This is a genomic window from Streptomyces sp. NPDC000941, from assembly GCF_053599555.1.
In genome coordinates this window covers 1-53,593 of sequence record NZ_JBSFMM010000057.1, presented here as the reverse complement: position 1 = coordinate 53,593, position 53,593 = coordinate 1, and the positions used below count along the sequence as shown (strand labels likewise).

At 72.1% G+C, this 53,593-nt stretch carries 44 protein-coding genes and 1 pseudogene; 27 read left to right on the top strand and 18 right to left on the bottom strand.

Annotated elements, in window-relative coordinates:
• A pseudogene (locus ACWDSL_RS20220) lies at nt 1-247 on the top strand (hypothetical protein); the annotation flags it as partial.
• Nucleotides 248-282: 35 nt separating this feature from the next.
• On the opposite strand, the gene ACWDSL_RS20215 reads toward ACWDSL_RS20220, so the two are convergent.
• The gene (locus ACWDSL_RS20215) at nt 283-2,262 is read right to left on the bottom strand and encodes a caspase, EACC1-associated type (protein ID WP_450487202.1); all 1,980 of its coding nucleotides are present in this window, start codon (nt 2,260-2,262) and stop codon (nt 283-285) included.
• Nucleotides 2,259-2,678 carry an effector-associated constant component EACC1 gene (locus tag ACWDSL_RS20210; RefSeq protein ID WP_450487200.1) on the bottom strand — a complete coding sequence of 140 codons (420 nt, stop codon included), beginning with the start codon at nt 2,676-2,678 and terminating at the stop codon, nt 2,259-2,261. The genes ACWDSL_RS20215 and ACWDSL_RS20210 overlap by 4 nt, the downstream gene beginning before the upstream one ends.
• A 196-nt stretch (nt 2,679-2,874) precedes the next feature.
• Between ACWDSL_RS20210 and ACWDSL_RS20205 the strand changes: the two genes are divergently transcribed.
• Nucleotides 2,875-3,792: a Gfo/Idh/MocA family protein gene (locus tag ACWDSL_RS20205; RefSeq protein WP_450487198.1), complete on the top strand. Its 918-nt coding sequence runs from the start codon at nt 2,875-2,877 to the stop codon at nt 3,790-3,792.
• On the opposite strand, the gene lnt is transcribed toward ACWDSL_RS20205, so the two are convergent.
• From lnt to ACWDSL_RS20175, 6 genes are all read right to left on the bottom strand, one after another.
• Entirely contained in the window at nt 3,752-5,314 is a 1,563-nt protein-coding gene (lnt, locus tag ACWDSL_RS20200; protein ID WP_450487206.1) for an apolipoprotein N-acyltransferase, read from the bottom strand. The genes ACWDSL_RS20205 and lnt overlap by 41 nt on opposite strands.
• 89 nt (nt 5,315-5,403) lie before the next feature.
• Nucleotides 5,404-7,854: a SpoIIE family protein phosphatase gene (locus tag ACWDSL_RS20195; RefSeq protein WP_450487196.1), complete on the bottom strand. Its 2,451-nt coding sequence runs from the start codon at nt 7,852-7,854 to the stop codon at nt 5,404-5,406.
• Between the two features lie 35 nt (nt 7,855-7,889).
• Nucleotides 7,890-8,918 (bottom strand): ABC transporter permease, encoded by a 1,029-nt coding sequence (locus ACWDSL_RS20190; RefSeq protein WP_450487194.1) that lies wholly within the window; start codon nt 8,916-8,918, stop codon nt 7,890-7,892.
• Nucleotides 8,911-10,452 (bottom strand): sugar ABC transporter ATP-binding protein, encoded by a 1,542-nt coding sequence (locus ACWDSL_RS20185; protein WP_450487192.1) that lies wholly within the window; start codon nt 10,450-10,452, stop codon nt 8,911-8,913. Before ACWDSL_RS20185 ends, ACWDSL_RS20190 begins: the two co-directional genes overlap by 8 nt.
• The gene (locus tag ACWDSL_RS20180) at nt 10,449-11,456 is read right to left on the bottom strand and encodes a sugar ABC transporter substrate-binding protein (RefSeq protein ID WP_450487190.1); all 1,008 of its coding nucleotides are present in this window, start codon (nt 11,454-11,456) and stop codon (nt 10,449-10,451) included. Before ACWDSL_RS20180 ends, ACWDSL_RS20185 begins: the two co-directional genes overlap by 4 nt.
• Nucleotides 11,457-11,464: 8 nt before the next feature.
• Entirely contained in the window at nt 11,465-12,799 is a 1,335-nt protein-coding gene (locus tag ACWDSL_RS20175) for an enolase C-terminal domain-like protein (protein ID WP_450487188.1), read from the bottom strand.
• A 165-nt stretch (nt 12,800-12,964) separates the two neighbouring features.
• Between ACWDSL_RS20175 and ACWDSL_RS20170 the strand changes: the two genes are divergently transcribed.
• The 4 genes from ACWDSL_RS20170 to aspA all read left to right on the top strand — a co-directional run bounded on the left by ACWDSL_RS20170 (nt 12,965) and on the right by aspA (nt 17,899).
• The gene (locus tag ACWDSL_RS20170; protein WP_450487186.1) at nt 12,965-13,729 is read left to right on the top strand and encodes a FadR/GntR family transcriptional regulator; all 765 of its coding nucleotides are present in this window, start codon (nt 12,965-12,967) and stop codon (nt 13,727-13,729) included.
• Complete coding sequence (locus ACWDSL_RS20165; RefSeq protein ID WP_450487184.1) at nt 13,726-15,168, top strand: amino acid permease; 1,443 nt, start codon at nt 13,726-13,728, stop codon at nt 15,166-15,168. The genes ACWDSL_RS20170 and ACWDSL_RS20165 overlap by 4 nt, the downstream gene beginning before the upstream one ends.
• 53 nt (nt 15,169-15,221) lie before the next feature.
• Nucleotides 15,222-16,322 (top strand): asparaginase, encoded by a 1,101-nt coding sequence (locus ACWDSL_RS20160; protein WP_450487182.1) that lies wholly within the window; start codon nt 15,222-15,224, stop codon nt 16,320-16,322.
• 176 nt (nt 16,323-16,498) lie between these two features.
• Nucleotides 16,499-17,899, top strand: coding sequence for an aspartate ammonia-lyase (gene aspA / locus ACWDSL_RS20155; RefSeq protein WP_450487180.1), 1,401 nt, complete (start codon nt 16,499-16,501; stop codon nt 17,897-17,899).
• A 14-nt stretch (nt 17,900-17,913) separates the two neighbouring features.
• On the opposite strand, the gene ACWDSL_RS20150 is transcribed toward aspA, so the two are convergent.
• A complete protein-coding gene (locus tag ACWDSL_RS20150) occupies nt 17,914-19,224 on the bottom strand; it encodes a GAF domain-containing protein (protein WP_450487178.1) in 1,311 nt (436 codons plus the stop codon).
• Nucleotides 19,225-19,331: 107 nt separating this feature from the next.
• The gene (locus ACWDSL_RS20145) at nt 19,332-21,761 is read right to left on the bottom strand and encodes a SpoIIE family protein phosphatase (protein ID WP_450487176.1); all 2,430 of its coding nucleotides are present in this window, start codon (nt 21,759-21,761) and stop codon (nt 19,332-19,334) included.
• A gap of 166 nt (nt 21,762-21,927) precedes the next feature.
• On the opposite strand from ACWDSL_RS20145, the gene ACWDSL_RS20140 reads away from it, so the two are divergent.
• Nucleotides 21,928-22,494: a TetR/AcrR family transcriptional regulator gene (locus ACWDSL_RS20140; protein ID WP_450487174.1), complete on the top strand. Its 567-nt coding sequence runs from the start codon at nt 21,928-21,930 to the stop codon at nt 22,492-22,494.
• 80 nt (nt 22,495-22,574) lie between these two features.
• Here the strand turns inward: ACWDSL_RS20140 and ACWDSL_RS20135 are convergent, their stop codons facing one another.
• The gene (locus ACWDSL_RS20135; protein WP_450487172.1) at nt 22,575-24,641 is read right to left on the bottom strand and encodes a phosphocholine-specific phospholipase C; all 2,067 of its coding nucleotides are present in this window, start codon (nt 24,639-24,641) and stop codon (nt 22,575-22,577) included.
• Between the two features lie 219 nt (nt 24,642-24,860).
• On the opposite strand from ACWDSL_RS20135, the gene ACWDSL_RS20130 reads away from it, so the two are divergent.
• The 6 genes from ACWDSL_RS20130 (at nt 24,861) to ACWDSL_RS20105 (ending at nt 30,923) form a co-directional block, all read left to right on the top strand.
• Nucleotides 24,861-26,303, top strand: coding sequence for an amidase (locus tag ACWDSL_RS20130; protein WP_450487170.1), 1,443 nt, complete (start codon nt 24,861-24,863; stop codon nt 26,301-26,303).
• An 80-nt stretch (nt 26,304-26,383) separates the two neighbouring features.
• Nucleotides 26,384-27,613 (top strand): MFS transporter, encoded by a 1,230-nt coding sequence (locus ACWDSL_RS20125; RefSeq protein WP_450487204.1) that lies wholly within the window; start codon nt 26,384-26,386, stop codon nt 27,611-27,613.
• Between the two features lie 307 nt (nt 27,614-27,920).
• Nucleotides 27,921-28,541, top strand: coding sequence for a DUF4352 domain-containing protein (locus ACWDSL_RS20120; protein ID WP_450487168.1), 621 nt, complete (start codon nt 27,921-27,923; stop codon nt 28,539-28,541).
• Nucleotides 28,542-28,924: 383 nt separating this feature from the next.
• Complete coding sequence (locus ACWDSL_RS20115) at nt 28,925-29,545, top strand: DUF4352 domain-containing protein (protein WP_450487166.1); 621 nt, start codon at nt 28,925-28,927, stop codon at nt 29,543-29,545.
• 81 nt (nt 29,546-29,626) lie between these two features.
• Complete coding sequence (locus tag ACWDSL_RS20110) at nt 29,627-30,259, top strand: flavin reductase family protein (protein ID WP_450487164.1); 633 nt, start codon at nt 29,627-29,629, stop codon at nt 30,257-30,259.
• Nucleotides 30,249-30,923, top strand: a complete 675-nt coding sequence (locus tag ACWDSL_RS20105) for an HAD family hydrolase (RefSeq protein ID WP_450487162.1) — start codon at nt 30,249-30,251, stop codon at nt 30,921-30,923. The genes ACWDSL_RS20110 and ACWDSL_RS20105 overlap by 11 nt, the downstream gene beginning before the upstream one ends.
• A gap of 404 nt (nt 30,924-31,327) precedes the next feature.
• On the opposite strand, the gene ACWDSL_RS20100 is transcribed toward ACWDSL_RS20105, so the two are convergent.
• Both ACWDSL_RS20100 and ACWDSL_RS20095 read right to left on the bottom strand, forming a co-directional pair.
• Nucleotides 31,328-32,200, bottom strand: coding sequence for an undecaprenyl-diphosphate phosphatase (locus ACWDSL_RS20100; RefSeq protein ID WP_450487160.1), 873 nt, complete (start codon nt 32,198-32,200; stop codon nt 31,328-31,330).
• Nucleotides 32,201-32,337: 137 nt separating this feature from the next.
• Nucleotides 32,338-33,111, bottom strand: a complete 774-nt coding sequence (locus ACWDSL_RS20095) for a TVP38/TMEM64 family protein (protein WP_450487158.1) — start codon at nt 33,109-33,111, stop codon at nt 32,338-32,340.
• Between the two features lie 103 nt (nt 33,112-33,214).
• On the opposite strand from ACWDSL_RS20095, the gene ACWDSL_RS20090 reads away from it, so the two are divergent.
• The 3 genes from ACWDSL_RS20090 (at nt 33,215) to ACWDSL_RS20080 (ending at nt 35,576) form a co-directional block, all read left to right on the top strand.
• Nucleotides 33,215-33,340 (top strand): hypothetical protein, encoded by a 126-nt coding sequence (locus ACWDSL_RS20090; RefSeq protein ID WP_450487156.1) that lies wholly within the window; start codon nt 33,215-33,217, stop codon nt 33,338-33,340.
• Nucleotides 33,341-33,439: 99 nt separating this feature from the next.
• On the top strand, nt 33,440-34,630 hold the full coding sequence (gene tuf / locus ACWDSL_RS20085; RefSeq protein ID WP_450487154.1) for an elongation factor Tu: 1,191 nt from the start codon (nt 33,440-33,442) through the stop codon (nt 34,628-34,630).
• Between the two features lie 100 nt (nt 34,631-34,730).
• Nucleotides 34,731-35,576 (top strand): spermidine synthase, encoded by an 846-nt coding sequence (locus tag ACWDSL_RS20080; RefSeq protein ID WP_450487152.1) that lies wholly within the window; start codon nt 34,731-34,733, stop codon nt 35,574-35,576.
• Here ACWDSL_RS20080 and ACWDSL_RS20075 read toward each other — a convergent pair.
• Both ACWDSL_RS20075 and ACWDSL_RS20070 read right to left on the bottom strand, forming a co-directional pair.
• The gene (locus tag ACWDSL_RS20075; RefSeq protein ID WP_450487150.1) at nt 35,563-36,870 is read right to left on the bottom strand and encodes an MFS transporter; all 1,308 of its coding nucleotides are present in this window, start codon (nt 36,868-36,870) and stop codon (nt 35,563-35,565) included. The genes ACWDSL_RS20080 and ACWDSL_RS20075 overlap by 14 nt on opposite strands.
• 117 nt (nt 36,871-36,987) lie before the next feature.
• On the bottom strand, nt 36,988-37,851 hold the full coding sequence (locus ACWDSL_RS20070; RefSeq protein ID WP_450487148.1) for a hypothetical protein: 864 nt from the start codon (nt 37,849-37,851) through the stop codon (nt 36,988-36,990).
• Between ACWDSL_RS20070 and ACWDSL_RS20065 the strand changes: the two genes are divergently transcribed.
• The 3 genes from ACWDSL_RS20065 (at nt 37,852) to ACWDSL_RS20055 (ending at nt 39,546) form a co-directional block, all read left to right on the top strand.
• Nucleotides 37,852-38,127, top strand: coding sequence for a hypothetical protein (locus ACWDSL_RS20065; RefSeq protein WP_450487146.1), 276 nt, complete (start codon nt 37,852-37,854; stop codon nt 38,125-38,127).
• A 74-nt stretch (nt 38,128-38,201) separates the two neighbouring features.
• Entirely contained in the window at nt 38,202-38,654 is a 453-nt protein-coding gene (locus tag ACWDSL_RS20060) for a DUF4442 domain-containing protein (RefSeq protein WP_450487144.1), read from the top strand.
• Nucleotides 38,655-38,850: 196 nt separating this feature from the next.
• Nucleotides 38,851-39,546, top strand: coding sequence for a DedA family protein (locus ACWDSL_RS20055; protein ID WP_398533345.1), 696 nt, complete (start codon nt 38,851-38,853; stop codon nt 39,544-39,546).
• Nucleotides 39,547-39,632: 86 nt separating this feature from the next.
• On the opposite strand, the gene ACWDSL_RS20050 is transcribed toward ACWDSL_RS20055, so the two are convergent.
• Nucleotides 39,633-40,187 (bottom strand): gamma carbonic anhydrase family protein, encoded by a 555-nt coding sequence (locus ACWDSL_RS20050; RefSeq protein ID WP_450487142.1) that lies wholly within the window; start codon nt 40,185-40,187, stop codon nt 39,633-39,635.
• A gap of 200 nt (nt 40,188-40,387) precedes the next feature.
• The gene (locus ACWDSL_RS20045; protein WP_450487140.1) at nt 40,388-41,260 is read right to left on the bottom strand and encodes an EamA family transporter; all 873 of its coding nucleotides are present in this window, start codon (nt 41,258-41,260) and stop codon (nt 40,388-40,390) included.
• A gap of 105 nt (nt 41,261-41,365) precedes the next feature.
• Between ACWDSL_RS20045 and ACWDSL_RS20040 the strand changes: the two genes are divergently transcribed.
• Entirely contained in the window at nt 41,366-41,938 is a 573-nt protein-coding gene (locus ACWDSL_RS20040; protein ID WP_450487138.1) for a helix-turn-helix domain-containing protein, read from the top strand.
• A 44-nt stretch (nt 41,939-41,982) separates the two neighbouring features.
• Nucleotides 41,983-42,537 carry a YbaK/EbsC family protein gene (locus ACWDSL_RS20035; RefSeq protein WP_450487136.1) on the top strand — a complete coding sequence of 185 codons (555 nt, stop codon included), beginning with the start codon at nt 41,983-41,985 and terminating at the stop codon, nt 42,535-42,537.
• Between the two features lie 39 nt (nt 42,538-42,576).
• Here ACWDSL_RS20035 and ACWDSL_RS20030 read toward each other — a convergent pair whose 3' ends face one another.
• A complete protein-coding gene (locus tag ACWDSL_RS20030; protein WP_450487134.1) occupies nt 42,577-42,984 on the bottom strand; it encodes a CoA-binding protein in 408 nt (135 codons plus the stop codon).
• Nucleotides 42,985-43,087: 103 nt separating this feature from the next.
• On the opposite strand from ACWDSL_RS20030, the gene ACWDSL_RS20025 reads away from it, so the two are divergent.
• The 6 genes from ACWDSL_RS20025 to ACWDSL_RS20000 all read left to right on the top strand — a co-directional run.
• Nucleotides 43,088-43,723, top strand: a complete 636-nt coding sequence (locus tag ACWDSL_RS20025; protein ID WP_089511754.1) for a YigZ family protein — start codon at nt 43,088-43,090, stop codon at nt 43,721-43,723.
• 171 nt (nt 43,724-43,894) lie between these two features.
• The gene (locus ACWDSL_RS20020; protein ID WP_450487131.1) at nt 43,895-44,329 is read left to right on the top strand and encodes an SseB family protein; all 435 of its coding nucleotides are present in this window, start codon (nt 43,895-43,897) and stop codon (nt 44,327-44,329) included.
• Nucleotides 44,326-44,967, top strand: a complete 642-nt coding sequence (locus ACWDSL_RS20015) for a hypothetical protein (RefSeq protein ID WP_450487129.1) — start codon at nt 44,326-44,328, stop codon at nt 44,965-44,967. Before ACWDSL_RS20020 ends, ACWDSL_RS20015 begins: the two co-directional genes overlap by 4 nt.
• Before the next feature lie 91 nt (nt 44,968-45,058).
• A complete protein-coding gene (locus tag ACWDSL_RS20010; protein WP_450487127.1) occupies nt 45,059-49,711 on the top strand; it encodes a putative T7SS-secreted protein in 4,653 nt (1,550 codons plus the stop codon).
• Nucleotides 49,712-49,862: 151 nt separating this feature from the next.
• The gene (locus ACWDSL_RS20005) at nt 49,863-51,053 is read left to right on the top strand and encodes an exonuclease SbcCD subunit D (RefSeq protein ID WP_450487125.1); all 1,191 of its coding nucleotides are present in this window, start codon (nt 49,863-49,865) and stop codon (nt 51,051-51,053) included.
• On the top strand, nt 51,050-53,593 hold a 2,544-nt coding region (locus ACWDSL_RS20000; RefSeq protein WP_450487123.1), incomplete at its 3' end, for an AAA family ATPase. The genes ACWDSL_RS20005 and ACWDSL_RS20000, both read left to right, overlap by 4 nt.

Sequence of the window (53,593 nt, the reverse complement as noted above, 5' to 3'; positions counted from 1 at the left end):
TTTTAACCCCGCCGCCCACCACCTATTTCAACTGTTGTGTCTCCACAGACCTCCCCACCCCGCCGCGCGCCGGATCGGCCCCGCGCCGCGGCCCCCGGCCCGCGCCCCCCCCGCCCGGGGGCGCCCCCGCGCCCGGGGGCTGGCCCACGGCCCGTACGGCGACGGCGTACGCACCGCGATCCGCCGGCTCGCGCTGCGGCTGGGCGCGGCAGGGGGCGGGCCGCCGTTGGGAGGCCCGCCGGGGTGAGGGCAGGGGGAGCCCCGCAGGGGTGAGGACGGGGGTCAGGACCGCTGGAGGGAGACGGCGAGGGCGTACAGCCGCGTCGTCTGCTCGGACCTGCTGTTGTTGTCCGAGATCAGATACAGCGCGCGGCTGCCCTGGGGAACTCTGGCCTTGCCGCCGGCCGGGATCGCGGGGCCGAGCGCCATCCCCTCGACATTGTCGAGCAGCGGGTTCTGCTGGTCGTCGTCCGTCCGGACATCGCCCGGAGGGCAGTCGGCCAGGTCGACCAGCAACGTCTTGTGCGCCATCCGGTCGCTGTCGTCCTTGGCCAGAGGCTCGGTGTCGGTGAGGTTCGCCGCGCCGCGGAGGTCCACCTCGTAGACCCGTACGCCGTTGCCGAGGCCGCGGATGTAGCCGCGCTCCAGGGCGAGCAGATGGTCAGGCCCGACGGCCACCAGCTCGCTCAAGTAGAGCCCCTCCTCGGTCTGGTAGCCGATCTGCCGGTCGGGTTCGTAGTGCCTGCCCGAGCTGCCCCGGTAGCGCTCGATCCGCACCTGATGGCGGCCGTGGATGTCCTCGTCGCCGAGCAGCGGCGCCTCCATCCCGGCGTAGAGGAGTGTTCCATCCGGGGTGACGGCGAGGGATTCCACATTCCGCGTGCTCTCGGCCACTCCGCGCGGCGGCGGATAGAAGGTGTCGGGCAGCGGCAGGTCCTTGCCGATCTGTTTACCGTCGCTGAGGCGGATCCGGCGGATGGCGGGTCCCTTCTCGGAACTCACCAGGGCGGTTTTCCCGCCCTTTTCCACGACCAGCCCCTCGCCGTCGTACGTCGTGAACTTCGACCCGTCGGGCTTGTAGATCCCCTGCACGTCGGTGACGCGCGGGTTCAGCTTGCCCGGGAGCGCGCCGGGGGAGCCGAGGGAGAGGGTGAAGATCTGTGCGGGCGTCTCGTCCCGGACCGCGTAGGCGCGCCCGCTCCCGTCCGCGAGTGCCAGCGCGGACAGCCCCGCCACCTCGCTGCCCTGGAACTCGTCGTAGCCGGGTTCGTCGAGCTGGTCGGACACGGCGAGCAGCGTGGCGCGGCTCTTCTCCCCGCAGGGCCCCGGTATCGCCGCACGCCCGGGATCCGAACTCCACAGCTCGGGCGCCCAGTGGCCGGCCGCCGCCCCCGCCGTCAGGGTCGACGCCAGGGCCAGTCCGGCCCAGGTCCGTCTGCGCCGGGTCCAGTACTCCGGGGGCCGCGGCGGGCGCCGGGACGCCCGGTTCCAGACGAACGGCAGGGCGCCGACGCCGTCCTGGTCCTGCTTGCGCGGCATGGGGAGGGTGCGCAGGTCCAGGGATTGGACGAGCAGCTTGTGGATCTCGTCGAGGGAGAGCCGCTCCCGGTCGGGGCGGCGCGGATCGCCGCTCTGGAGGATCCTGATCAGCTCGCCGCTGAAGGCGGTGTAGCGCTTCGTGGAGTCCGCGACCGCCTTCTCGTCCGCGGCCGTGGCGGTGAGCACATACGAACCCTTGGTCCTCAGCTCCGCGTCCTGCAGCGCCGCTTCGGACACGGCCATGCCGTCCAGGGCCTGACCACTGTGGCAGCAGTCGAGGATGACTACCCGGTGCTTGACCCGGTCCCGGCAGGACTCCAGGATCTGCCGCACCCGGCGGTACGCGAGGGTGGTCTCGCTCCGGTTCCTCCGGGAGCTGGACACGGTCAGATAGAGCTGCTCGTCCTCAAGGGTCTTCAGCCCGTGACCCGCGTAGTAGACGATCAGCGTGTCGGGGGCCTGCTCGATCGCGTCGTAGATCGGCCCGGTCAGATCTCCCGCCGCTTGGGGGTCCGGCACCCTCACGATCCGGTCCGCGGGCAGTCCCCACACGGAACGGTCGGTCAGCAGCCGGCTCAGCGCGTCCAGGTTTCCTGGCACCGAGGGCAGATCGGGGAGGTGCTGGTACTTGCTGACCCCGATGAGGACGCATGCCGACTTCTTCGGGTCCATCCCCACGGCCTCGCCCGGCGCGCGTTCTTCGGTGTCATCCTCGCTGGTCATGCCGCGTCCCCGGTTTGCCCGCCCCGCTCGCTTTCCCCGCTGTCCCGGCTGTCGTCCCCGGATGCGCCAAGCAGCTCGCGCAGCGCTTGCCGTACGGACTCCTCGCTCAGCGACTGGGCGCTGTCGAAGGAGACCTTCAGCCCGTCACGCTCGAAGGTCACCCCGGAACGAGGCTCATGATCGGCGCGCCAGGCCGCGACGGCCACCGCGAGCGCGCCGTACGCGGGCAGCGCGTTGACCACGAACTGCACGACCTCGAAGGTCCCGCCCATCTCCTCAGGACCCGGGGGAGTGCCGGGCTCGCCCATCCGGATTCCGGCCGCGCGCAGTTCCTCGCCGTGCCGACTCAGCCATTTGTAGAGCGAACGGAATTCAACGCCGCTGTGGGGGCCGTGCATGACTATCCGGAGATTCATTCCGCAACCCCGTTCATCGAGCCATAAGCGATGGGATCAGCAGAGCTCGGCCGTCTACCACGATACATCAGGCACTTTTGTAACTCCTTTACATCACACCGGAGTTCCGCGGTCCGCTCTCGGGAAAGTCGGCATCGTCGACCCGCCCCCGTATGCTGCCGGGGCGGAACGGGGCGGAACGAACGAGGGAGACGGCATGAGGGTGGGCTGTATCGGGCTCGGGGACATCGCCCAGAAGGCATATCTGCCCGTGCTCATGGCCCGGCCCGGGCTCGAACCGCATCTGCTCACCCGCACCCCCGCCACCCTCCAGCGGGTCGGCGACGCCCACCGCGTCCCCGAGGCCCACCGCCACACCGATCTGGACGCACTCCTCGCGGTCGGCCTCGACGCCGCCTTCGTCCACGCCCCGACGGCCGCGCACGCCGCCCTCGTCACCCGGCTCCTGGAGGCCGGGGTGCCGACGTACGTCGACAAGCCGCTCGCCTACCAGTTGGCCGACAGCGAGCGGCTGGTCGACCTCGCCGCAAGCCGCCGGGTCAGCCTGATGGTCGGCTTCAACCGGCGCTACGCGCCCGGCTACGCCCAGTGTCTGGACCATCCGCGCGATCTGATCCTGATGCAGAAGAACCGCGTCGGCCTCCCGGAGGATCCGCGCACCCTCGTCCTCGACGACTTCATCCACGTCGTCGACACCCTGCGCTTCCTCGCGCCCGGCCCGGTCGACCACATCGACGTACGCGCCCGGATCCGCGGCGGGCTGATGCACCATGTCGTCCTCCAGCTGTCGGGCGACGGGTTCACCGCGCTCGGCACCATGAACCGGATGAGCGGTTCCACCGAGGAGATCCTGGAGGTCTCCGGGGCCGACACCAAGCGGCAGGTCCTCAACCTCGCGGAGATCGTCGACCACAAGGGCCAGCCCAGCGTGCGCCGCCGCGGCGACTGGGTGTCGGTCGCCCGGCAGCGCGGTATCGAGCAGATCACCCTGGCCTTCCTCGACGCCGTGCGCTCGGGCACCCTGCTGACCGCCGAGGACGCGCTGCGCACCCATGAGCTGTGCGAGCGGGTCGTCAAGGACGCGCTGGAGAACCAGAGTCCCGCCGGCGCCTGAGCGCACCCGCGCCCTCCACCGCGCAGTAGGCGCCGAGCGCGGCCAGCGACCCGTACACGGTCCACGGCCCGGACCGCACATACGGGCTGGTGCCCCGAGCCAGCGGCACCTCGTAGACCATGGCCGCGCTCGTGTTGGTGCCCATCCGCCCGCCCACCGGCTCGCCCCGCGGCCCGAAGACCGCGCTCACCCCGGACAGGGTCGCGTGCACCATCGGCCGCCAGGTCTCCGCGGAGCGCAGCGCGGCCAGCGAGGCGTGCTGGGCGGGCGCCCAGCTGTGCTGGAACGTGGAGGTCGCCGACTGTACGACCAGCACCTGCGCCCCGTCCCGCGCCAGATTGCGGCTCATATCGGGGAACGCGGACTCGAAGCAGACCAGCGGCCCGATCCGCAGGCCATTCGGCAGATGCATCACGACCTGCTCCGTGCCGCGCCTGCGGTCCTCGGGCGCCGCCTTGCCCACCGAGGTGGCCCAGCCCAGCACCGACCGGAACGGGATGTACTCGCCGAACGGCACCAGCCGCATCTTGTCGTACCGCTCACCAGTGGGGCCATGCGGCCCTATCAGCACCGAGCTCTTGTAGATGCCCGGCCGGTCGCTGCGCCGCGCGTCCACGTTGACCAGCAGATCCGCGCCGACCCGCCGGGACAGCGCGGCCAGCCGCCGGCCCAGGTCCGGCCGCGCGGCCAGGTCCTGGCCGACGCTGCTCTCGCCCCAGACGACCAGGTCGAGATGGCGGCCGGCCAGCTGCCGGGTCAGCTGCTCGCCGCGGTCGAAGCGCGGTCCGGGGACATTGATCACGCCCGGCTGCACCACCGCGATCCGCACCGTACCGGCCGGCCTGGGCACCGGCGCCCAGCTCCACACCCCGGCGACCGCCGCGACACACGCCATGACCCCGGCCAGCGCCACCCGGCGCGTCCCGGCCACCGCGGCCAGCAGCGCCAGCGCGACATTCACCAGCACGATCAGAAAGCTGACCAGCCACACCCCGCCCACCGACGCCACCCGCAGCGCGGGCGGCACCTGCCACTGGCTCGCCCCCAGCAGCCCCCACGGCCCGCCCAGGTACTGCCAGGACCGTACGAGCTCGGCCATCAGCCACGCGGAGGGCAGCAGCACCAGGGCCGCCGCCGCCCGGCCCGGGCCCGGCCGGCCGTGCAGCAGCCTGCGCACCAGCCAGCCCCACGGCAGCCACAACAGCCCGAGCAGCGCGGCGAGCACCACGATGAACACATGCAGACTCGGCATCAGCCAGTGGTGCACCGCCAGCAGAAACCCCGCCCCGCCCAGCCAGCCGTCCAGGGCCGCCCGCCGGCCGGTGGGGGCCGAGCGGGCCAGCAGGATCCACGGCACCAGCGCCGCGTACGCCAGCCACCACAGCGACGGCTCGGGAAACGTCAGCGCGGGCAGCGCCCCGGCCAGCACCGCCGCGACGCCGCGGGGCCACGGGGAGGCGAGCCCGCCCCGCCACCGGGTCTGCCACCGGCTTCGCCACCCGCCCCCGCGGCCGAACGACATCCGCACGCCGTCCCCCCTTCCTGACTTCGGCGTCCAGTGTGGGGGAGGGACACGACCACGAACAGGGCGCGGATGCGCCGTGGTGCGCCTCATGTCGGGGCCGGAAGGTCCTGCTCGGCCCAGATGAGCTTGCCGCCCTCGGTGTAGCGGGTGCCCCAGCGGCGGGTCAGCTGGGCGACGAGGAACAGGCCGCGGCCGCCCTCGTCGGTGGTGCGGGCGTGGCGCAGCCGCGGCGAGGTGTTGCTGGCGTCGGCGACCTCGCAGATCAGCACGTCGTGCCGGATCAGGCGCAGCCGGATCGGCCCCGTGCCGTGCCGGATGGCGTTGGTGACCAGCTCGCTGACGATCAGCTCCGAGGTCGTCATCAGCTCGTCGAGGCCCCACTCGGCGAGCTGGCGGACCGTCAGGGAGCGGGCGCTGGCGACCACGGCCGGGTCCGTGGGCAGGTCCCAGGAGGCGACATGGCCGGGGCTCAGGGAGTGAGTACGGGCCAGCAGCAGGGCGACGTCGTCGGACGGCGGGCTGGTCAGCAGGGCGTCGACCACCGTGGAGCAGAGGTCTTCCAGGGGCAGGCCGGGCTGGGCGAGCGCGTTGCTCAGACGGGCGAGGCCGACGTCGATGTCCGGGTCGCAGGTCTCGATGAGGCCGTCGGTGTAGAGGGCGATCAGGCTGCCCTCCGGGAGCTCGAGTTCGGCCGACTCGAAGGGCAGCGAGCCCAGGCCCAGCGGCGGCCCGGCGGGCAGGCTGGGGAAGGTGACCTCGCCGTCCGGGGCCACGATGGCAGGCGCCGGATGCCCGGCCCTGGCCATGGTGCACCGCCGGGTGACCGGGTCGTAGACCGCGTACAGGAAGGTGGCGCCCAGGAACGCGGCGGTGATGTCCTCCTCGCCCATCCGCTCCTCGCCGAGCCGGATGACCAGGTCGTCGAGGTGGGCCAGCAGCTCCTCGGGCGGCAGGTCCATGTCCGCGAGCGTATGCACCGCGGTGCGCAGTCGGCCCATGCCGGCCGCGGCGTTGATGCCGTGTCCGACCACATCGCCGACCACCAGGGCCACCCGGGCCCCGGACAGCGGGATCACATCGAACCAGTCGCCGCCCACGCCGTGGCGGATGTCCGTGGGCAGATAGCGCGACGCCACTTCGAGGACCGGACTGCCGGGCAGGTTGTGCGGCATCAAGCTCCGCTGGAGGGCCAGGGCCGCGTTGTGCTCGCGGGTGTAGCGGCGGGCGTTGTCCACGCACAGCGCCGCCCGCGCGACCAACTCCTCGGCCAGCAGCAGATCGTCCTCCTCGAACGGGTCCGGGTGGCGGGAGCGCACGAACGAGGCCACGCCCAGGACGGTGCCGCGCGCGCAGATCGGCACGACCATCAGGGAGCGCATCCCGAACTCGCGGACCCGCTGCGCCCGGGCCGGGTCGTCTCCGGTCCACGCGGCGACGGAGGCGTCCATCACCGGGTCGAGCACCGCTTCGCCGGAGAAGAAGCAGCAGGCGAAGGGCGAGGCCTGGGAGATGGAGATGGGGTCTCCGGGCGAGGCGATGGACTCGGGGGTGCCCTGGTGGATGGAGGCCTGTCCGGCCCGCCGGAACGCGGGCAGCGTCTTGTGCCGGGTGGCGATGGGCTCCGCGCCGTGCAGCACCGACTCCAGCAGATCGACGGTGACGAAGTCGGCAAGCCGCGGCACGGCGAACTCCGCCAGCTCCTGGGAGGTCCGCATGACGTCGAGGGTGCTGCCGATCTTCGTGCCGGCCTCGTTCAGCAGCGCCAGCCGCTCACGCGCCCGCCATCGGTCGGTGACGTCCATGCCCATGTAGCACACGCCCACGGGGTGGCCGTCGGCGTTGTCGAGCCGGAAGAAGGAGGTCGAGTACGCGTGCTCGCGGTACGGATCGGCCATGGTCCAGCCCCGGTACTCGTAGTCGATCACCGGTTTGCCGCTGTCGAGCACCTTGCGCATCTGCGCCTCGAGCGCGGCCGTGTCCAGGCCGGGCAGGGAGTCCGCCATCCGGCGGCCGAGCCGCTGGTCACGCGGCACCCCGCCGAAGCGCTCCAGCGTGTCGTTCATCCATACGTACCGCAGATCCGGGCTGAGCACGGCCATGCCGATCGGCGAGCGGACGAGAAACGCCTCCAGCAGCGATCCGCTCAGCGCCCATGTGGGGATCTTCGACAGATCGATCGCGGAGACCAGCCAGCAGCTGCGCCCGCAGAACTCGGAGCTCGGGGAGACCCCGGTGAGCCGCAGGCCGACCTCGACCAGCCGCCCCGAGCGGTGCCGCAGCGTCACCAGACCGCCCCAGCTGCCCTGGTCGCGGCACTGCTCCGCGATGCCCTGCGCGGTCGCCGCGTCCTCGGGGCTGGCCAGCAGCATCGAGGCAGGCTTGTTGAGCACCTCGGCAGCCGGGTAGCCGAGGAGGCGCTCCGTGGCGGCGGTCCACCCGACAACGGTGCCCGCCGCGTCGACCACCGCGGTCGCCGCGTCGGCCATGTCGAACGGGACGTGCGCTTCGGTTGGAACGATTCCCTCGGGGCTGGTCATCGCCCGTCCCATCTGCGGAGATATTTCCCTTAATACTATGACTCCTGTGCCTCGCCGGTGGTGAGGCGGGCCACGATCAGGGCGAGCAGGATGATGCCGCCGTAGATCGCCTGGATCCAGAAGGCCGACACCTGGGCGAGGGTGAGCAGGTTCTCCAGCATCCCCAGCAGCAGCGTGCCCAGCAGGGCGCCGAGCAGGGAGCCCCGGCCGCCCCGGAGGCTGATACCGCCGATCACGGCGGCCGCGAAGACGGTGAAGATCATGCCGCTGCCCTGGTTGGCGTCGACCGCGCCGACCCGTCCGGCGATGACCAGCCCCGCGACGGCCGACAGCGCCCCGCCGACCACCAGCACCGACCAGCCCACCCGCGCCACCCGGATGCCCGCCGCGCGGGCGGCCGGGGCGTTGCCGCCGACCGCGTACACCGCGCGGCCGAAGCGGTGGTAGCGCAGAGCGAACCCGGCCACGGCGAAGCATCCGGCGCTCACCCAGACGCACAGCGGCAGGCCCAGCCAGTTCTCGGAGCCCAGGGCGAAGAAGGCCGGGGGCGCGTCGAACAGCGTCCTGCCGGAGACCAGGCCGATCAGGACCCCGCGCAGCACGATGTTCATCGCGAGGGTGACGATGAAGCCGTTGAGCCCGAGCCCCACGATCAGGGCGGCGTTGACCGCGCCGATCAACGCCCCGGCCAGCGAGATGATCAGCAGCCCCAGCCAGGCGGGCCAGCCGGTGCCGAAGCCGCCGGAGGCGGCGGGGATGACGACCAGGAAGCCGAGCGCGGGAGCCAGGCCCGCGATGGACTCCAGGGACAGATCCATCCGGCCGCTGATCAGGATCATCGCCTCGGCGAGCACCAGCAGCCCGAGCGCCGAGGAGGCGCCCAGGATATTGATCAGGTTCTGCCGCTCCAGGAACGTGTCATTGGTCAGCGCGCCGATCACCAGCAGCAGCACCACCGCGGGCAGCAGCGCGAGATCGCGGATCCGGAGCCGGGCGGCGCGGCGGACCCGGCCCGCGGGGGAGGCGTCCGGGCCGGCGGGGGAGGGGGCGTCCGGGTCAGCCATCGCCGGCCGCCACCCCTTCGACGGCGGCGAGCAGTTCACCGTCCCGCCAGCCAGCCGGGTACTCGGCCGTGACCGAGCCGCTGAACATGACGAGTACGCGGTCGCAGACCCGCAGATCCTCCAGCTGGTCGGAGACCACCAGCACCGCGCGCCCCTCGGCCCTGGCCCGGATCGCCGCCGCGAGCAGGGCCCGCTTGGCCCCTACGTCCACCCCCGCCGTCGGGTCGATGAGCACCAGCAACCTGGGGTCGATGGCCAGGGCGCGGGCCAGGACCACCTTCTGCTGGTTGCCGCCGGACAGCTCGCTCAGCGGCTGGGCAGGCCCCTCGGTGCCGATGCCGAGGTCCGCGATCGCCCGCCGGGCGACGGCGTCCCGCGCTTTGGGGGCGATCAGGCCCAGCGGCCCGAGCCGTCCGCTGATCGGCATGGTGATGTTCTCGGCCACCGACAGCGGCGGCACAAGACCCTCGTGATGCCGGTCGCGCGGCAGACAGCCGACCCCGGCGGCCAGCGCCGCGGGGACGCTGCCGGTGCGCAGCGGACGGCCGAAAATCCAGGCCCGGCCCCCGGAGGTGCGGTGCAGCCCGGCCAGCGCGGCCCCGAGCTGATGGCTGCCGGAGCCGGCGAGACCGGCCAGGCCCACCACCTCACCGGCCGCGACGGCGAGGCTGACGTCGTGGAAGTCCGGGCCGCTCAGCTGCTCCACGCGTACGGCGGCGGGGGCGGGGGCGGACGCGGGGCCGGCCGCGCCGAAGGGGCGCGGCGGCGGTGCGGTGTGCGGGACCGGCAGACCGCCGCGCTCGCCGGTCATCGCCTCGATCAGCTTCCCCGGGGGCATCGCGCCGACCGGAGCGGTGACGATCCGGCGGGCGTCGCGCAGAACGGTGACGGCCTGGCAGACCTCGTACACCTCCCGTAGATGGTGCGAGATGTAGAGGAAGGTGACCCCGGCCTCCTGGAGCCGCCGCATATGGGCGAAGAGCCGGTCGGTCGCCCGGGAGTCGAGCTGGGCCGTCGGCTCGTCCAGGACGATGAAGCGGGTGCCGCGCGAGAGCGCCCGCGCGATCTCCACCAGCTTGGTGTCCTCGACGCTCAGCCCGCCGGCCCGGACCGTCTCGTCCACCGGTACGCCCCACTCGTCCAGCAGCGCGCGGGCCTGCCGCCGCATCCGCCGCCGGCTGATCACCCGGGCGCGCGGGGTGACCGGCTGGCGGCCCAGGAACAGGTTCTCCGCCACCGACAGCTCGTCGATGGTCGTCGACCGCTGGTAGACGCAGGCCACCCGGCGGCGCCAGGCCGCCCGGTCGGCGAGGGCGGGCGCGGGCCCGCCGTCGTACCGCACCGTGCCGCGCTCCGGCCGGGTCAGCCCGGTGAGGACCGACACCAGCGTCGACTTGCCCGCCCCGTTGCGGCCCACCAGGGCGTGCGACTCACCGGCCTCGACGGCGATCCCGGTGTCCAGCAGGGCCACCGTGGGCCCGTACCGCTTGGTGATCCCGATGGCCTCGACGAGCGGGGGCCGGGCGCCGGTCATCGGCGGTTGCCCCACAGCGCCGGATCGTTGACGTTGCGCCGGGTCACCAGCGGCGCGGGGAGCTGGTCCTGGAGGATGCCCCCGGGCAGCTCGACGATGGTGCTGCCGTGGTCCGTGCGGCCGGGGTGGAAGGTCTTCCCGGCCATCGCCCGCTTGATGTAGTACATCGCGTACTTGGCGTAGAGGTCGGCGGGCTGGGAGACGGTGGCGTCGATGAGGCCCTTGCGGATGGCGGTCAGCTCCTGCGGGATGCCGTCGTTGGAGACGATCGTGATGTGCCGGGGGCTGCCCGCGCGGACCAGCGCGTTATGGCGCTGGAGGGTCCGCAGGGTGGGCGCCAGATACACCCCGCCGGCCTGCATATAGATGCCCTTGATGCCGGGGTTCGCGGTGTACAGCGCCTCCAGACCGGCCGCGGCCTTGTCCGCCTGCCAACGGGCCGGGATGTTCAGCACCTTGATCGCCGGGTAGTGCCGCGCCATGCACCCGGAGAAGGAGGACGAGCGGTCCCGGCCGTTGACCGAGGCCAGATCGCCCTGGATCTGCACCACCTTGCCCGTCTTCACGGCCCGGCCCAGGACCTGGCAGGCCTTGCGGCCGTACGCGCGGTTGTCGGCCCTGACCACCATCGCCACCTTTCCCGTCCGCGGTGCCACGTCGACCGCGACCACCGGGACGTGTGCGCGCTGCGCGGCCCGCAGGCCCGTGGCGATGGCGGCGGAGTCGATCGGCGAGACGATCAGGCCCTTGACGCCCTCGGACAGCAGGTTCTCGATATCGGTGATCTGCTTGCCCGAGTCACCGTTGGAGTTCACCGTGGGGAGCGCCCGTACGCCCTGCTGATGGGCCTGCTGCGGGATGTCGTGGTTGTAGGCCTGCCAGAACGGCGAGGTGAGAAACGGGATGACCACGCCGACCCGGCCGCCCGCCGGATGGCCGCCACAGCCCGAGGTGGCCGGTCCCATGGCCAGGGCGAGAACGACGACGGCGGTACGCCCCCTCATGCCAACCCTCATGCCACTCCCTGCGCCCGCTCGGCGAGCCAGACGGCGCCGTAGGGGTACGAGTACGCCTGCAGCGAGGCGGGCCGCAGGGTGGCGCTGAACCCGGGGGCGGAGGGGGCCGTGTACCGCCCCCGGGCGATCACCGCGGGATCGGTGAAGTGCTCGTGCAAATGGTCGACGTATTCGACCGTCCGGTCCTCGAGCGTTCCACTGACCGCCACATAGTCGAACATGGCCAGGTGCCGCACCAGCTCGCAGAGCCCGACGCCCCCCGCGTGCGGGCACACCGGGACCCCGAACTGGGCGGCGAGCAGCAGGATCGCCAGATGTTCCGGGATCCCCGCGACCCGGCAGGCGTCCAGCTGGAGGATGTCGAGGGCCTGGGCCTGCAGCAGCTGTTTGAAGACCACCCGGTTGGCGGTGTGCTCACCCGCCGCAACCTTTACAGGTGCAACGGCGCGGCGGATCGCGGCGAGCCCCAGGATCTCGTCGGGGGAGGTGGGCTCCTCGATCCAGTACGGGTCGAACCCGGCCAGCGCGCGGGTCCACTCGACCGCCTCACCCAGCTCCCACCGCTGATTGGCGTCCAGGGCGATCCGGATGTCCGGGCCGACCGCCTCGCGGGCGATCCGGCAGCGCCGGATGTCGTCCTCCAGGTCGGCGCCGACCTTCAGCTTGATCTGGGTGAAGCCGTCGGCGACGGCCTGTCGGGCGGCCGAGGCGAGGTGGGCGTCGGAGTAGCCGAGCCAGCCGGGGGAGGCGGCGTAGGCCGGATAGCCCTCGGCCCGTAGCCGGGCCTCACGCTCGGCCTTGCCGGGCTCCGCACGGCGCAGGATCAGCAGCGCCTCGTCGGGGGTCAGCGCGTCCGCGAGGTACCGGAAGTCCACGAGGGCCACCAGTTCCTCGGGGCTGAGGTCGGCAAGCAGCTTCCACAGCGGCATTCCGGCCCGCTTGGCGTGCAGGTCCCACAGGGCATTGATGACGGCGCCGATCGCCATGTGGGTGACGCCCTTGTCCGGGCCGAGCCAGCGCAGCTGGCTGTCGCCGATCAGCGCGCGGTAGCGGTCGGCGAGGCCGGTGACGGTGCCGTCGAGCTCCGCCCCGGCCAGGTGCGGGCGGAGGGCGTCGATGGCCGCGACCGCCACCTCGTTGCCCCGGCCGATGGTGAAGCAGAAGCCGTGGCCCTCCAGACCGTCCGGGGCGTCCGTGCGGATGGTCACATAGGCGGCCGAGTAGTCGGGGTCGGGGTGCATGGCGTCCGAGCCGTCGAGCCGCCGCGAGGTGGGGAAGCGGACGTCGTAGGTGTCGACGGCCGTGATACGTGCCCTGGTCAGCTGCTTCATGCCTGATCACGCACCCGTCGTTCGTGCCCTCGGCCGGAGCCTCGCATGCATGCAAAGAAACTCCACATAGAGCATAAACCGGGCAAAAGCCCTACTCTATGCGGTCGGGTGCTCTTTGTTGCCGAACTATTGACAACGGTTCTGTGGCCAGCCGAGTATCTGCCCGTGAACTTGTCAGACAGCCAGACAGGCGGATCATTCCCGGCAGCCTCGTCGATCCCTCGCCGCGTCAGCGCCATGGAGGCCGTGCTCACGTACCTCCGCCACGCCATTGAGCAGGGCGAATACGCGGTGGGCGACAAGCTGCCGTCCGAGGCGGAACTCTGCCGCCGACTGGAGGTGAGCCGACCGGTGCTCCGGGAGGCGCTGCGGGCCCTGCAGACGATGGGGCTCACCGCGTCGCGCACCGGGAAGGGTACCTTCGTCATCTCCAGCGGCCCGGTCGAGGACCCCACCTTCGGCGACTACACGGCCAGTGACCTGCTCGAAGTGCGTCGGCACGTCGAGCTCCCGGTCGCCGGGTACGCGGCCGTACGCCGCTCCGCCGAGGACCTGGACCAGCTGGCCCATCTGCTGGAGCGGATGGAGCGGGAGACCGACACCACCGCATGGGTGGCGATGGACACACTTTTCCATCTGACCATTGCCCAAGCGGCCCGGAACCCGGTATTCCGCAAGGTGATAGAGGAGATCCGCGACGCCCTGGCACGGCAGTCCGCGTTCCTCAATGAACTCGGCGACCGGCGCGAGCAGGCGAACCGAGAACACCGGGCGATTGTCGAGGCGCTGTCCGACGGCTCCGAACCCGATGCGGTGGCGGCGATGGCTCATCACCTCCAGCGCGTCGAAACAACCCTCAGCACCATCGTGCGGCGCGGCTCTGAGCCCGACGACCGCACGGCAAGACCGAAAGGCGGACAGCAGGAGTGAACGAGCAGTCCCTCCGGCAGGAAGAACGCCGTCAGCACCAGACCGAGAAGTCGGCCGCGCATATCGACGCGGGCGACGCCGGGTACAGCAAGTCCCTCAAGGCCCGGCACGTCAACATGATCGCCATCGGTGGCGCCATCGGCACCGGGCTCTTCCTCGGAGCCGGAGGGCGGCTCAACAACGCCGGACCCTCCCTTTTCATCGCCTACGCCGTCTGCGGCGTCTTCGCCTTCCTGGTGGTGCGGGCCCTGGGCGAGCTCGTCCTGCACCGCCCCTCCTCGGGCGCCTTCGTCTCGTACGCCCGTGAGTTCCTCGGCGAGAAGGGTGCCTTCGTCGCCGGCTGGATGTACTTCCTGAACTGGGCCACCACCGGGATCGCCGACATCACGGCCGTCGCGACCTACACCCACTACTGGGGCATGTTCACCGACATCCCGCAGTGGGTGATCGCCCTGATCGCGCTCGCCGTCGTGCTGGCGATCAACCTCATCTCGGTCAAGATGTTCGGCGAGATGGAGTTCTGGTTCGCGATCATCAAGGTCGGCGCGCTCACCCTCTTCATGGCGATCGGCATCTTCCTGCTGGTCACCCGCCACCCGATCGACGACCACACCCCCGGCCCCGGGCTGATCTTCGACAACGGCGGCGTCTTCCCGCACGGCGTGCTGCCGATGCTGCTGGTCATCCAGGGCGTCATCTTCGCGTACGCCTCGGTCGAGCTCGTCGGTGTGGCGGCGGGGGAGACCGAGAACCCCGAGAAGATCCTGCCCAGGGCGATCAACTCCATCATGTGGCGCGTCGCCCTCTTCTACGTCGGCTCCGTGGTGCTGCTCTCCATGCTGCTGCCGTTCACCTCGTACTCGGGCGACGAGAGCCCCTTTGTGACGGTGCTGTCCAACATCGGAGTGCCCTCGGCGGGCGGGGTGATGAACCTCGTCGTGCTCACCGCCGCCATGTCCAGCCTCAACTCCGGGCTCTACTCCACCGGCCGCATCCTGCGCTCGATGGCGATGTCCGGCTCCGCGCCCAAGTTCACCGGCGTGATGAGCCGCACCCATGTCCCGTACGGCGGGATCCTGCTCACCGCCTTCTTCTGTGTGCTGGGCGTGGGCCTGAACTATGTGGTGCCGAGCAAGGCCTTCGAGATCGTGCTGAACTTCGCGGCGATCGGCATCCTCTCCACCTGGGCCATGATCATGCTGTGCCACCTGCTCTTCTGGCGCAAGACCCGGACCGGGCAGCTCAGCCGCCCCGGCTACCGGCTCCCCGGCTCGCCCTACACCGAGATCGTCACCATGGGCTTCCTCGCCTCCGTCCTGGTCCTGATGTGGGCCGACGGCGGGCCCAGCCGGCTGACCGTCATGGCGCTCCCCGCGATCGCGGTGGCGCTGGTCCTCGGCTGGTTCGCCGTACGCGGCCGGGTGAGCGGACGGCGATGACCGCTCCCGAACGACACGACAACACCCCTACCACCACTTTGAGCACTCCCCCCTTGAACACCTCCCCTGTGAACGCCTCTCCCGCAACCGCCTCCCACACCCTCCCCGACCTCGGCCCCGACCGTTCGGTGCCCGCCGCCCCGCCCGAGATACGCGAGGCACGCCATGTGCCGCTCGTCCAGGTGATCCGCGGCGGGCTGGTCGAAGGCGTCCACCACGGCTCGGCCGTGCTGCTGGCCGCCGACGGCCAGGTGCTCGGCCAGGCCGGCGACCCCGACGCCGCGTTCTACCCCCGCTCGGCACTCAAGCCCGTCCAGGCCGTCGCCATGCTGCGCGCCGGGCTGCCGCTGGACGGTGAGCTGCTGGCGCTCACCGCCGCCAGCCACTCCGGCCAGCAGCGCCACCTGGCCGGGGCGCGGCGCATCCTCGCACAGGGCCAACTGGCCGAGGACCCGCTGCGCAACGTCCCCGACCTGCCGTACGGCGTCCCCGAGCGCGAGGCGTGGCTGCGCGCCGGATACGGGCCCTCCCGGCTCGCCCAGAACTGCTCGGGCAAGCACGCCGCGATGCTGCTGACCGCCCAACTGCGCGACTGGCCGCTGGAGGGCTATCTCGACCCGGCGCATCCGCTGCAGCAGCTGATCGCCGAGACCGTCGAGGATCTGACCGGGCAGCGCACCGCCCAGGTGACGGTCGACGGGTGCGGTGCGCCGTTGTTCGCGATCTCTCCGCGCGGGCTGGCCCGCGCCCTCGCGCGGATCGCCACGGCCCCCGCGGACACCCCCGAGGGCCGGGTCGCGACCGCCATGCGCGAACACCCCGAGATGGTCGCCGGGACCGGGCGGGACGTCGCCCGGCTGATGCGGGCGGTGCCCGGCCTCGTGGCCAAGGACGGCTTCGAGGGGGTCCAGGTGGCCGCGCTGCCCGACGGGCGGGCGCTCGCCGTGAAGATCGCCGACGGCGGGGACCGCGCCCGGATGCCGGTGACCGCCGCGGCCCTCGCCCACCTGGGCGTGGACCCCGGCCTGCTCACCGAGTTCGCCGAGGCCCCCGTCCTCGGCGGCGGCCGGCCCGTCGGTAGCCTGCGGGCGACGGATTTCCTCTCACGGCCATCCGACGCCTTTTCCCGGCGGTCCGCCTCCGGGGCGCTTTAGCCCCTGTCGACAGTCGACCGTGCTCGGCCCTTCGTACCTCAGGGCCTGCGCGCGCTCTCCCTTTCGACAGGGGCGCGCCCCTCCGGCTCCCCGCCAGACGCGCTGGTGCTTCGCGTCACCCCCGCCACCCCCCACACCAACCCTCACCCCGCCTCACCAAGGGACACCGCACACCGATGACTGCCACCGGCTTCCGCCGAGAACACGACCTGCTGGGCGACCGTGATGTGCCGGCCGACGCGTACTGGGGCGTCCACACCCTGCGCGCCACGGAGAACTTCCCCATCACCGGCACCACCATCGCGGCCTACCCGCACCTCATCGGCGCCCTGGCCGCCGTCAAGGAGGCCGCGGCCCGCGCGAATCAGGACCTGGGGCTGCTGGAGCCGCGCAAGGCCGACGCCATCGCCGCCGCCTGCCAGGAGATCCGGCAGGGCCGGCTGCACGACCAGTTCGTGGTCGATGTGGTCCAGGGCGGGGCGGGGACCTCGACCAATATGAACGCCAACGAGGTGATCGCCAACCGGGCGCTGGAAATCCTCGGCCACGCCAAGGGCGACTACGCCCAGCTGCACCCGAACGAGGACGTCAACCTCAGCCAGTCCACCAACGACGTCTACCCCACCGCCGTCAAGGTCTCCACCATCCTGGCCGTGCAGGGGCTGCTCGCCGCGATGGAGATTCTGCGCGAGGCGTTCGCCGCCAAGGCCGAGGAGTTCCGCGACATCCTGAAGATGGGGCGCACCCAGCTCCAGGACGCGGTGCCGATGACGCTCGGCCAGGAGTTCTCGGCGTACGCGGTGATGCTGGAGGAGGACCAGAGCCGGCTGATCGAGGCCCAGAGCCTCGTCCACGAGATCAACCTCGGCGCGACGGCGATCGGCACCGGCCTCAACGCCCCCGCCAGCTACGCCGAGGCCGCGCGCCGCCACCTCGCCGCCATCACCGGACTGCCCATGGTCACGGCCGCCAACCTGGTCGAGGCCACCCAGGACTGCGGCGCCTTCGTCCATCTGTCGGGCGTCCTCAAGCGGATCGCCGTCAAGCTCTCCAAGAGCTGCAACGACCTGCGGCTGCTGTCCTCCGGCCCGCGCGCCGGGCTGAACGAGATCAACCTGCCCCCGGTCCAGGCCGGGTCAAGCATCATGCCCGGCAAGGTCAACCCGGTCATACCCGAGGTGGTCAACCAGGTCGCCTTCGAGGTGATCGGCAACGACGTCACCATCACCATGGCCGCCGAGGCCGGACAGCTCCAGCTGAACGCCTTCGAGCCGATCATCCTGCACTCCCTCTCGAAGAGCATCACCCATCTGCGCGCGGCCTGCCTGACGCTCGCCGAGCGCTGCGTCTCCGGTATCACCGCGAACGCCGAGAACCTGCGCGCGACGGTGGAGAACTCCATCGGCCTGGTCACCGCGCTCAACCCGCATATCGGCTACAGCGCGGCCACCAGCATCGCCCAGGAGGCCCTGGCCACCGGCCGTGGAGTGGCCGAACTGGTCCTGGAGAAGGGCCTGTTGCCCGCCGACCGGCTCGCCGCCGTCCTCCGCCCGGAGGAGGTCGCGGGCCGCAGCTGACCCGCGCTCCGCGGCTAACCGGCGCACCGCAGCCGGGCGACGCCCGGCGCGGCGCTGAAGGGCAGCAGGTCCTGGAGGCGGTCAGGCCGTCGTACGTCGACGCGGAGCTGGTCGGCGATGCGGTAGGGGCGGTGCGCGAGCACCGCCCCGAAGCTGCGGCGCAGCCGGGACATGGCGGCGCGTACGGTGACCGTCCGCGTCGGGTCGCCGAAGAGATCGTCGGCCAGCTGGGCCGCCGTCCGCCCGCCCGGCGACGCGGCGAGGACCAGCAGCATTTCGGCGTGGCGGGCGCTGAGCTGGTGGGTCCAGGTGCCGGAGGGCCCCGAGAAGGTCAGCGACCACTCGTGCGGACGGCGGACGTCCAGGACCACGCGGCCGGTGCCCTCCGGCCCGTACAGCTCGCCCGTCTCGTCCGCGCCGGAGCCGAGGACCCGCAGCAGATGCCCGCCGGGCAGCGGCTCCACCGCGCAGGTGCCGAGCGCGGGCAGCCACACCGGCCCGCAGGCCGCCGACTTGGGCAGCAGCAGCCGGTGGTCCCGCGGGGTGACCCCGGTGACCCCGGCGATCCAGCCGTGCTGGTCGACCGCGACCGCCTTGCCCCGGATCCGGGCCAGCACCGGCGCCGCGACGGCACGCAGCCGGTCGAGCTCCCGGCTGTGGGCCAGCCGCAGTTCACCCTCCGCCCACCGGGCCGTCGCGGTGACCAGGGACAGTACGGTCGGATGGGCGCTGGCGGCCGGGCCGCTGATGTCCACGATGCCCAGCAGCCGCCCGTCCCGGGGGTCGAGGACCGGGGCCGCGGCGCAGCTCCAGGTGTGGAAGGCGCGGACGAAGTGCTCGGCGGAGTGCACCCGTACGGGCGCCCGGACGGCCAGCGCGGTGCCGATGCCGCTGGTCCCGGCGACGTCCTCGGCCCAGTGGGCGCCCTCGGTGAGCGCGATGCCGTCGGCGTATCTGCGCACCCCACGGTGGCCGTCGATCCACAGCACCCGCCCGTCGGCATCGGTGATGATCATGATGTGTCCGGCCGCCTCCGCCGCCTCGAGCAGGCCGCTGTGCAAGGTGGGCAGCACATCCGCCAGCCGGGTCTGCTGCCGCCGCCGCTCCAGCTCCTCGAGGCCCAGCAGCCGCGGGGCGCTGCCGTGCTCCGGGTCGAGACCCAGGCGCAGCATACGGTCCCAGGACTGGCCGATCACCGGGCGCGCGGGCAGCGGAAGCCTGCCCCGGCTCAGGGCGGCCTCGCGCATGACCGCCATGAGGCGGGCCGATTCGGCGGGGCTCATGGCGGCCAGCGGGCCGGTGCCGAGCGAGGCTTGAGTTCGCATGGAGATGCGGCCTTTCGTTCCTTGGGTGCCACGCGCTCCGGCCGAACATGCTTTGTTTCTTTGGCGATTGTAACGACCTGTCGCCCCCCAGGTCGTAAGGCCCGACCTCACCCGGCCGGGTCGGGCAGGGCCTGCTCGGCCCAGATCGTCTTGCCGGTGGGGCCGTGCCGGGTGCCCCAGCGCCGGGCGAGCTGAGCCACCAGCAGCAGCCCCCGGCCGCCCTCGTCGAAGACGCGCGCCCGGCGCAGATGCGGGGCGGTGTTGCTGCCGTCGGAGACCTCGCAGATGAGGTCGCGGTCGTGGATCAGGCGCAGCTGGATGGGTGCCTGGGCGTGCCGGATGGCGTTGGTGACCAGCTCGCTGACCACCAGTTCGGTGGTGAAGACCGCCTCGTCCAGGCCCCAGGCCACCAGCTGGTCGGTGGCGTCCTTACGGGCCTGGGCCACGACGGCCGGCTCCGCGGGCAGGTCCCAGGTGGCCACCTGGTTCGCGTCCAGCGCCCGGGTGCGGGCCACCAGCAGGGCCACATCGTCGGCGGGGCGGCCGGGGACCAGCGTGGTCAGCACCGCGTCGCACAGGTCCTCCAAGGACTCGGCGGGCCGGGAGAGCACCGTGCGCAGCGCGTCCACCGCCTCGTCGACATCGCGGTCGGGGGCCTGGATCAGACCGTTGGTGTAGAGGGACAGCAGGCTGCCCTCCGCCAACTCCACCTCGCGGGACTCGAAGGGCAGACTGCCCAGGCCCAGCGGCGGCCCGCCGGGCAGGTCGAGGAATTCGGCGGTGCCGTCGGGCCGGGTCAGCACGGGCGGCGGATGGCCGGCGCGGGCGAGCGTACAGCGCCGCGACACCGGGTCGTACACCGCGTACAGGCAGGTGGCGCCGATGTCCCCGGCGGTGCGCGCCTCGGCGCCCGGCTCGTCCTCCGTCTCGGCCGACAGCCGGTTGACCAGGTCGTCGAGGTGGGTGAGCAGTTCGTCCGGGGGCAGTTCGACATCGGCCAGCGTACGCACCGCCGTCCGCAGCCGGCCCATGGCGGCGGACGCCTGGAAGCCGTGGCCGACCACATCGCCCACCACCAGCGCGACCCGGGCACTGGACAGCGGGATCACATCGAACCAGTCGCCGCCGACCCCCGCCCGCGAGCCGGCGGGCAGATAGCGGCCGGCGGCCTGGACCGCCGGATGGGGCGGCAGCGCCTGCGGCAGCAGGCTGCGCTGCAGGGTCAGGGCGGCCTCGCGCTGGCGGGTGTAGCGGTGGGCGTTGTCGATGCACACCGCGGCCCTGGCCGTGATCTCCTCGGCGAGCAGCAGATCGTCCGCCTCGAACGGCTCCGGGCGCCGATGGCGGGCGAAGGCGGCCACGCCCAGCGTCGTGCCGCGGGCGAGCAGGGGGACGGCGATCGTGGAGTGGAAGCCGAACTCGCGCATCCTCGCGGCCCGCGCGGGAGCGTCCCGCTCCCACTCGGCGATGGCCTCGGGGGTCACCGCGAGCAGCACCCCCCGCCCCGCGGCCAGACATTCGGCCGCGGGCGAGTGCTCCGGGTAGACGGCCAGATCGCCCAGCGCGATCACCATGTCCGGTTTGCCGTCGAGCGCCGACTGGGCGGCGACGCGGCGCAGTACGACGGTGCCGGGCACCGGCCCGGGGGGCGGCTCCGCGCCGCCGGGGTGGATCTCGGGCAGCAGATCCACCACCGCGAAGTCCGCGAACTCCGGGGCGGCCACATCGGTCAGCTCCTGAGCGGTGCGCACGATGTCCAGCGTGGAGCCGATCCGGACACTGGCCTCGTTGAGCCGCGCCAGCCGCCGGTGCGCCTCGTACCGCACGGTGACGTCGTGACCCGACAGGACCACGCCGAGCACCCGGCCGTCGTCGCCGAGCACCGGGGCCAGCAAGATCGACCAGGCCGCCTTGCCGTGCCCCGGGGGGAGGCTCAGATACTGCGGCAGGCCCGTATCGAGCACCAGGCGCATCATCCGCTCGATCTCGGCGCCACGCGTACCGGGCACGACGTCCGAGACGCGCAGGCCGCGCACCTGGGCCTGACCGAAGTCCACCACGCCTTCCATATACGTGTTCACCCAGCGCACGAGCAGCCGGGCGTCGAAGACCGCCATCGTGCAAGGACCCTGGGTGAAGGCGGCCCTGACCAGCTCGTCGTCGGCGGCGGTCGGCCCCGCGCGGTCCAGCGGGGAGACCAGCAGCCATTCGGCCCCGCCGTCCGCCGTCCGCCTGTGGTGCGCCAGCAGGGCCACCCGTAGCGGACGGCCGTCGCGGTGGCGCAGCGTCAGCTCCCCGCTCCATCTGGTCAGCGGCTCCGGGGGGACGGGGAGGTCCCCGGCCGCCCCGTCGGCGAGCAGCCGGGAAGCGGGCCTGCCCACCACCGCCGAGTCCGGGTGGCCGAGGAGCTTGCGGGCCCCCTCGTTCCACCCCGTGACGATGCCCCGCTCATCGATGGTGGCTCTGGCCGTGGACGCCTCGTCAACGAGGTCGTCGGACCGGACGGGCCGGTCCCGCGCGGTGTCCGGTCGCCTCATGGTCGTTCATCTCACGCTGTCTGGTGCTCCGGCCGACTCTCTCCAGCTCTCTCCATTGAATACCCGACCGGCGGCCGATACCTGGTGACGGCCCCGCCGCCGGGCCCTGGGGTACAGTGGGAGAACGATGGTTCTCGGGTAATGCTGCGCGGGGTGGCGAGGGCGGATGACGGTGGATCTCGAAGAGACGAAGGAGCGGGTCCTCGACGCGGCCGAGGAGCTCTACTACGGCCGCGGCGTACAGGCCGTCGGCATGGACGCGGTACGGACCGCCTCGGGCGTCTCCCTCAAGCGCCTCTACCAGCTCTACCCGTCCAAGTCCGTCCTGGTCGAGGCGTATCTGCGGCGCCGCGACGCCCACCTGCTGCACGGGCTCGCGCAGTACGTCGAGGCGGTGCCGGGGCCGCCCGAGGAGCGGGTGGCGGCGATCTTCGACTGGCTGTACGAATGGTTCAGCGAGCCCGACTACCGGGGCTGCGCCTTCATCAACTCCTACGGCGAGCTCGGCGCCACCGCACCGGAGGTCGCCGCGGCCGCCCGCGCCCACAAGGACGCCTTCCAGCGGTATGTGGCCCGCCTCGTCGCCGCCGCGGACCTGCCCGCGCCGCTGGCCGCCCACCTCGCCCTGCTGGCCGAGGGCGCGATCACCACGGCCGCGATATCCGGCACCCCGGAACCGGCCCGGCAGGCCCGCGAGGCGGCCAAGGTGCTGATCGACGCCGCCCGCGCCTGACGCCCGTACCCCGCGCTCCGTGCGTCCGGCCGACGGCTCTGTGCCGGCCGGACGCACGGGCGTCGCGTCAGTCTCAGGCGTCAGTCCGACGAGATCGCCGGGTCGCTGACCCCCGCCCGCCCCGTCTCGACATGGCCGGCCAGCCGCCGCAGGAAGCCGCCGTCGTGGTCGGAGGCGACCGACAGGTCGTACCACTGGTGGCTGCGCCCCAGGTCCGCCGTGTGGACGGCGTGCGCACCGGGCCGCAGCCGGTAGGTGGCCGGTCGGGCCTTGCCGTACGCGTCGGTCACGGTCAGCGTCACGGTCGTGTCGCCCCCGTTGGTGAGGGTCAGCCGCACCTGCCCCGCCTTGCGGTCGTGGCGCGCGCTCACCTCGGGCCCCCGCAGGCCGGCGGCGGTGTGGCCGGTGAAGCGCCGCAGGAACCCTCCGGGCCCGTGGACCGTGAAGTCGTACGCCCCCTGCTGCCGCTCTGCGGTGTCCCAGCTGCCGGACAGCCGCTTCCCCGCCTCGACCGTGTAGCCCCAGGGGCCGGCGGCGTCGGTGGCGGAGGTGACGTGGAAGTGCGCGCCCGCCCGGCCCGGGTTGGCGAAGCCGATCCGCAGCCCGCCGTCGGTGACCGTGGCGTCGGCGGCCAGGTCGTACGGCAGCGGCCTGGCGCGGCGCGTGCCCGGCTCCTGCCCGGGCAGCGAGCCGTGCGCCGGGGGCTTGGGCTTGTAGTCGGGGTGGCGCTCGCGGTCCGGGGGCAGATAGCCGCTGGTGTCCGGGAAGGCCGGGAGGTGGGCGTCGGTCCGCGCGAAGTCGAACGCCGCGGTCAGATCGCCGCACACCGCCCGCCGCCACGGCGAGATGTTCGGCTCGGCCACCCCGAAGCGGCGTTCGATGAACCGGACGATCGAGGTGTGGTCGAGGGTCTGGGAGCAGACCCAGCCGCCGGTGCTCCACGGCGACACCACGAGCATCGGCACCCGCTGCGCCAGGCCGTACGGGCCCGCGACCTTCGACGCGGAGCCCGGGAACAGCTCCCCGGTGGTCTCCACGGTCGACGCGCCCTTCTGCGCTGAGGACGGCGGGTACGGGGGCACGAGGTGGTCGAAGAAGCCGTCGTTCTCGTCGTAGGTGATCAGCAGCGCGGTCTTGCTCCACACCTCCGGGTTCGAGGTCAGCGCGTCCAGGACCTGGGCGATGTACCAGGCGCCGTAGTTCGGCGGCCAGTTGGGGTGCTCGCTGAACGCCTCGGGCGCCGCGATCCAGGAGACCTGCGGCAGCCGGCCGGCCTTGACGTCGGCCCGCAGGATGTCGAAGTACCCGTCGCCCTTCTTGGCGTCGGTGCCGGTGCGGGCCTTGTCGTAGAGCGGATCGCCGGGCGCGGCGCCGCGGTACTGGTTGAAGTACAGCAGCGAGTTGTCGCCGTAGTTGCCCCGGTACGCGTCCTCGATCCAGCCCCAGCCGCCCGCGGCGTCGAGGCCGTCGCCGATGTCCTGGTAGATCTTCCAGGAGACCCCGGCCTTCTCCAGGCGCTCGGGGTACGTCGTCCAGGAGTAGCCGGCCTCCGCGTTGTCGAGGACCGGACCGCCGCCGGCGCCGTCGTTGCCCGTGTAGCCGGTCCACATGTAGTAGCGGTTGGGGTCCGTGTTGCCTATGAACGAGCAGTGGTACGCGTCGCAGACGGTGAAGGCGTCGGCCAGCGCGTAGTGGAACGGGATGTCCTCACGGGTGAGGTACGCCATGGTGGTGGCGGTCTTGGCCGGCACCCAGTTGTCGTAGGCGCCCTGGTGGAAGGCGGACTGGCCGCCGTTCCAGTCGTGGTTGAGACCCTGGAGGAACTGCAGGCCGAGATCCTCGGCGTCGGGGCGGAAGGGCAGCACCTCCTTCTTCGCGCCGTCCGGCTGATGCCACACCGGCTTGCCGCTGGGCAGGGACACGGGATGTGGGTCGCCGAACCCCCGGACCCCGCGCAGGGTGCCGAAATAGTGGTCGAAGGAGCGGTTCTCCTGCATCAGGACCACGATGTGTTCCACGTCCCGCAGGCTGCCGGTGCGGCGGTTCGCGGGGATCTCCGCGGCCCGCGCGATGCTGTCGGACAGCAGGGACATCGCGGCGCCGCCGCCGGCCAACTGCATAAAACGTCTACGGTCCAGGGAAGTCATGAACGGCCACTCTCCTCGGCGTCCGGGGTGGAGCAGGGGGTCGGGGCAGTCTCGTCCGCCAGGCGGCACCGCGTCACGGCGGACGGCCAAATCCAGGGAGAATCCTGTGTGAACGCCGACCGCGGGGGAGCCCGTGGCGTGGGGCACCGTGTGCGTCGCGTCAGCCGAGTTCTGAGCCGTTTTCTGAGCGGCGTTCAACGAGAGGGAGAGTGAGCCCGGGTGCCGAACGACGACGACCTCTGCTTTCTGCCCGCCCTGGACCTCGTCGGCCTGCTGCGCCGCCGCGAGGTGTCCGCGCGCGAGCTGCTGACGGCCCATCTCGACCGCATCGAGCGGGTCAACCCCGCGGTCAACGCGATCGTCACCCTGGTCGCGGACCGCGCGCTCGACGCCGCCGAGGCGGCAGACGAGCGGCTCGCGGCCGGGGCCGACCCGGCCGAGCTCGGCCCCCTGCACGGGCTGCCCATCGCCCACAAGGACACCCACAACACCGCGGGCATCCGCACCAGCCATGGATCGCGGCTCGTCGACGGCGTACCCGAGCAGGACGACCTGGTCATCGAGCGGATCAAGGCCGCCGGGGCGATCACCGTCGGCAAGACCAACGTGCCCGAGTTCGCGGCCGGTTCGCACACCTTCAACCCCGTCTTCGGCGCCACCCACAACCCGTACGACCTCACCCGCAGCGCGGGCGGCAGCAGCGGCGGCGCGGCCGCCGCGCTGGCCTGCGGCATGGTTCCGATCGCGGACGGCAGCGACGCCGGAGGCTCGCTGCGCAACCCGGCCTCGTTCTGCAACGTCGTGGGCCTGCGCCCGTCGCCCGGGCGCGTCCCCACCTGGCCCGCCGCGGCCGCCTGGAACACGCTCTCGGTGGTCGGTCCCATGGGCCGTACGGTGGGCGACGCCGCGCTGCTGCTGTCCGCGATGGCGGGGTCCGATCCGCGTTCGCCCATCGCTCTGGAGGAGCCCGGCGCCCGCTTCGCCCGCCCGCTCGACCGCGATCCGCGCGGGCTGCGGGTGGCCTGGTCGCCGGACCTGGGCGGGCTGGTCCCGGTGGAGCCGGCCGTGGCCCGCGCCGTCGAGTCGGCGGTGAAGGTGTTCGAGGACCTCGGCTGTGTGGTGGAGGAGGCCTGCCCGGACCTCGCCGAGGGCGAGGAGGCGTTCCGTACGCTGCGCGCCTGGCTCTTCGAGCTCTCCTTCGGCCCGCTGATGGACAGCTATCCCGAGGACCACCCCGACGCGCTCAAGCGGACCATCCGGGAGAACGCCGAGGTGGGGCGCCGGCTGACCGGGCCCGCCCTCGGCCGGGCCGAGATGGCGCACACCAGGCTCTTCCACCGGGTGCGCGAGTTCTTCGAGCGGTACGACGCGCTGCTGCTGCCGGTCAGCCAGGTGACGCCGTTCGATGTGACGGTGGAATACCCGACCGAGGTGGCCGGTGTGCCGATGGCGGACTATCTGGACTGGATGCGCTCGGCCTACCTGATCAGCGCGACCGGCAGCCCCGCGCTGTCCGTACCGGCCGGGTTCACCCGCGAGGGGCTGCCGGTCGGCCTGCAGATCGTGGGACCGCACCGGGCGGACTTCGCCGTTCTCCAGATCGGCCATGCCTTCGAGCAGGCCACGCAGCACTGGCGGCGCCGACCGCCGGCCGTGGGCTAGAGGGAAGGTTCTTGTCCGGTCCGGCGGCCGGACCCCATGATGTTTGCGTGAACATCCGACAGAACAGGGACGCGCGGCAGATGCCCGCGGGGTTGGTCGCGCTCGGTCTCGGCGGCTTCGGGATCGGCCTGACCGAGTTCGTCATCGCGGGCCTGCTGCCCCAAGTGAGCAGTGACCTGGGCGTCTCCGAGGCGGCGGCCGGGTGGCTCATCTCGGGGTACGCCCTCAGCGTCGCGATCGGCGCGATCCTGCTGACCGCCGCCACCAACCGCATCCACCGCAAGACGGTCCTCGTCGCGCTGGTGGCGTTGTTCGTCCTCGGTAACCTACTGTCCGCCGTCGCGTCCAACTACGCGGTGGCGCTGCTCGGCCGGGTCGTCGCCGCCCTGTGCCACGGCTCGTTCTTCGGCATCGGCTCGCTCGTCGCCCGCCGTATGGTCCCGCCGGAGCGGGCCTCGCGCGCGGTCGCCGTGATGTTCGCGGGGCTCACGGTCGCCAATGTGCTGGGCGTGCCGTTCGGGGCCCTGGTCGGCGAACGCTGGGGCTGGCGCGCCACGTTCTGGGCGATCACCGGGATCGGCGTACTGGCCGTGGCCGCCATCGCCGTATGGGTCCCGGCCTGGGCGGGCGCCGTGGACGAGGCCCACCGGGCGGCCGGTCTGCGCCCCCAGCTCCGGGCCTTCCGCTCCCGGCAGGTCTGGCTGACCCTCACCGCCACCGCCCTCGGCTACGGCGGCATGTTCGGGGCGTTCAGCTATATCGCGTACACCTTCACCGAGGTCACCGGCTTCTCCAGCACCGATGTCTCCTGGCTGCTCGTCGTCTACGGCAGCGGCCTGGTGATCGGCAACGTGGTCGGGGGCCGGGCGGCCGACCGCGACCGCGATCGCACGCTGATCGCGTCGCTTGCGGGACTCGCCGCCACGCTCGCGGTGTTCGGGCTGCTGGCCGAGGGGCGGGGCGCGTCGGTGGTCCTGGTCTTCCTGATGGGCGTCTTCGGGTTCGCCGGCGTCCCCGGCATGATCACCCGCGTCACGGACGCCGCCGGTGGCGCACCGCTCGCCGCCAGCGCCAACGTCTCGGCCTCCAACGTCGGCAACGCCCTGGGCGCCTGGCTCGGCGGCCTCGCGATCAGCGTCGGCCTTGGCTACACCGCACCGCTGTACGTGGGCGCCGCGGTCGTGGCGCTCGGCCTCGTCGTGATGGTGGTCGCCGCGCGCACCGGGCGCGCCCCTGCGCCACCCGGCTCTGACCAGGCGGCCGGTCACACCCGGCCGGACCAGGAACGCAGTCACAGCACCAGCCGGTAGTCGGCCGGGCCCCGACGGTCCAGTATGCGGTGGGCGGTTGACGTGGCGCGCGATCTGCCTTTGCTTCCTCGGCCCCAACCCGACCGCCGCCTACCATGTGGCCTCCGCCGGGCAGACCAAGATCGTCGGCAGGGCTGCCCAAGACCAACAAGTGACCGATCCGGGGCGCGGGGGCCACACGGTTCTCGCGCCCAACCCCGATTTGGCACCGTTCAGTTACAGAACGAACATCCCAGGCGCACTGTGGTGTACAAGAATTTCGGGGCGTCGCCACCGATCTGATTTCACGGAATGTACGGGGGATTCCATGCACCGTTCCATCGCTGCCGCCGCGGCGGTCGTCGCACTCACCGCTGCTCTCACCGCTTGTAATGGGTCGGACGGGGACGGCGACAAGGCCGGGACGACGAAGAAGGGCACCCACTCCAGCGCCGCCGTCGAACCCGGCGGCCAGAAGTCCTCGGAGGCCGCGCCCAGCAGCGCCAGCTCGACGGGCGCCAAGCTCGGCGACACCCTCTCGCTCACAGGAACAGGGGGCATGTCGAACGCGTCCACGGTCGACGTCACGCTGAACAAGTTCGTGGACGACGCGAAGCCCGGGCTCGGCGCCTTCGAGCCCAAGGAAGGAAGCCGCCTGGTCGCAGCGGAGTTCACGATCGTGAACACCGACACGGTCGCCTACGGCGACATCCCGTACACGCCCCCGACGGTTATCGACGCCGCCGGTGGGGAACACCACGGCAAGCCCGGGGATTCCGATGCCGGCAAGCCCCTGGGGGACGGCATGATCATGAATATCTCGCCGGGGCAACGGGCCACCGGCTGGGTGATCTTCGACGTGCCGAAGGGTGTGAAGGTCACAACCGTGACGTTCCAGATGAACCGCATATCGAACGACCCGGAACACACCGGAAGGTGGACCCTCTAAGGTCTGTCGTCAACGGGGGTGTGCGGCCGCGAGCCGCCCTTGGGATGGGCGGCCATATGTGCGGATGCTGGGCGGTATGCGTATCGAATTCGATCCCGAGGCTGTGGGCCGCACTCCCTTCTACAAGCTGCTGACCTCCGTGGTACTCGCTGCGCAATGTGGAGGAGACCGGGGAGTTCGTGGTGAACTTCGCGCCCGAGTGGGCGACGCTCGGCGAGGTGCTGGAGCGGCCCCGGATCCGGTACGCGGGCCGTACTGCTCTCGCGCCCAACCCCGATTTGGCACCGATCAGTTACAGATCGAACATCCCAGGCACACTGTGGTGTACAAGGATTCGGGGATGTCGCCACCGATCTGATTTCACGGAATGTACGGGGGATTCCATGCATCGTTCCATCGCTGCCGCCGCGGCGGTCGTCGCACTCACCGCCGCTCTCACTGCTTGTAATGGGTCGGACGGAGACGACGACAAGGCCGGGACGACGACGAAGGGCACCCACTCCAGCGGCGCCGTCGAACCCGGCGGTGAGAAGTCGCCGGAGGCCGCGCCCAGCGGCGCGAGCTCGACGGGTGCCAAGCTCGGCGACACCCTCTCGCTCACAGGAATCGTGGGCCTGGGTGAAACGACCGCGCCCACGGCCGACGTCACGCTGAACAAGTTCGTGGACAACGCGAAGGCCCAGGGCCCCTACTTCGACCCCCGCCACGGGAACCGCCTGGTCGCGGCGGAGTTCACGATCGTGAACACCGGCACGGTCACCTACAGCGACGCCCCGTACACGCCCCCGACGGTCGTCGACACAGCCGGGACGGCACACAACGGCAAACCCGGGGATCCCACCGACGGCGAGTCCCTGAGCATCACGATGACTCTCTCGCAGGGGGAACGGGCCACCGGCTGGGTGATCTTCGACGTGCCGAAGGATGCGAAGATCGCGAGCGTGACGTGGCAGATGGACCGCACAGGGCTCGACCCGGCACGCGTCGGGACGTGGACCCTCTAGGGGCGCCCCGGTCCCTACGGGACGGATGAGACCGCGAGCCGCCCTTGGGATGGGCCGCCGTATATGCGGATACTGGGCGGTATGCGTATTGAATTCGATCCCGAGGCTGTAGGCCGCACTCCCTTCTACAAGCTGCTGACCTCCGTGGTCGTCCCTCGGCCGATCGCCTGGGTGTCCACCGTCTCGGCCGCAGGGACCTGCAATCTGGCGCCGCACTCCTTCTTCACGGTCGCCTGTGTGGCCCCGCCGATCGTGCAGTTCACCTCGGTGGGGCGCAAGGACTCGCTGCGCAATGTGGAGGAGACCGGGGAGTTCGTGGTGAACTTCGCGCCCGAGCAGCTGTTTGAGCAGATCAACGAGACGGCGACGGACTTTCCGCCCGAGGTCGGGGAGTTCGAGGCGGTGGGCATCGCGCGGGAGCCGAGTCTGCGGGTGAAGCCGCCGCGGGTGGCGGCCTCGTCGGTCGCGCTGGAGTGTGAGCTGCACAGCACGGTGCGGCTCGGGGACTCCACCGTGGTGTTCGGCCGGGTGGTGCACGCGGCGGTCGATGAGCATGTCATGGACGACGGCCACCCCGAGGTGACCAGGCTGCGTCCGCTGGCCCGGCTGGGCAAGGACGAGTGGGCGACGCTCGGCGAGGTGCTGGAGCGGCCCCGGATCCGGTACGCGGACTGGGACGGCGGCGCGGGCGGCGCCGGGCAGAGTGGTTCGTAGGGCGGGGCCCGCACCGGCGGCGATCGTCTTCGACGTCGGCTCGACTCTGGTACGTGAGGACCGGTACTGGGCCGCATGGGCCGACTGGCTGGGCGTTCCCCCGCATACGCTGTCCGCGCTGGTCGGGGCGGTGGTCGCGCGGGGGCGGGAGGACGTGGAGGCGATCCGGCTCGTACGGCCGGGGGCGGACATCCGGGCCGAGCGGCGGGCGCGCGAGGCGGCCGGGTGCGGGGAGCGCCTGGAGGAGGCGGATCTCTATCCGGACGTACGGCCGGCCCTGGGCGCGCTGCGGGCGCTCGGGGTCCGGGTCGTCGTGGCCGGGAACCAGACGGAGCGCATGGGTGAGCTGCTGCGCGCGCTGGAGCTGCCGGTGGACGGGGTCGCCACCTCCGCGCAGTGGGGCGTCGCCAAGCCCGATCCGCGCTTCTTCGGCCAGGTCGTGGACCTGGCGCAAGCCGCGCCGCACGAGACCGTGTACGTAGGTGACTACCCCGCGCTGGACATCCGTCCCGCCAAGGCCGCCGGGCTGCGGGCGGCGCATATCCGGCGTGGGCCGTGGGGGCGTCTCTGGGCGCGCTCGGCCGACGCGGCGCTGGCGGACTGGTGCGTGGACTCGCTGACCGAGCTGGCCGGGGTGATCGAGGCGGCCCACAGCGTTGGGTAGGGCTCGCACGGAGTGTGACGAATTCACACCCCGCGTGATGAGAGTGCATGCATATATCTACCGCACACCCTCCCGCGGAACGCGGTGTGGTGGTTGAGTCTTCATACAGCCCGCTCAGGTGTGCCAGACCTGGGCGAAGGGGCCGCCGGACTCCCTCCCTCCTCGGCCGGCGGCCCATCCCCCTCTTCCTGCCGTGAAGCCGCTGCACAAAGCCGCCCGCGTCGTCCGGGGCGGATCGGTAATTCGATCGGCCCCGGCGACGCGGGCGGCTAGAGTGGGTGCCGCGCCTCCCGGTGCGCAGGCTTGCGGTTACTTCTTTATGGTGGAAACGCGTTCGCGCGTGTGGGGATCGAACCCCGCAGAACCGCTGCCGCTCCGATCTCGGGAGGCGCTTTCCGTTTCCGTCAGCCCGCGGAGTCGGCCGCGTGCGCGCTCAGCACACCGAACGCGACGAGCCCGAACACCACCAGGCCCAGCAGCACCCGGTAGTACACAAACGGCATGAAGCTCTTGGTGGAGATGAACTTCATGAACCAGGCGATGACCGCATATCCGACCACAAAAGCGATAACAGTCGCGAAGATCGTCGGGCCCCACGCGGTATGCCCGTCCGAGGCGTCCTTCAGCTCGTACGCTCCGGAGGCCAGCACCGCGGGCATGGCGAGCAGGAACGAGTAGCGGGCCGCCGCCTCGCGCGTGTAGCCCATCAGCAGACCGCCGCTGATCGTCGCGCCGGACCGGGACACGCCCGGCACCAGCGCCATCGCCTGGCAGACGCCGAAGATCAGGCCGTCCTTGATGCCGAGTTCGCGCAGTGTTTTGCGCTGCATGGGAGCGCGGTGCTTGCCGCCCATCTCGTCGCGGGCCGCCCGCCGGTCCGCGAAGCCCAGCACCAGGCCCATCACCACCAGCATGGTGGCGGTGAGACGCAGATCACGGAACGGGCCCTCGATCTGGTCCTTGAGGGTCACCCCGAGCACACCGATGGGTATCGAGCCGACGATCACCAACCATCCCATCTGGGCGTCATGGTTCCCGCGCCACTCCTTGCTGAAGAGCGAGCGGGACCAGGCCGAGAGGATGTTGGCGACGTCCTTGCGGAAGTAGATCAGCACGGCGAGCTCGGTGCCGATCTGGGTGATGGCCGTGAAGGCGGGGCCGGGGTCCTCCCACCCCGCGAAGGCGGCGGTGAGCCGCAGATGGGCGCTGGAGGAGATCGGCAGGAACTCGGTCAGCCCCTGGACCAGCCCGAGAATGAAAGATTCGAACCACGACATCGCGTCTACGCTATCCAAGGCTGATCATGCACTGACCGGCGCAGCGGCGGGTCAGGCGGGGCGGCCGACGGGGAGACCGGCCGCTGTGGATCAACGCCGGTCGTCGGGCAGCGTACCGTCCCTCGGTAAGAGCCCTACTAAGACCCTGGTCTTCCGGCCACCGGCGGGGTGCACTGATCGGTTTCCGGAGCGGTCTTGCCAAGCCGGGCCCGTCGGCGCCAGGCCACCACGAAACCCGCGAGCGCGGGCAGTGCGATACAGGCCAGCGCGGCCAGGAACACCGGCGAGGTCGGGGTGGTGGCGCGGCTGCCCGCCACCGCGTACGCGGCGGTGTTCGGCACACTGCCGAGCCCGGTCGCCAGCAGGAAGGGCAGCCAGCCCATCCGTGATACGGCGGCGCAGTAGTTCGCGGCGGCGAAAGGTACGCCAGGGAACAGCCGGATCGCCAGCATCGAGCGGAACCCGTGCCGGCTCAGCTGCCGATCGGCCGCCGTCAGCCAGCGGCCGCGCAGCAGCGGCCGCAGCGCGTCCTGCCCCAGCAGCCGGCCCAGGCCGAACGAGACACCGGCGCTGAGCACCGTACCGGCCACCGCCGCGGCCAGCCCCGTGGACGCCCCGAACAGCGCGCCGGCCGCCAGATTCAGCAGCGGCCGCGGCACCAGGGCCGCGGCGCAGCCCCCGTAGACGACCGCGAACACCACCGCGGCCGTGGCGCCGGACACCTGCGGCGGCCACCCGTCGGCCAGCAGCCGGTGCGGCTGCCACGCCCAGACCGCGCCCGCCGCACCCGCCAACAGCGCCACCAGCAGGCACAGGCGCAACCGCGGCGAGAACAGCGCGCGGGCGCGGCGCGCGGCCGGTGCGGCGGGCGCGGCTGACGCGGGCGCGGGCGGGGCAGCGGCATCGAGCACCGAAGGAGCGTAACCGACGGGAATGAAGCGCCAGGTCGGGTCGTGGGATCCAGGCCGGGAAAAACCAGTCGACGGGCGTCCCGCGATAGGCGACGATCAACGCATGTTCCGGCAGCCCTTCTTCGAGCTTGTGTCCGCGGTCGCGGACGCGCCGAAGGCTGCCGTCGTCTTTCTCGCATCGCCTGCCGCGGCCTGCGCATCCGCCTGCCTCGACGGCGCCCGACTCTGACCCTCCCCGGACAGCTCCGACCGGACCCCACCAGGGGAGGGTCGGCTCGGCCCTGGGGTCCTCCTTTCATCCATCGCTGTTCCGAGGAGGAACGGGAGCATGTCCAAGCAGGCCTACGTGCGCACCAAGCCGCATCTGAACATCGGCACCATCGGCCATGTCGACCACGGCAAGACCACGTTGACCGCCGCCATCACCAAGGTGCTCAGTGAGCGCGGCGCCGGCGGCACGTACGTCCCCTTCGAGCGCATCGACCGGGCGCCGGAGGAGGCGGCGCGCGGCATCACCATCAACATCGCGCATGTCGAGTACGAGACCGACACCCGCCACTACGCGCATGTCGACATGCCGGGCCACGCCGACTTCATCAAGAACATGGTGACCGGCGCCGCCCAGCTCGACGGGGCGATCCTCGTCGTCTCGGCGCTCGACGGCGTCATGCCGCAGACCGCCGAGCACGTACTGCTCGCCCGTCAGGTCGGGGTGGACCACATCGTGGTCGCCCTCAACAAGGCCGACGCGGGCGACCCGGAGCTCACCGACCTCGTCGAGCTCGAGGTGCGCGAACTGCTGTCCGCGCACGGCTATCCCGGCGAGGCCACGCCCGTCGTACGGGTCTCCGGGCTGCGTGCGCTGGCCGGCGACCCGCGCTGGACCGGCTCCATCGAGGCGCTGCTCGACGCGGTCGACACCTACGTGCCGATGCCGGTGCGCTACACCGACGCGCCGTTCCTGCTCCCGGTGGAGAACGTGCTGACCATCACCGGGCGCGGCACGGTCGTCACCGGCGCCGTCGAGCGCGGCACGGTCCGCGTCGGCGACCGCGTGGAGGTGCTGGGCGCCGACACCACGACGGTGGTCACGGGCGTCGAGACGTTCGGCAAACCGATGGAGTTCGCCGAGGCCGGGGACAACGTGGCGCTGCTGCTGCGGGGCGTCGCGCGGGACACGGTGCGCCGCGGCCATGTGGTCGCCGCGCCCGGCAGTGTGGTGCCCCGGCGCCGCTTCAGCGCGCGGGTGTACGTCCTGTCGACGGCGGAGGGAGGCCGGCGCACCCCGATCTCCACCGGCTACCGCCCGCAGTTCTACATCCGCACGGCCGATGTGGTCGGCGATGTCGACCTCGGCGTGACGGGCGTGGCCCGGCCAGGTGACACCGTCACCATGGACGTCGAGCTCGGGCGCGCGCTGCCGCTGGAGTCCGGCCTGGGCTTCGCGATCCGCGAGGGCGGGCGGACGGTGGGCGCGGGCACGGTGTCCGCAGTGGCCGAGGTGGCCGACCAGCCGTGAGCGCGCGGCCGCCCCGGTACGCATCACTCGTACCGGGGCGGCCGTGGCTGCGTGAAGCGCGTGGTCACACGGCACCATATGAGCGCGGCACAATATGAGCGTGGACGAGCCGATACCCGTGATCCGTGACGTGGACCACGGCACCGCCAAGCTGATGCCCGACGTGGACCGCCGGCGCGCCTGGCTGCTCACGGTGGACGGCTCCCCCCAGTCGTACGTCGACCTGGACGACCCCGCCCACCTGGAGTTCGAGTACGTGCGGCGGCTCGCGCACGTCCTGGAGCTCACCGGCGCCCCCGGCACCCCGCTGGACGTGCTGCACCTGGGCGGCGGGGCGCTGACCCTGCCGCGCTTCGTGGCGGCCGTCCGCCCCGGTTCGCGCCAGGAGGTGATCGAGGCCGACGGCAAGCTGCTCGAGCTGGTGGCCGAGCGGCTGCCGCTGCCCGCCGGGTCGGGGATCGCGGTACGCCGGGCGGACGCCCGTACCGCGCTGGAGGCCGCGCCCGAGGCGTCCGCCGATGTGATCGTGGCCGATGTCTTCGGCGGTGCGCGTGTCCCCGCGCACCTCACCTCCGTCGAGTACGCCCGCGCCGCCGCCCGGGCGCTGCGCCCGGGCGGCCGCTATACGGCCAACCTCGCCGACAGCGCGCCCTTCACCTTCCTCCGCTCCCAAGTGGCCACGCTCCAGGCGGCCTTCGCCCAGCTGTGTCTGATCGCCGAGCCCGCCGTGCTGCGTGGCCGGCGGTTCGGCAACGCGGTGCTCGTGGCCTCGGACGATGAACTGCCCGTCGACGACCTGGCGCGCCGCACCGCCGCCGACGCCTTCCCGGCGCGGGTCGAGCACGGGGCGGCGCTGGAGCGCTTCGTCCAAGGGGCCGCGCCCGTACGGGATGTGGACGCGGTGCCCTCACCGGAGCCGCCGGGCGGCGCGTTCAGTATTGGCTGATGCCGCTCTCCGCGGCGGGCTCGGCACGTTCGGCGGGCTCGGCGTGGGTGGCCGCGGGCGCGGGTGTGCGCCGCCGCAGCCGGCGTACCTCCGGCACCGTCAGTACGGCCAGGGTCAGCAGCAGGATCAGCGCCGAGCACCCCCACAGCGCGGCGGTGCGGCCGAAGGCGCTCTCGGCCGGGCCCGTGAGCGCCGTGGCGAGCGGGACCATGGACACCGAGCCGAACCAGTCGTACGCGGACACCCGCGACAGCTTGTCCTCGGGAATCTCCTGGTGCAGCGCGGTCATCCAGGACACGCCGAACACCTCTATGGAGAGGCCGCCGACGAACATCACCGCGCACAGGGCGGGGACGGGCAGCGGGACGGCGAGCGCGGCCGACGGGAGAGCGAACGGGAACACGCACACCGTGCCGACCAGCAGCAGCCGCCGCGGTTTCCAGCGCGTCATCAGCAGCCCGCCCAGGACGGTGCCGGCCCCGAACGCGGCCAGCGCGAGCCCCCAGGGCCGCGCGCCGCCCAGGTGTTCCTCGGCGACCAGCGGCCCGTACACCGCCTCGACCGCCGCCACCACGGCGTTGACCACCGAGAACTGCACCACGATGCTCCACAGCCAGGCCCGGGACGCCACCTCCTGCCACCCCTCGCGCAGATCCTGCAGCAGCCCGCCGCTCTCGCGGTTGGCCACCGGACCGACGTCGAGGAAGGCGCGCAGGGCTCCGGCGAGGGCGAAGGCGGCGGCGTCGACGGCCAGCACCCAGCCGGGGCCGAAGGCCGCGATCAGCGCGCCGCCGAGCGCCGCGCCGCCGATCTGCGAGCCGTTCATGCCCATCCGGAAGACCGCGAAGGCGCGGCCGGCCTGTTCGCCCTCCACGCTGGAGAGCAGCATGCCTTCGGCGGCGGGGGAGAAGAACGCCTGCCCGGTGCCGCCGAGCGCGGCGAGCACGGCCATCTGCCACAGCCGCGCCTCGCCGGACAGCACAAGCGCGGCGAAGGCGGCCTGGGACAGGCAGTTGAGGGCGTTGGCCGCGACCATCACGCGGTGCCTCGGCAGCCGGTCCGCGACCGCGCCGCCGATCAGCAGAAAGACCACGAGCGGGATGGTGCGGGCCGCGGCGACGAGGCCGACGTCGCCGCTGTCCCCGCCGGCGTCCAGGACCGCGAACGCCGCCGCGATCAGGGCCCCGGCGTTGCCGAGGCCCGTCACCACGGCGGCGGCGGTCAGCAGGGTGTAGTTGCGGTCGGCCCAGGCGGGGCGGCGGGGGCGGTGGCGCGAGGCCGAGGGGATGGTCACCAGCGGACTATCCCCGGGGGCGGGCCCCGGCGCCAACCGGATTTCGGCCTGATCGGCTCGGCTCAGGAAGGGAAGTGGCTCAGGAAGGGAAGTAAGTGGCTCAGGAGGAGAGCCGGCTCAGGAACCGGACTCCAGTGGCCGCAGCGTGCTCATGACCTTCTTGATGGTCTCGTCGGAAACCTCGTCCTTGACGCCCTTGGCCGCGTAGAGGACCCAGGTCGCCCAGTCGCCGTTGATGTCCGTGTAGGTGACGGTGAACGTCTTGCCGTCCGACGAGCACTTGTCGGTCTTCTTCACACCGGTGACGGTGCCCGAGGCGGAGTAGCCCTTGATGCCGTATTTGTTCGTGAACTTCGTGGCCGGGGTGTATTTGTAGTCGCCCGTATCGTCCTGGTCGAACACGGCGTAGAGCCAGTTGGCCGCCTCGGTCTTGGCGGCCTGGGCCTGGCTCTTGGCGCCTTGGGCGCCTTTGGTGCCCGCTCCGGCCACGGGGCTCTTCAAGGTGACGCCGGTCTTCTTGTCCTTGATCGTGCAGTTGTCCTGCTTGTAGTAGGCGGGGCCGGTCATCGAGATGAGCGGCTTGCCGTCCTTGGAGAACGTGCTCATGGTGTCGGGGGACGCCACATACCAGTCGGTGGGGACGTCGAAGGCGTCGTGGCGCTTGGGGTTGGTGACCGTCTTCCAGCCGGGGATGACCGGCTCGACGGTCCGGCCCGCGCGCGGGTTGTCCTCGTCGCTGCCGCCGTCGTCCTGCGAGGGCGTGTCCTTGGACGAGGACGCGGTGGCGGAGGGCTTCTTGTCGCTCTTCGCGGCGTCCTTCTTGTCGTCGTCCTTGTTGATCACCAGCACGGCGGTCACCGCGGCGGCCGCGATCACCGCCACCGCCGCGACGATGGCGATGACGGCCGTACGGTTCTTCTTCCGCGGCGGCTCGGGCGGGCCCGGCTGCACGGCGGGGGTGCCCCATGCCTGTGTGGGCATGTGGTGCATCTGCTGCGGCTGCTGCCCCTGCGGTGGCTGCGGCGGCTGTGGCTGAGCCGGTGGCTGCGGCTGCTGCTGCGGTTGAGCCTGCGGCTGGGGCTGGCCCTGAGGCTGCCCCGGCTGAGGCGGCTGGGGCTGCTGATACGGATTCGGCTGGTGGTAACCCGGCTGCTGATACGGGTTGGGCTGTTGATACCCCGGCTGCTGATAGGGGTTCGGATTCTGCGGGTTCTGCTCGCCCCCGGGCGGCTGCTGTCCTGGCCACATGGCCAGTAACCATAAAGGGGGCCACAGATGGCGGCTATGGCCGCCCCTTCCCGATAAACACTACTGAGTGGTAACTTCGGGCCATGTCAGAGACCCTGCCGTCCATCGGTGAACTGCTCACCGCCACGGTGCCCATGGTGCGCACCCTGAACCTGGAGTACGTCGAGACCTCGGCCGAGCACGCGGTGCTGCGCCTGCCCGACCAGCCCGAGTTCGGCAACCACGTCGGCGGGCCGCATGCGGGCGCCATGTTCACCCTCGCCGAGTCGGCGAGTGGCGCGATCGTGCTCGCCGCGTTCGGTGACCAGCTCTCCCGTGCCGTACCGCTGCCCGTGCGCGCGGAGATCGACTTCAAGAAGGTCGCCAAGGGGATGGTCACCGCGACCGCCCGGCTGGGCCGCCCGGCCGCCGAGGTGATCGCCGAGCTCGACGAGGGCCGGCGCCCCGAGTTTCCGGTGCATGTCGCGATCACCCGCGAGGACGGGGCGGTCACCGGAGAGATGACGGTGATCTGGACCCTGCGCCCCCAGTCGTGACCGTCGTCACCTGCCGGGAACCTTAATGGTGCCGCGGACCGTCTCCCATTGCGGGAGCGCGGTGGCGAGCGCCGCGCCCATGATCATCGATGCGGCATGTGCGATGTGGCGGCCGCGCGCTGATTGAGTAGGCTTCCCGCCGTGCGCCCAATCGGTGCACGGCGGGAAGAGTACGGGAAATGGGGAGGAACCGGCGTTGCACATTGATCACTGGCTCGAGACCGTTCCGGCGGTCAGCGTCTATCTGCTGGTAGGCGTGGTCATCGGCCTGGAGAGCCTGGGTATCCCGCTTCCCGGGGAGATCATCCTTGTCAGCGCCAGCCTGTTGGCGGCCTCTCAAGACCACATCAATCCGTATATTTTGGGCGCATCCGCCATCGCGGGAGCGGTCATCGGCGACTCGATCGGCTATCTCATCGGCCATAAGGGCGGTCAGCCGCTGCTGACGTGGCTGGGCCGGAAGTTCCCCAAGCACTTCAGCGCCGAGCACGTGGCCAATGCCGAGCGGTACTTCCAGAAGTGGGGCATGTGGGCGGTCTTCGTGGGCCGCTTCATCGCGCTGCTGCGCATCTTCGCCGGCCCGCTCGCCGGATGTCTGCGCATGCCGTACTGGAAGTTCCTCATCGCCAACGTGCTGGGGGGCATCGTCTGGGCCGGTGGCACCACCGCGGTCATCTACTCGGTCGGCAAGGTCGCCGAGGACTGGCTCAAGCGCTTCTCCTGGCTCGGCCTCGTGGCGGCCCTGCTGTTCGGCCTCGGCTCGATGCTGGTGATGAAGCGGCGCGCGAAGAAGTCCCATGCGGCCGCGCCGGAGGCCGGCTCCGAGGCCGAGGTGGCGTCCGGCGCCGGGCCCGAGACGGCCGAGCCCAACCGGGTCCCGGCCGCCGACTGACCCACCGGGTCCGACCGCGGACTGATCCGCGTCCGCTCGGGCCCGTGTTTGCTCGGGCTCCGCGTCCGCTCGGGCCCTGTGTCCGCTCAGGCCTGCCGCTCCCGCCGCTCACGCTCCAGCGTGGCGGCGCGGTGTTGGCGGGCCAGCTCCACATAACCCTCCGCGTTCCCCCGGATGCCCTCCCGCTCCTCCTCGGTCAGCTCCCGCCTGACCTTCGCCGGCACCCCCGCGACCAGCGAGCCCGGCGGCACCTGCATCCCCTGCGGGACCAGGGCCTGCGCGGCGACCAGGGAGCCGGCGCCGATGCGGGCGCCGTTGAGGACGGTGGCGCCCATGCCGACGAGCACATCGTCCTCGATGACACAGCCGTGCAGCACCGCGTTGTGGCCCACCGACACCCGCTCGCCGACGGTGGCCGGGAATCCGGGGTCGGCGTGCATGGTGCAGTTGTCCTGGATATTGCTGCCGGCCCCCACGCTGATCGACTCGGCGTCGCCGCGCAGCACCGCGTGGTACCAGACGCTCGCACCGGCGCCCACCGTCACATCGCCGATCACCACGGACGTCGGGGCGGCGAACGCCTCCGGATCGACCTTCGGCTCCTTGCCGCCCACACCCGCGATCAACGCCCGCTCCGTCACTGCCCGCTCCCTGGTCTCGGCCTGGTGCTACCCGCCGCCGCCGTGAACGGCGGTCGGTGGCACCGTAGCCTCTCGCTCTTCCCGCTCAGTCTCGGGGCGCTCCTACGCGCGCGCTTCCCTCGTCACTGCTCGCTCCTCCGTCGCTGCGCGGCTCCTCAGTCCAGCCCGCGCAGCGCCCCGAGACACGCTCACCTGGGCGCTCACCCCGTCGCGAGCAGCAGCGAACCGGCCAGCGCCAGCCCGGCGCCGGTCGCCTGCACCGCGCGCAGCCGCTCGCTGAGGACCGCGCGCGCCGCGAGCGCGGTCACCACCGGGTAGAGGGCGGCGAGCACCGCGGCGACGGTCACCGGGCCGGTCTGGGCGGCCACGCTGTACGTGCCGTTCCCCGCCACATCGGCCAGGCCCACAAAGGCCAGGGTGGGCAGCGCGGCCCACAGTGCGCGCACGCCCCCGCCGGCCGGGTCGAGCGCCGGGCTGCCGCGCCGTACGGACACATACAGCGCGCCGCCGCCGACCACCACGTTGCACACCCGCTGGACGAACAGCGCAAGGAACAGCCCGGTCAGTGTGGTGGACGCCGCGGCGATGAGCGTCATGACCGACCCGAAGCCGACCGCCGCGACCAGCGTGAGCACCAGCGTCTGCCGCTGTACGGACGTGCCGCCGGTCTGCGGCCCGCTGGCCAGCACGACCCCGGCCACCGCGACCGCGATCCCGGCGAACTGCAGCAGGCCGGGCCGCTCACCGAGGGCCAGCCCGACGCCGAGGGGGACGGCCACGCTGCCGAGCGCGCCGATCGGCGAGACGACCCCCATCGGACCGAGCGCCAGCGCCCGGTAGAAACACAGCATCCCGACCGGCCCCACCACGCCCGCCGCGACGGCGTACCAGAGCTGCGGCCCGATCTCCGTCCAGCCGCCGCCGGCCGTGACGATGGCGCCCAGGACGACGACCGCGATGCCCTGGGAGACGACGACCACGGTGAGGGCGGGGGTGCGCCGGGTGAGAAGCCCTCCGCCGAAGTCGGCCAGGCCCAGCAGGACGCTGGTGGCCAGAGCGAAGAGTGCGGACATGGTGAGACCTCGCCGTACAGTGTGGTGGACCATTGGCAGTGCAGAGTGCACCACCGTAGTTCAGTTTGTTCGACTATGCCATTCAGAATATTGGACGGACGGACCGTGACGGACCTCGATCACCTCACCCAGTCGCTCGCCCGCAACCTCAAGCGCTGGCGCAATGAGCGCGGCTTCACCCTGGACGCCCTCGCGGCCCGCTCCGGGGTCAGCCGAGGCATGATCATCCAGATCGAGCAGGCCCGTACCAATCCGAGCGTCGGCACCACGGTCAAGCTCGCCGACGCGCTCGGTGTGAGCATCACCACCCTGCTCGACTACGAAAGCGGCCCCAAGGTCCAGCTCGTCCCCGCCGCCCAGGCGGTGCGGATGTGGTCCACCGACGCCGGCAGCTACACCACGCTCCTCGTCGGCACGGAGGCGCGCGGACCGCTGGAGATGTGGGAGTGGCGGCTGATGCCGGGCGACGGCAGCGACTCGGATCCGCATCCGTCCGGCACCTTCGAGCTGCTGTACGTCACGGCGGGCGAGCTGACGCTGACCGTCGGGGACGAGACCTACCAGATCCCGGCCGGCACCTCGGCGGCCTTCGAGGCGAGCGCCCCCCACGGCTACCGCAACGACGGGGCGCAGACGGTGGAGATGACCATGACCGTCTCGGTGCCCCCGGCGCGCTGAGACGGCGGCTCCCGGCCTCTGGACGGCCTGCTAGCTTCGACCGCATGAGTACGCCGATGGACGCATTCGACGACCACCGTCCCGCCGTCGAATGCCTCGACCTGCTGACCGCCCCGGTGGCCGACGCGCTGCGCGCCTGGGGCGGCCCCGTACCGGTGGAGCAGGTGCGGTACGTGGACACCGACCCGGACAAGGCCGACACGGCCGCGATCGTGGAGCACTACGGGGACTGGCTGCTGGAGCAGTCCGCGAACTGCGTGGTGGTCGCGGGCAAGCGCGGCGGCGAGGTCACGCTCGCCGCCTGTGTGGTCCTCTCCCACACCCGAGTGGACGTCAACGGCGCGGTGCGCCGCCGGCTCGGCGCCCGCAAGGCCTCGTTCGCCCCGATGGACACCGCGCTCGGGGAGACCGGTATGGAGTTCGGCGGCGTCACGCCCCTCGGCCTGCCCGCCGGCTGGCCGGTCCTGGTCGACGCGGCCGTCGCCGACACCCCTTACGTGCTCATCGGCAGCGGCCGCCGCCGCGGCAAGCTGATCCTGCCGGGCAAGGCGCTCGCCGCGCTGCCGGGGGCGGAACTGCTGGAGGGCCTTGGCATCTGACCCGCCGCCGGACCCCGGGCCCAGGCGCCGGGCCCGGGGTCAGCCCAGCCGGGGCAGTTCGATGGCGGGGCAGCGGTCCATCACCATGGCGAGCCCCGCGGCGCGGGTGCGCTCGTACGCCGCCTCGTCGACCACGCCGAGCTGGTACCACACCGCCTTGGCCCCGATGGCCACGGCCTCGTCGGCGACCGCGCCGGCGAGGTCGCTGTTGACGAACACGTCCACGACGTCCACCTCGAAGGGGATGCCGGAGAGCGACGCATACCCCTGCTCCCCGTGCACCGTCTCGGCCTTCGGGTGCACGGGGACGATCCGCTTGCCGTACCGCTGGAGCACATCCGCCACCCGGTACGCCGCGCGCGTCTGGTTCGAGGAGAGCCCCACCACCGCCCAGGTGTCACCGAGCTCGGTGAGGATCTTGCGGATCTCCGCCGGATCGCCGTACACGCCTGCCTCCTGTGGCCGGATGGTCATCTGCGTGTCGCAACGAACACCGGCTCTGGGCCATTCCCCCGGCGGTCCCCGAACGACACAGGCATAGGGTGGCCCGATGCAGGAGCGGTACCGGACGGTCGCGCGCGAGGGCGTGCATGAGATCGAGATCAACAAGTCGCGCTTCCTTTGCTCCCTCGCGCCCGCCGCGACCGAGCACGAAGCCCAGGACTTCATCCGGCGCGTCCGCGAACAGCACCCCACCGCCACCCACAACTGCTACGCGTATGTCATCGGCGCCGACGGCGGTGTCCAGAAGGCGAGCGACGACGGGGAGCCGGGCGGCACGGCGGGGGTGCCGATGCTGCAGATGCTGCTGCGCCGCGAGATGCGGTACGTGGTGGCCGTCGTCACCCGCTACTACGGCGGTGTGAAGCTCGGCGCGGGCGGGCTGATCCGCGCGTACGGCGGGGTGGTCGGCGAGGCGCTGGACGCGCTGGGCACCGTCACCCGACAGCGGTTCCGGCTGGCGACCGTCACCGTCGGCCACGACCGGGCCGGCCGGCTCGAGAACGACCTCCGGGCGACCGGGCGCGCGGTGCGCGGTGTGCGGTACGCCGAGGCCGTGACGATCGAACTGGGCCTCCCCGACGCGGACGTCGACGCCTTCCGCGCCTGGCTGGCGGACGCCACCGCGGGCACCGCCGCCCTCGAACTGGGCGGCGAGGCGTACCAGGACGCCCCGGGCGGCTGACCCCTTTGGCCTGTTAACGCGGCGGGATGCCGTTTGTACGGGGTTTGCAACAGTGGCTGACACGAGTGGTGATCATGGAGCGGTGCGACGGTACCGTGACGAGGGATGCCGGTGATGAGTTGATTCGGACACGCACCGGAACAGCAAGCGGGACAGGAACGGGGGCCGCCGATGGAACTGGCTGAGCACATAGCCGCGGTGCGCGCGGGGGCCGGCGATCCGGCCGCGATGGTCGGCGAGTTCCGGCGCACGGCGGTGCTGGTGCCGGTGGCCGACGGCGGTTTCATGACGGCCGAATACGGCGGCATCCGCTGGATCTACGCCTTCACCGACGAGCCCGCGCTGGCCCGGTTCGCCACCGCACGCGGCTCCGACCCCGCCCAGGAGTGGGAGTACGCGGCCGTGCTCGGGGCGCGGCTGCTGGATGTGATGGTGCCGGAGATGGGCCGCCCCGCGGGTGTCGCGGTGGATGTGGCGGACGAGGACGGGTCGATGATGTTCCCGCCGGTGCACGGGATCGTCCCGGACGAGGTCGCGGTGGACGTGGACGAGGACGGGAACCACATCGGGGACGGCGACGAGCGGGCACAGGGGGCGGGGCAGTGAGCAAAGACGGGGATCTCAATGTCGGCAAGGAGTCCGTGGACCTGATCACCAAGGGTCTGCGGGCGGCGATCGGTGAGCTCAAGGACGTCGGGTCCAACACCGGCGCGCTCCAGGGCTCCGGGTTCTCGGATATGACGATGTCCAAGATGGAGGCCGGGGGCAAGGGGCTGGCCGATGCGTTCGAGGGGTTCTGCGACCGCTGGGAGTGGGGAGTCCGGGCGCTGGTCCAGGACGCCAACGAGATCGCCAACCGGCTGGGCCTGGCCGCGGGCCTGATGTGGGAAGAGGACCAGTACTGGGGCAACACCCTGAAGGTCACGGTGAACGCCCTGTCGTCGACCGGCAATCCGCATCTGTCGGAGGAGGAGGTCGCCAAGCAGAGCTGGGGCGACATCTTCACCCCGGACATGCCGGACTACAGCGCGGCGTCCTGGGACCGGGCCGGCGACGAGATGGGGCAGACCTGGAAGGACACCGGGCGCGCGCTGCTCACCGAGGGCCGGGGCGGTTTGCAGACCGACCTGATGAACCAGGCGCTCGGTATCGACGACAAGACCTTCAACCAGCAGCTCGACGAGACCTTCGGCCCCTCACCCGAGGAGCGCGCAAGGCAGCAGGGGCAGCAAGAGGGCGAGTAGAGGACGGCCCGTACGAGGGCCGGCAGCACACAGCTCGACAGCCATCGCGCGGATGGCCGGCACGCCAACGCTGATCGGGGGATAGGCGTCCATGGGTCTTGGGGATTTCGTTCCGGATGTCGTCGAGGACTGGGTCGAGGACCGGGTCGAAGATGTCGGCGAGATCGTCGACGACGTGGGGGACTGGACCGCGGACCGGCTGGACGACGTCGGCTGGGAGAGCGGTGCGGACTGGGTCAGGGACAAGTCCGATTCGGTGGCGAACGCGCTGGGTGCGGACGTCGACGAGATGCAGCTCGGGGAGACCGACGACCCGAAGAAGCTGGTGCACGGCAGCCCCGACAAGCTCCGCTCCACGGCGAGTCACCTGAAGGACTTCCAGACCGCGTTCGACAACGTGGGCAAGGGCTTGCAGGGGCTGGACGCCGCCCATCTCAAGGGCAAGTCGGCGGACTCCTTCCGGGAGAGCGTGTCGGTCGAGCCGAAGAAGTGGTTCACGGCCGCGGACGCGTGTGAGAAGGCGGCCGCGTCGCTGGAGAGCTTCGCGGGCACGGTGGCGTGGGCGCAGAAGCAGGCCGAGGACGCGATCGCGCGCTACAACAAGGGCAAGAAGTCGTCGGACGACGCGCGGTCGGCACACAACGACAAGGTGTCGGCGTACAACAAGGCGGCCGAAGCGTACAACGCCAAGCCCGCCGATCAGCGTGACAAGTCGACGCTGCCGCAGAAGCCGGGGGAGTTCCACGACCCGGGCACCGCTGACCTCGCCGCCGCCCGGGACATCCTGAGCGAGGCGCGGCGGCAGCGTAACGAGGCCCATACGGCGGCGAAGACCGCGGTGGAGACAGCGCGCGACAAGGCGCCGGACAAGCCCTCGTACGGCAAGCAGCTGCTGGACGGCGTGAACGGGCTCAACCTGGACGCTTCGCATTTCGTCGGCGGCATCGTCAAGGGCACCGCGGGCATCGCCAACTTCGCGCGGCAGATCAACCCGCTGGACCCGTACAACCTCACGCATCCGGCCGAGTACGTCACCAACCTCAACAGCACCGTCGCCGGTCTGGTGCGGATGTCCAACGACCCGCTGGGGACGTTGAGCGACATGTGGGACACCTTCAAGAAGGACCCCTCCGAAGGGCTCGGGCGGCTCGTGCCCGAGCTGATCGGCACCAAGGGCCTCGGCAGCATCAAGAAGGTCGCGACCCTCGGCCGGCGCGCGGCCGAGCTGAAGCCGCCGGGCCGTGGCCTCCTGGACGAGGGCGGACCCCACGGGCGCGGCACCCCCGACGGCATGAGGGAGACCAAGGGGTCGGACCCGATCGACTTCGCGACGGGCCGGATGTTCCTGCCGCAGACGGACATCACCCTGCCCGGCGTGCTGCCGCTGGAGTTCCACCGACGGGTCGAGTCCGGGTACCGGGCGGGGCGGTGGTTCGGACCGTCCTGGTCGAGTACGGCCGATCAGCATCTGGAGATCGGGCCCGAGGGCGTGGTGTTCGTCTGCGAGGACGGACGGCTGCTCGACTATCCGCACCCCGCACCCGACCTGCCCACCCTGCCCAAGGCGGGCGTCGCCCGCTGGCCCCTGGAGCGCACCGTCGACGGGGACTACACCGTCATCGACCGCGACACCGGCCGCTCCTACCGCTTCACGGCGCCCGCGGGCGGCGCCGACGGCATCGCACCGATCGAGGAGATCCACGACCGCAACGGCAACCGGATCAGCTTTCACTACGACATCGACGGCACCCCGACCGAGATCGTGCACTCGGCGGGCTACCACCTGAAGTTCACCACGCAGGACGGCCGGATCACCGCGCTGCGCCTGGCGGGCGCCGCCCCCGACGGCTCCGATACGACGGTGCTCCGCTACGGCTACACCGACGGCGACCTCACCGAGGTCATCAACTCCTCCGGGCTGCCGCTGCGGTTCGAGTACGACGACGAGCGCCGGGTGATCTCCTGGACGGACACCAACGACCGCCGCTACGACTACGTCTACGACAACCTTCACCGGTGCATCGCGGAGGGCGGCACCGAAGGCCATGTATCCATCCGCGTCGACTACCACGGCGTCGACCAGCGCACCGGCCACCGGATCACCACCGTCACCAGCGCCGCCGGACACACCCTCAAGTACCTCGTCGACGAGGCATACCGGGTCGTCGGCGAGATCGACCAGCTGGGCGCCTGCTCCCGCACCGAATACGATCGCCACGGCCGGCTGCTGGCCCACACCGACGCCCTCGGCCACCGCACCGCGTACGCCTACGACGAACACGGCCGGCTGGAGACCATCACCCGCCCCGACGGCGAGCACGCCACCATCCACCACAACGACCTGGGCCTGCCCGTCTCCATCACGGGCGTGGACGGGGCCACGCAGACCTACGCCTACGACGAACGCGGCAACCGCCTCGCCGTCACCGACCCGGCCGGAGCCACCACCCGCTACACCTACGACGACCTCGGCCGGCTGACCTCGGTCAGCAACGCCCTGGACGAGACCACCCGGGTGCGCTGTGACCCGGCCGGCCTGCCCGTGGAGATCACCGATCCGCTGGGCGCGGTCACCCTCTGCCGCCACGACGCGTTCGGCCGCCCGGTCGCCGTCGTCGATCCGCTCGGCGCGACGACCCGGACGGAGTGGTCCGTCGAGGGCAAGCTGCTGCGCCGTATCGACCCCGACGGCAGCCAGGAGGCCTGGACGTACGACGGCGAGGGCAACTGCACCCACCACGTCGACGCGGCCGGCGGGGTGACGTCGTACGAGTACACGCACTTCGATCTGCTCACCGCGCGGACCGGTCCGGGAGGGGCGCGCTACGAGTTCCGGCACGACGCCGAGCTGCGGCTGGCCAAGGTCAGTAACCCCCAGGGGCTGACCTGGGCTTACGAGTACGACCCGGCGGGCCGGCTGATCTCCGAGACCGACTTCGACGACCGTACGATCCGCTACGAGCACGACGCCGCGGGCCAGTTGGCCGCGCGCACCACACCGCTGGGCGAGCGGATCGCCTTCGAGCGCGATGTGCTCGGCCGCATCGTCACCAAGGACGCCGCCGGACGGACCACCAGCTACGGCTATGACATGGTCGGACGCCTGGTCTCGGCCGCCGGACCGGACGCGGAGCTCGTCCTCCAGCGGGACCGGCTGGGCCAGGTGAAATGCGAGATGGTGGACGGGCGGGTCCTGGCCCACCGTTACGATCCGCTGGGCCGCCGCGTCCGCCGCACCACTCCCGGCGGAGCCAGCACCGGCTACGCCTACGACGCCGCGGGCCGCCGCACCACCCTCACCGCCTCCGGCCACACCCTCGGCTTCGAGCGCGACGCCGTCGGCCGCGAGACCACCCGGCTCATCGGGGACGAACTGGCCCTGACCCAGCACTGGGACCTGAAGGGCCGGCTCACCGAACAGGCCCTGACCGGGACGGCCGCCGGAACCGTCCAGCGCCGTGCGTACACCTACCGGGCCGACGGCCACCTCGCCGCGGTCGACGACGCGCTCCGCGGCCGCCGCACCTTCGAGCTGGACGCCGTCGGCCGGGTCACCGCGGTCCACGCCCAGCGCTGGAGCGAGACCTACGCCTATGACGAGGCGGGCAACCAGACCCAGGCGTCGTGGCCGGACAAGCACCCCGGCGCGGAGGCCACCGGCGAGCGCGCGTACACCGGCACCCGTATCACCCGCGCCGGCCGGGTCCGCTACGAACACGACGCGGCCGGGCGGATCACGCTGCGGCAGAAGAACCGGCTGTCGAAGAAGCCCGACACCTGGCGCTACGAGTGGGACGCCGAGAACCGGCTGACCTCCCTCACCACCCCCGACGGCACCGTGTGGCGCTACCTGTACGACCCGCTCGGCCGCCGCATCGCCAAGCAGCGGCTGGCCGCGGACGGCGAAACGGTCCTGGAGCGGACCGACTTCACCTGGGACGACACCATCCTCGTCGAGCAGACCACCACCGCGCCGGGCGGCCCCGACCAGATCGTCATGACCTGGGACCACGACGGCCTCCACCCCGTCGCCCAGTCCGAGCGCATCACGGACGCCACCGGGGCGCGGGAGGTCGACCGGCGCTTCTTCGCCATCGTCACCGACCTGGTCGGCACCCCCACCGAACTCGTCGACGAGAGCGGCGCGATCGCCTGGCGCACCCGCACCACCCTGTGGGGCACCACCACCTGGCCCCGCGGCAGCGGTGCGTACACCCCGCTGCGCTTCCCCGGCCAGTACTACGACCCCGAAAGCGGGCTGCACTACAACGTCCACCGCTACTACGACCCGGAGACCGCCCGCTACGCCAGCCCCGACCCCCTGGGGCTGACCCCCGCGCCCAACCCGGCCGCCTACGTCCACAACCCGCACACATGGAGCGACCCGCTCGGGCTCGCGCCCAACTACAAGGAGCCCCGGGGACGGCTGTCGGATCCTCTTCCGCAGGGGCTGCCGAAGAAGTTCGTCGAAGCCTACGACGACATCCGGGAGGGCCGGGGAGTCCGGCAGACGGACCCGGACACCGGCGATCCGAAGGTGTTCGCCGGGGACCACGCTCCCCATGAGCGGCCGTGGGCGAACTCGGACGAGTACCGGGTGCCGGGAGCGAAGAACCCGGAGGAAGCGCGGATTCTGGTCAAAACCCTCCCTGATGGCCGAAAAGTGATGGGTTGGACGACCGACCACTACAAGACGATCCATCCGTTCACGGCGCCGCACTTCCCGGACAGCGGCTGGAAGTAGGCGGGGTCTGCCGGTGGCGGGCCGGCGGATAGGACTACGGTAGGGCGGTGCCGACGGCCCGGGCGCAGGTCGGGTCCGGCGCTGTGACAGGAATCAGGGGCGGGGAGCCCGCGGCGGGAAGGTGTACGAGCGTGCGGGTCGGGGCGAGGCTGTGAGATTTCTGCACACATCCGACTGGCACCTGGGGCGGTCCTTCCACCGGGTGAACCTGCTCTCGGCACAGCGGGAGTTCATCGACCACCTGGTCGCGACCGTACGTGAGCGGCAGGTCGACGCCGTGCTCGTCGCGGGCGACGTCTACGACCGGGCCGTGCCGCCGCTCGCCGCCGTCGAGCTCTTCGACGACGCCCTGCACCGCCTCGCCGACCTCGGCGTGCCGACCGTCATGATCTCCGGCAACCACGACTCGGCCCGGCGGCTCGGCGTCGGCGCCGGGCTGATCGAACGGGCCGGGATCCATCTGCGCACCGACCCCACGGGGTGCGGCACCCCGGTCGTCCTCGCCGACGACCACGGCGATATCGCGCTCTACGGACTGCCGTACCTCGAGCCGGCACTCGTACGGGAAGCGCTGGGCGCGGACGGGGCGGGGCACCCCGCGGTGCTGCGCGCCGCCATGGACCGGGTCCGCGCCGACCTCGCCACCCGGCCGCCCGGCACCCGCTCCGTCGTCCTCGCCCACGCCTTCGTCACCGGCGGCGCGCCCAGCGACAGCGAGCGCGACATCACCGTCGGGGGCGTCGACTCCGTCCCTGCCGAGATCTTCGACGGCGTCGACTACGCGGCGCTCGGGCACCTCCACGGCAGCCAGGCCATCACCGAGCGGATCCGCTACTCCGGTTCGCCGCTCGCGTACTCCTTCTCCGAGGCCCGGCACCGCAAGTCCATGTGGCTCGTCGACCTCGGCCCCGGCGGCGCCCTGTCCGCCGAGCGCGTCGACTGCCCGGTGCCCCGGGCGCTGGCCCGGGTCCGGGGCCGGATCGACGAATTGCTCTCCGGCCCGGACCTGGACCGGTACGAGGACGCCTGGGTCGAGGCGACCCTCACCGACCCCGCGCGCCCGCACGAGCCGATGCCCCGCCTGGCGCGGCGCTTCCCGCACCTGCTGAGCCTGGTGTTCGACCCCGAGCGGGCCCCGGAGGACCCGTTCGCCTCGTACGCACAGCGGCTGCGCGGCCGCACCGACCGGCAGATCGCGGAGGACTTCGTGGCCCATGTACGCGGCGGGCGTGGCCCGGACGAGGCCGAGCGCGCGGTGCTCGGCGCCGCGCTGGACACCGTACGGGCCGACGAGGCTGAGACCGCCGAGACCGCCGAGACCGCCGGGGAGGCACGCGGATGAGGCTGCACCGCCTCACCATGACCGCCTTCGGGCCCTTCGGCACCACCCAAGAGGTCGACTTCGACGTACTCTCGTCCGCCGGGCTCTTCCTGCTGCACGGGCCCACCGGCGCGGGCAAGACGTCCGTCCTGGACGCGGTCTGCTACGGCCTGTACGGCCAGGTCCCCGGCGCCCGGCAGGTCAGCGGGCTGTCCCTGCGCAGCGACCACGCCGATCCGCACACCCCCACCGAGGCCGTCCTCGAACTCACCGTCGGCGGACGGCGCCTGGAGATCACCCGCCGCCCCGAACAGCCGCGCCCCAAGAAGCGCGGCACCGGCACCACGCGCGAAAAGGCGCAGAGCCGGCTGCGTGAATACCTCCCCGGGGCCGGGGAATGGAAGGCGCTCAGCCGCTCGCACCAGGAGATCGGCGAGGAGATCTCGCAGCTGCTCGGCATGAGCAAGGAGCAGTTCTGCCAGGTGGTGCTGTTGCCCCAGGGCGACTTCGCCCGCTTTCTGCGCGCCGACGAAATGGCCCGCGGCAAGCTGCTCGGCAAGCTCTTCGACACGGGCCGCTTCGCCGCCGTCGAGGAACGGCTCGCGGAGCTGCGGCGCGCGGCTGAGAAGCAGGTCGTCGGCGGCGACGAACGGCTGCTCGCCCTCGCCCACCGCATGTCCCAGGCCGCCGGCCCCGGCGACCATTCGCTCCCGGACCTCGCCCCCGGCGAGCCGGGGCTGGCCGACGCCGTACTGGAGTGGGCCGCCATCGCCCGTACGACCGCCCGCGAGCGGCTGGACATCGCGGTCGCGGCCCTCCAGGCCACCGAAACCGCCCACCGGGCCGCGCGCCGAACCGCCGACGCCACCCGCGAACGCGCCCGCCTCCAGCGCCGCCAAGCCGAGGCCCGCCACCGCGCCGACGAGCTCGAGCGCCGACGCGCCGAGTACGACCAGACCCGCGCCCGCCTGGAGCAGGCCCTCGCGGCCGACGCCGTCGTCCCTGCCCTGGAACTCCACGCCACCGCCGAACGCGACCACACCACCGCCACCACCGCCGAGCGCGCCGCCCGCGGCCGCTTGGCGGCCGAGCCCGGCCTGGAACTCGAGCCACTGGACCCGGCGGACGCCCCCGCGCCCGGCGAGATCGGACTCCCGGGCCCGCGCACGGGGGCGGAGCGCCCGTCGGCGGGCGCGGGGCGCGCGGGCGGCGCGGAAGCGCCGACGGGTTCCGCGCCCGGGCCCGGCTCGGGCTCGGGCGCCGATCGGCCGGGCCCGGGGGATGACGACTCCGGGCAGCGCGCCACGGTGCCGCCACGGCCGGACGCCGCCGGTGGACGGCCGACCACCGACCCGCGAGGGCCGCAGGCGTTTGACGGGCATGGGGAGGCCGACTCCGCGCGGGAGGGGTTGGCGGTGCCGTGGCAGGGTTTCCGGGGCGGCGGCGATGCGCTCGGCCCGGTGGGCGACGGGTCGCCGGGCGTGGGCTCCGCGCGGGAGGCCCGGGTGCGTGTGGGGACGACGGGGCTCGCGAGAGTGGACGCCGCGCGGCTGGCCGCTGAGGAGCGGCGGCTGCGGGAGGAGTTGGGGTCGCTGGGCGCGGCGCGGCGGGCCGAGCTGCGGGCCCGGGAGGCGGCCGCCGAGGTCGCGGGGCTCGACCGGCAGGCGCGGGCCGACGAGGAGGCGATCGAGGAGGCCGGGCAGTGGCTCGCCGGGTGGGAGACGGCCCGCCAGGCGCATACGCGGCGCGTCGAGGCGGCGCAGGACGCGGCCACCCGGGCCGAACAGCTCGCCGGGCAGCTCGCCCCCGCCCGGCAGCGCCTCGAGGCCGCCCGGCGGCGGGACGTCCTGGCCGGGCAGGCGGCCGAGGCGGAACAGCGCCTGCTGCGCTCCCGCGAACAGGCCGCCGCCGCGCACGAGACCTGGCTCGACCTCAAGGACCGGCGGCTGCGCGGCATCGCCGCCGAGCTCGCGGCGGGGCTGAGCGCGGGCGAGCCGTGCGCGGTGTGCGGGGCGACCGAACACCCGCACCCCGCGCGCCCGGGCGCCGGCCATGTGGACCGTACGGCGGAGGAGGCCGCGCTGGCGGCCCACCGGCGGGCCGAGGCCGGGCGGGAGGAGGCCGAGCGGGGGGTGCGGTCCCTGCGGGAGGCGCTGGCGGGCGCGGAGGCCGCCGCGGGCGGCGGCACCGCCGATGAACTGGACCGAGCCGTCGCCGACTTGGAGACCGCCCTCGCCGAGGCGCGCGGCGCCGGGGCCGACGGCCACTCCGCGCGCGAGGCGCTTGCCCACGCCGAGGAAGAGCACGACCGGCGCCTGGCCCAGCGGCAGGAGGCCGAGCGGCGCGCCGCCGCGCGCACCTCGCGGCGCGAGGCCCTGCTGCGGGAGCGGGCCGGGCTGCTGGCGGATGTGGAGCGGGCCCGCGGGGGAGCCGCCACCGTGGCCGAGCGCGCCGCCCGGCTGGAGCGCCACGCGGGGCTGCTGTCCCGGGCCGCCGAGGCGGTCCGCGAGGCCGAGGCCGCCGCGCGGCGGCTGGAGGAGGCCGGGGCGCGGCTCGTCGAC

Excerpts from the sequence above, each read along its gene's own strand:
- ACWDSL_RS20145 (WP_450487176.1), bottom strand. The coding sequence starts at position 21,761 with ATGAGGCGACCGGACACCGCGCGGGACCGGCCCGTCCGGTCCGACGAC.
- ACWDSL_RS20135 (WP_450487172.1), bottom strand. The coding sequence starts at position 24,641 with ATGACTTCCCTGGACCGTAGACGTTTTATGCAGTTGGCCGGCGGCGGC.
- ACWDSL_RS20215 (WP_450487202.1), bottom strand. The coding sequence starts at position 2,262 with ATGACCAGCGAGGATGACACCGAAGAACGCGCGCCGGGCGAGGCCGTG.
- ACWDSL_RS20205 (WP_450487198.1), top strand. The coding sequence starts at position 2,875 with ATGAGGGTGGGCTGTATCGGGCTCGGGGACATCGCCCAGAAGGCATAT.
- ACWDSL_RS20110 (WP_450487164.1), top strand. The coding sequence starts at position 29,627 with ATGCGTATTGAATTCGATCCCGAGGCTGTAGGCCGCACTCCCTTCTAC.
- ACWDSL_RS20035 (WP_450487136.1), top strand. The coding sequence starts at position 41,983 with ATGAGTACGCCGATGGACGCATTCGACGACCACCGTCCCGCCGTCGAA.
- ACWDSL_RS20195 (WP_450487196.1), bottom strand. The coding sequence starts at position 7,854 with ATGACCAGCCCCGAGGGAATCGTTCCAACCGAAGCGCACGTCCCGTTC.
- ACWDSL_RS20185 (WP_450487192.1), bottom strand. The coding sequence starts at position 10,452 with ATGACCGGCGCCCGGCCCCCGCTCGTCGAGGCCATCGGGATCACCAAG.
- ACWDSL_RS20045 (WP_450487140.1), bottom strand. The coding sequence starts at position 41,260 with ATGTCCGCACTCTTCGCTCTGGCCACCAGCGTCCTGCTGGGCCTGGCC.
- ACWDSL_RS20120 (WP_450487168.1), top strand. The coding sequence starts at position 27,921 with ATGCACCGTTCCATCGCTGCCGCCGCGGCGGTCGTCGCACTCACCGCT.
- ACWDSL_RS20025 (WP_089511754.1), top strand. The coding sequence starts at position 43,088 with ATGCAGGAGCGGTACCGGACGGTCGCGCGCGAGGGCGTGCATGAGATC.
- ACWDSL_RS20175 (WP_450487188.1), bottom strand. The coding sequence starts at position 12,799 with ATGAAGCAGCTGACCAGGGCACGTATCACGGCCGTCGACACCTACGAC.
- ACWDSL_RS20140 (WP_450487174.1), top strand. The coding sequence starts at position 21,928 with ATGACGGTGGATCTCGAAGAGACGAAGGAGCGGGTCCTCGACGCGGCC.
- ACWDSL_RS20180 (WP_450487190.1), bottom strand. The coding sequence starts at position 11,456 with ATGAGGGGGCGTACCGCCGTCGTCGTTCTCGCCCTGGCCATGGGACCG.
- ACWDSL_RS20125 (WP_450487204.1), top strand. The coding sequence starts at position 26,384 with ATGCCCGCGGGGTTGGTCGCGCTCGGTCTCGGCGGCTTCGGGATCGGC.
- ACWDSL_RS20100 (WP_450487160.1), bottom strand. The coding sequence starts at position 32,200 with ATGTCGTGGTTCGAATCTTTCATTCTCGGGCTGGTCCAGGGGCTGACC.
- tuf (WP_450487154.1), top strand. The coding sequence starts at position 33,440 with ATGTCCAAGCAGGCCTACGTGCGCACCAAGCCGCATCTGAACATCGGC.
- lnt (WP_450487206.1), bottom strand. The coding sequence starts at position 5,314 with ATGTCGTTCGGCCGCGGGGGCGGGTGGCGAAGCCGGTGGCAGACCCGG.
- ACWDSL_RS20020 (WP_450487131.1), top strand. The coding sequence starts at position 43,895 with ATGGAACTGGCTGAGCACATAGCCGCGGTGCGCGCGGGGGCCGGCGAT.
- ACWDSL_RS20150 (WP_450487178.1), bottom strand. The coding sequence starts at position 19,224 with ATGCGAACTCAAGCCTCGCTCGGCACCGGCCCGCTGGCCGCCATGAGC.
- ACWDSL_RS20190 (WP_450487194.1), bottom strand. The coding sequence starts at position 8,918 with ATGGCTGACCCGGACGCCCCCTCCCCCGCCGGCCCGGACGCCTCCCCC.
- ACWDSL_RS20090 (WP_450487156.1), top strand. The coding sequence starts at position 33,215 with ATGTTCCGGCAGCCCTTCTTCGAGCTTGTGTCCGCGGTCGCGGACGCG.
- ACWDSL_RS20070 (WP_450487148.1), bottom strand. The coding sequence starts at position 37,851 with ATGCCCACACAGGCATGGGGCACCCCCGCCGTGCAGCCGGGCCCGCCC.
- aspA (WP_450487180.1), top strand. The coding sequence starts at position 16,499 with ATGACTGCCACCGGCTTCCGCCGAGAACACGACCTGCTGGGCGACCGT.
- ACWDSL_RS20010 (WP_450487127.1), top strand. The coding sequence starts at position 45,059 with ATGGGTCTTGGGGATTTCGTTCCGGATGTCGTCGAGGACTGGGTCGAG.
- ACWDSL_RS20060 (WP_450487144.1), top strand. The coding sequence starts at position 38,202 with ATGTCAGAGACCCTGCCGTCCATCGGTGAACTGCTCACCGCCACGGTG.
- ACWDSL_RS20115 (WP_450487166.1), top strand. The coding sequence starts at position 28,925 with ATGCATCGTTCCATCGCTGCCGCCGCGGCGGTCGTCGCACTCACCGCC.
- ACWDSL_RS20210 (WP_450487200.1), bottom strand. The coding sequence starts at position 2,678 with ATGAATCTCCGGATAGTCATGCACGGCCCCCACAGCGGCGTTGAATTC.